At 46.7% G+C, this 57,671-nt stretch carries 37 protein-coding genes (1 of these 37 running past the window's edge); 13 read left to right on the top strand and 24 right to left on the bottom strand.

The features are described 5' to 3' along the window. The 9 genes from BM283_RS06435 to BM283_RS06395 all read right to left on the bottom strand — a co-directional run. On the bottom strand, window positions 1–3,827 hold the start of the coding sequence (locus tag BM283_RS06435; RefSeq protein ID WP_090691043.1) for an amino acid adenylation domain-containing protein. The gene continues 8,128 nt to the left of window position 1, outside the view; 3,827 of the gene's 11,955 nt are visible here — the first part of the coding sequence; the start codon lies at window positions 3,825–3,827; its stop codon lies off the left edge, out of view. Window positions 3,828–3,833: 6 nt separating this feature from the next. Next, on the bottom strand, window positions 3,834–7,166 hold the full coding sequence (locus BM283_RS06430) for a non-ribosomal peptide synthetase (protein WP_090691040.1): 3,333 nt from the start codon (window positions 7,164–7,166) through the stop codon (window positions 3,834–3,836). A 41-nt stretch (window positions 7,167–7,207) separates the two neighbouring features. Then, window positions 7,208–11,806 (bottom strand): type I polyketide synthase, encoded by a 4,599-nt coding sequence (locus BM283_RS06425; protein ID WP_090691036.1) that lies wholly within the window; start codon window positions 11,804–11,806, stop codon window positions 7,208–7,210. After that, on the bottom strand, window positions 11,806–17,106 hold the full coding sequence (locus BM283_RS06420; RefSeq protein ID WP_090691035.1) for a non-ribosomal peptide synthetase: 5,301 nt from the start codon (window positions 17,104–17,106) through the stop codon (window positions 11,806–11,808). Before BM283_RS06420 ends, BM283_RS06425 begins: the two co-directional genes overlap by 1 nt. Before the next feature lie 86 nt (window positions 17,107–17,192). Beyond that, window positions 17,193–17,891 carry a 4'-phosphopantetheinyl transferase family protein gene (locus tag BM283_RS06415; protein ID WP_090691032.1) on the bottom strand — a complete coding sequence of 233 codons (699 nt, stop codon included), beginning with the start codon at window positions 17,889–17,891 and terminating at the stop codon, window positions 17,193–17,195. Then, on the bottom strand, window positions 17,860–18,606 hold the full coding sequence (locus BM283_RS06410; RefSeq protein ID WP_090691028.1) for a thioesterase II family protein: 747 nt from the start codon (window positions 18,604–18,606) through the stop codon (window positions 17,860–17,862). Before BM283_RS06410 ends, BM283_RS06415 begins: the two co-directional genes overlap by 32 nt. Before the next feature lie 12 nt (window positions 18,607–18,618). After that, the gene (locus tag BM283_RS06405) at window positions 18,619–18,834 is read right to left on the bottom strand and encodes an MbtH family protein (RefSeq protein ID WP_046850527.1); all 216 of its coding nucleotides are present in this window, start codon (window positions 18,832–18,834) and stop codon (window positions 18,619–18,621) included. A 463-nt stretch (window positions 18,835–19,297) separates the two neighbouring features. Beyond that, window positions 19,298–19,807: an RNA polymerase factor sigma-70 gene (locus BM283_RS06400; protein ID WP_254776227.1), complete on the bottom strand. Its 510-nt coding sequence runs from the start codon at window positions 19,805–19,807 to the stop codon at window positions 19,298–19,300. 147 nt (window positions 19,808–19,954) lie between these two features. Then, complete coding sequence (locus BM283_RS06395) at window positions 19,955–21,292, bottom strand: DUF2325 domain-containing protein (RefSeq protein ID WP_090691022.1); 1,338 nt, start codon at window positions 21,290–21,292, stop codon at window positions 19,955–19,957. 958 nt (window positions 21,293–22,250) lie between these two features. On the opposite strand from BM283_RS06395, the gene BM283_RS06390 reads away from it, so the two are divergent. Beyond that, window positions 22,251–23,876: a formate--tetrahydrofolate ligase gene (locus BM283_RS06390; protein ID WP_090691019.1), complete on the top strand. Its 1,626-nt coding sequence runs from the start codon at window positions 22,251–22,253 to the stop codon at window positions 23,874–23,876. Window positions 23,877–24,092: 216 nt separating this feature from the next. Here the strand turns inward: BM283_RS06390 and BM283_RS06385 are convergent, their stop codons facing one another. Both BM283_RS06385 and BM283_RS06380 read right to left on the bottom strand, forming a co-directional pair. Next, window positions 24,093–24,308, bottom strand: a complete 216-nt coding sequence (locus tag BM283_RS06385) for a hypothetical protein (protein ID WP_090691016.1) — start codon at window positions 24,306–24,308, stop codon at window positions 24,093–24,095. 450 nt (window positions 24,309–24,758) lie between these two features. Next, window positions 24,759–25,793: a hypothetical protein gene (locus tag BM283_RS06380; RefSeq protein WP_090691013.1), complete on the bottom strand. Its 1,035-nt coding sequence runs from the start codon at window positions 25,791–25,793 to the stop codon at window positions 24,759–24,761. A gap of 387 nt (window positions 25,794–26,180) precedes the next feature. Here BM283_RS06380 and BM283_RS06375 point away from each other — a divergent pair, with 387 nt between their 5' ends. From BM283_RS06375 to BM283_RS06355, 4 genes are all read left to right on the top strand, one after another. Beyond that, complete coding sequence (locus tag BM283_RS06375; RefSeq protein ID WP_090691009.1) at window positions 26,181–27,167, top strand: 2-hydroxyacid dehydrogenase; 987 nt, start codon at window positions 26,181–26,183, stop codon at window positions 27,165–27,167. A 53-nt stretch (window positions 27,168–27,220) separates the two neighbouring features. Next, on the top strand, window positions 27,221–28,378 hold the full coding sequence (locus BM283_RS06370; protein ID WP_217646456.1) for a DUF819 family protein: 1,158 nt from the start codon (window positions 27,221–27,223) through the stop codon (window positions 28,376–28,378). A gap of 284 nt (window positions 28,379–28,662) precedes the next feature. After that, window positions 28,663–29,271 carry a SagB/ThcOx family dehydrogenase gene (locus BM283_RS06360; RefSeq protein WP_090690998.1) on the top strand — a complete coding sequence of 203 codons (609 nt, stop codon included), beginning with the start codon at window positions 28,663–28,665 and terminating at the stop codon, window positions 29,269–29,271. 84 nt (window positions 29,272–29,355) lie between these two features. Further along, window positions 29,356–30,087, top strand: a complete 732-nt coding sequence (locus BM283_RS06355; RefSeq protein ID WP_090690994.1) for a hypothetical protein — start codon at window positions 29,356–29,358, stop codon at window positions 30,085–30,087. Between the two features lie 26 nt (window positions 30,088–30,113). Here the strand turns inward: BM283_RS06355 and BM283_RS06350 are convergent, their stop codons facing one another. The 3 genes from BM283_RS06350 to BM283_RS06340 are packed head-to-tail and all read right to left on the bottom strand — an operon-like array spanning window position 30,114 to window position 33,768. After that, complete coding sequence (locus BM283_RS06350) at window positions 30,114–30,455, bottom strand: zinc ribbon domain-containing protein YjdM (RefSeq protein WP_090690992.1); 342 nt, start codon at window positions 30,453–30,455, stop codon at window positions 30,114–30,116. A gap of 58 nt (window positions 30,456–30,513) precedes the next feature. Further along, window positions 30,514–31,011 carry an endonuclease V gene (locus BM283_RS06345; RefSeq protein ID WP_090690990.1) on the bottom strand — a complete coding sequence of 166 codons (498 nt, stop codon included), beginning with the start codon at window positions 31,009–31,011 and terminating at the stop codon, window positions 30,514–30,516. 48 nt (window positions 31,012–31,059) lie between these two features. Beyond that, complete coding sequence (locus BM283_RS06340) at window positions 31,060–33,768, bottom strand: cation-transporting P-type ATPase (protein ID WP_302848277.1); 2,709 nt, start codon at window positions 33,766–33,768, stop codon at window positions 31,060–31,062. Between the two features lie 190 nt (window positions 33,769–33,958). On the opposite strand from BM283_RS06340, the gene BM283_RS06335 reads away from it, so the two are divergent. Next, on the top strand, window positions 33,959–34,483 hold the full coding sequence (locus BM283_RS06335; protein WP_090690988.1) for a protein tyrosine phosphatase family protein: 525 nt from the start codon (window positions 33,959–33,961) through the stop codon (window positions 34,481–34,483). 956 nt (window positions 34,484–35,439) lie between these two features. Here the strand turns inward: BM283_RS06335 and BM283_RS06330 are convergent. The 5 genes from BM283_RS06330 to BM283_RS06310 form a co-directional block, all read right to left on the bottom strand. Next, window positions 35,440–35,694 carry a hypothetical protein gene (locus BM283_RS06330; RefSeq protein WP_217646455.1) on the bottom strand — a complete coding sequence of 85 codons (255 nt, stop codon included), beginning with the start codon at window positions 35,692–35,694 and terminating at the stop codon, window positions 35,440–35,442. A gap of 148 nt (window positions 35,695–35,842) precedes the next feature. Further along, the gene (sohB, locus tag BM283_RS06325) at window positions 35,843–36,844 is read right to left on the bottom strand and encodes a protease SohB (RefSeq protein WP_090690986.1); all 1,002 of its coding nucleotides are present in this window, start codon (window positions 36,842–36,844) and stop codon (window positions 35,843–35,845) included. 393 nt (window positions 36,845–37,237) lie between these two features. Next, complete coding sequence (gene putA, locus BM283_RS06320) at window positions 37,238–40,357, bottom strand: bifunctional proline dehydrogenase/L-glutamate gamma-semialdehyde dehydrogenase PutA (protein WP_090690983.1); 3,120 nt, start codon at window positions 40,355–40,357, stop codon at window positions 37,238–37,240. A gap of 39 nt (window positions 40,358–40,396) precedes the next feature. Further along, window positions 40,397–42,112: a diguanylate cyclase gene (locus tag BM283_RS06315; RefSeq protein ID WP_175492050.1), complete on the bottom strand. Its 1,716-nt coding sequence runs from the start codon at window positions 42,110–42,112 to the stop codon at window positions 40,397–40,399. 372 nt (window positions 42,113–42,484) lie between these two features. After that, window positions 42,485–43,309 (bottom strand): hypothetical protein, encoded by an 825-nt coding sequence (locus tag BM283_RS06310; protein ID WP_254776225.1) that lies wholly within the window; start codon window positions 43,307–43,309, stop codon window positions 42,485–42,487. 154 nt (window positions 43,310–43,463) lie between these two features. Here BM283_RS06310 and BM283_RS06305 point away from each other — a divergent pair, with 154 nt between their 5' ends. Next, window positions 43,464–44,261 carry a hypothetical protein gene (locus BM283_RS06305; RefSeq protein ID WP_254776223.1) on the top strand — a complete coding sequence of 266 codons (798 nt, stop codon included), beginning with the start codon at window positions 43,464–43,466 and terminating at the stop codon, window positions 44,259–44,261. Window positions 44,262–44,848: 587 nt separating this feature from the next. Continuing rightward, the gene (locus BM283_RS06300; RefSeq protein ID WP_175492049.1) at window positions 44,849–46,576 is read left to right on the top strand and encodes a GGDEF domain-containing response regulator; all 1,728 of its coding nucleotides are present in this window, start codon (window positions 44,849–44,851) and stop codon (window positions 46,574–46,576) included. Between the two features lie 161 nt (window positions 46,577–46,737). On the opposite strand, the gene BM283_RS06295 is transcribed toward BM283_RS06300, so the two are convergent. Beyond that, the gene (locus tag BM283_RS06295; protein WP_090690979.1) at window positions 46,738–47,742 is read right to left on the bottom strand and encodes a DUF3616 domain-containing protein; all 1,005 of its coding nucleotides are present in this window, start codon (window positions 47,740–47,742) and stop codon (window positions 46,738–46,740) included. A gap of 289 nt (window positions 47,743–48,031) precedes the next feature. Beyond that, the gene (locus BM283_RS06290; protein WP_090690977.1) at window positions 48,032–49,030 is read right to left on the bottom strand and encodes a metallophosphoesterase; all 999 of its coding nucleotides are present in this window, start codon (window positions 49,028–49,030) and stop codon (window positions 48,032–48,034) included. Window positions 49,031–49,644: 614 nt separating this feature from the next. Between BM283_RS06290 and BM283_RS06285 the strand changes: the two genes are divergently transcribed. After that, a complete protein-coding gene (locus BM283_RS06285; RefSeq protein ID WP_090690975.1) occupies window positions 49,645–50,520 on the top strand; it encodes an SDR family oxidoreductase in 876 nt (291 codons plus the stop codon). A gap of 322 nt (window positions 50,521–50,842) precedes the next feature. Here the strand turns inward: BM283_RS06285 and BM283_RS06280 are convergent, their stop codons facing one another. Then, window positions 50,843–51,238: a PRC-barrel domain-containing protein gene (locus BM283_RS06280; protein ID WP_090690972.1), complete on the bottom strand. Its 396-nt coding sequence runs from the start codon at window positions 51,236–51,238 to the stop codon at window positions 50,843–50,845. A 364-nt stretch (window positions 51,239–51,602) separates the two neighbouring features. On the opposite strand from BM283_RS06280, the gene BM283_RS06275 reads away from it, so the two are divergent. From BM283_RS06275 to BM283_RS06260, 4 genes are all read left to right on the top strand, one after another. Next, window positions 51,603–53,558, top strand: coding sequence for an AsmA family protein (locus tag BM283_RS06275; RefSeq protein ID WP_090690970.1), 1,956 nt, complete (start codon window positions 51,603–51,605; stop codon window positions 53,556–53,558). Window positions 53,559–53,593: 35 nt separating this feature from the next. After that, complete coding sequence (locus tag BM283_RS19885) at window positions 53,594–53,932, top strand: BON domain-containing protein (RefSeq protein ID WP_254776222.1); 339 nt, start codon at window positions 53,594–53,596, stop codon at window positions 53,930–53,932. Window positions 53,933–54,046: 114 nt separating this feature from the next. After that, window positions 54,047–54,511, top strand: a complete 465-nt coding sequence (locus BM283_RS06265; RefSeq protein WP_090690968.1) for an MgtC/SapB family protein — start codon at window positions 54,047–54,049, stop codon at window positions 54,509–54,511. 243 nt (window positions 54,512–54,754) lie between these two features. Next, window positions 54,755–56,461: an HAD family hydrolase gene (locus BM283_RS06260; RefSeq protein ID WP_090690966.1), complete on the top strand. Its 1,707-nt coding sequence runs from the start codon at window positions 54,755–54,757 to the stop codon at window positions 56,459–56,461. Window positions 56,462–56,991: 530 nt separating this feature from the next. Here the strand turns inward: BM283_RS06260 and BM283_RS06255 are convergent. Next, complete coding sequence (locus tag BM283_RS06255) at window positions 56,992–57,453, bottom strand: ferritin-like domain-containing protein (RefSeq protein WP_090690964.1); 462 nt, start codon at window positions 57,451–57,453, stop codon at window positions 56,992–56,994. 22 nt (window positions 57,454–57,475) lie between these two features. Continuing rightward, on the bottom strand, window positions 57,476–57,671 hold a 196-nt coding region (locus BM283_RS19365; protein ID WP_217646454.1), incomplete at its 5' end, for a hypothetical protein.

The following is a 57,671-nucleotide window of genomic DNA, read 5'->3' as shown; positions in this document are numbered from 1 at the left end:
AGCTGTTGGGACCAGATGGCATAATCGGTCGTCGCCTCAGGCAAGACGATGGTTTCACTGCGCATTGCCTGATCATAAGCGGTTTCGAGATCTTCCAGCAGAATCCGCCACGAAACCCCGTCAATCACCAGATGATGAGCAATTAATAACAAACGCTGCGTATCGTCAGCCATGTCGATCAGCACAGCGCGCAGAAGGGGTCCTTCATGCAGATGCAAGCTGCGCTGTGCTTCATGGCACAGCGCCATGAATTGCTCGCTATCTGCCGCGTAACGTATCCACAGCAGATTCTGTGCAACCGAATCAGTGGCACGCTGCAGCCATTGACCATTGGCTTGTGTGGCATAACTAAAGCGAAGCGCCCGATGATGTTGTACAACCGCTTGCAATGCCTGATCGAGCCACTCGGTTTGCAACCGCTGGTGGCTTTTCAGCAATACGGCCTGATTCCAGTGATGCTGTGCAGGTATGGATTGTTCAAAAAAATCAAGCTGAATCGGCAACAGTGAGACAGGGGCGGCTGCATCAAATCCGACCTCGTTGGTAAAGCCGGTTTTCATGCCTTGTTCCACAGGCTTGGCTAAAACCGCCAGTGCGGCGATCGTTTGCCGTTCAAATAATTGCCGTGGCGTGATTTTCCAGCCTGCCTGGCGCGCTTTAGTCACAATCTGCAGACTGAGAATCGAATCGCCTCCCAGTTCGAAGAAATTATCGTTGCGCCCTACCCGGCCAAGGCTCAATACTTCCGACCAGATCCTGGCAAGCACTTCCTCTACTTTCCCTTCGGGTGCGGCATATGCGCCTTCGCTGACAAATTCCGGTTCGGGCAAGCGCTTGCGGTCCACTTTACCGTTCGCATTCAGGGGGAGACCGTCCAGCACCACGATCGCTGAGGGCAGCATGTAATCAGGCAGGGTTTGCGCGAGCGCTTCACGCAATTCGCTAGTGGTCACCACACTGCCTGTCTGCAGCGAGACATACGCGATCAGTCGCATGCCGCTCGGCCCTTCCCTGGCTCCCACCACGGCTTCTCTCACATCGGGCTGTGCCAGCAGTTGTGCTTCAATTTCGCCTAATTCGATGCGGAAACCTCTTACCTTGACCTGATGATCCACTCGCCCCAGATATTCAATTTGCCCATCCGAGCGCCATCTTGCCAGATCGCCCGTTCGGTAGAGTCGGCTTCCCTGTGCTTCAAATGGATCAGCAACAAATCGCTCCACTGTCAATCCAGGTTTGTTGAGATAGCCACGTGCGAGTCCCATTCCTCCAAGATAAAGCTCACCAGTCACTCCACGAGGCACCTGATTCATTCCTGCATCGAGAATATAGGCAGTCCGGTCACCTACGGGTGAACCAATCGGCAAGTAACTCGAATTGAAGCGGGTTGCAGAATTCGCTTTGAAAATGAGCGGTGTAATGACTGTCTCGGTAGGACCGTAGCCATTGATGATACGCGGGGGTTGTAACGTTGCCTGAACGAAATCGTAGCTGCTGCGGCTCATGGCTTCGCCGCCTACGGTGTAGGAGCGGATGGGTAAATTCCGGCCTGCACTGCCGGTAAATTCAGCCAGCTGCTGCAGATAGCTTGGAGTAAAGCAGGCAATGGTAATTTGATGCTTGGCAATCTCAGTGGCAGTCCGGTCTGCCGACCATATTTCCTGGTCACGTGGCATTAGCGCAGCACCAAAGGCTAAAGGCACCAACCAGCGTTCATGGGCACCGTCAAAATTGATTGAGGCAAACTGAAGCTCACGATCGTCTGGTGTCATGCCATACAACTCACCGATGGCTTGCACGTGCATTGCTAGCGGTCCATGTGCAACAGCCACTCCTTTAGGTTTACCAGTAGAACCGGAGGTATAGATGATATAGGCCAGATGTTCTCCGTGCAGGGTAACAACAGGATTATCCTCGGGCAAATCAGTCAAATCCAACCTGTCCAGTACCAGCACGTTACCGAATAAAGGCTCAGGTATGCTGTCCTTGACAGGACTTTGTGTCAGCAACAGTTCGATGGCGCTGTCTCTCACCATGTGGTGCAACCGTTCGCGCGGATAAGCCGGATCAAGCGGCACATACGCTCCCCCCGCCTTGAGGGTGGCGAGCAGTCCCACAATCATGTCGATCGAGCGCTCCACCGCAATCCCCACCCGGCTTTCCGGTTTGATGCCCAGCGCGATCAAGTGATGCGCCAACCGGTTTGCGCGGCGGTTCAGCTCCGCATAGCTCAGTTCAATATCGCCAAAAATCAGCGCAGTAGCCTCCGGACGTTCTCTTACCTGGCGTTCAATCAGGCGGTGGACGAGTTCGACCGAGGTAAAACGTTTCTCGTTAACTCCCCATGTCTTGAGCTGGTCCTGCTCTGCTTCGCTCAATAAGGTTACATCGCCCAGACACTGCGCAGGCTGTTCCGCCAGCTGTTCCAGCAGACGCAGATAATGCTCACCGAGCCGTGCAATGGTTTCGGCTTCAAACAGTTCGGCTGCATAGGTGAAGCGCGCACTGAATTGACCATCCGCTCGTTCCAACGTGTCCAGCGTCAATTCAAACTGTGCACCCCGTCCCCCGAGTTCAATTTCCTCGACAGTCAATCCCGGCAGCTGCTCCAGCGCGCGATAATCTTCGCGCAAATGATTGAACATCACCTGAAAGAGTGGATGCTGGTGCAAACTGCGCTCAGGCTGGAGCGTTTCGACCAGTTGCTCAAAAGGCAAGTCCTGATGGATTTGTGCACCCAGCGCAGCTTCACGGGTTTGCTCGAGTATCTTGTTCAGTGGCATACGTCCGTCGAGTTGGCTGCGCAATACCTGGGTATTCACCAGACAACCGACCAGGTTTTCGGTTTCTACCCGGTGACGATTGGCGATCGGCACCCCTACGCGTATGTCGCTTTGCCCGGTATAGCGATATAACAATGCCTGAAAGCCTGTCAGCAAACCCATAAACAACGTGGACCCTTGTGCTTGCAGTCTCTGTTGTAAACGTGTCATCAGTGGAGCAGGCAGCGCGAAATCATGCTGGGCAGCCCGGTAGTTTCCGATGGATAAGCGCGGGTGATCGGTTGGCAATGACAATACAGGGTGAGTTTCGCCTAACTGGTTACGCCAGTAAGCCAATTGTCGTTCTTTCTCGCCTGCTTGCAGAAAATTACGCTGCCAGAGTGCATAATCGGCATATTGAATGGAAAGCGCTGGCAGCACAGCTGATTGTCCCTCGCGATGAGCACGGTAGCAGGCAGCGAATTCATCGATAATGAGACGGTTGGACCAGGCATCCGAAATGATGTGATGCATCGCTACCACCAGATAGTGCGCTTCCGGTTCAAGCCGGATCAGGGCCACACGCAAAAGCGGACCCTGCGTAAGATCAAACGGTGTAGTATGGATGCGGATCGCCTCTGCCCGCGCTCGTGTGGTCCGCTGCTCAGACGGGAAATCGCTTAAATCGGTCACTGTCAGTTTAAAGTCATTTTCTGCTCGAATCACCTGCTCAGGCAAGCCTTGCGCACTGGCACGAAACACCGTGCGCAGCGATTCATGCCGCGCAACCAGCACTTGAAAGCTGGCTTCCAGTGCTTGGCGATCCAGCTTACCCTGCAGCTGCAGTATCCCGCCTAAATGATAGGCCGTACTATGGGGATCCAATTGCCATAAAAACCAGTGCCGCTGCTGTGCATAGGAAAGAATATGGCGTTTTTTACTTGGCTGTGTAACGATAGGCAGAAGAGAAAAATCGATGCCTCGTTCCTTCAATGTACTGAGAAATACTTTTTGTTTTTCAGAGGAAAGTGTGGAAAACCGTTCGGCAATATCTTGTTTATTCAATTCTAATTAATTCTCCAGTAAATCGAGTAATTCAGACATTTCAGATAGTCCACTCTGTTCCCTGGCTTTCCTGGAAACCAGCGTGTATTCTTCCTGTATTACTCCCGCAATATTTTTCAATACAGGCTGCTCAAAAAAAACCCGCAAAGGCATGGAAATAGATTGGTTTAGCTGCAATTTCTGTTGAACTTGCAGAACAGCAAGAGAATGTCCTCCCAGTTCGAAGAAGTTATCATTGCGCCCTACCCGACTAAGACTCAATACTTCCGACCAGATCCTCGCTAAGGTTTCCTCAATTTCCCCTTCAGGCGCTTCATATTCGTCTTTACTGACAAATTCCGGCTCTGGCAGGCGACTGCGATCCACCTTGCCGTTCGCATTCAAGGGGAGGCTATCCAGTACGATAATCGCCGAGGGCAGCATATAATCGGGCAGGGTTTTTGCGAGCGATTCACGCAAGATGCTGGTTGTCACCCTACTGCCTGCTTGCAGCGAGAGATAGGCCACCAGCCGCACACCGCTCGACTCTTCCTTAGTCCCCACCACTGCTTCTCTTACGTCAGGTTGGGCCAGCAGTTGTGTTTCAATTTCACCTAATTCGATGCGGAAACCTCTCACCTTGACTTGATGATCCACTCGCCCGAGATATTCGATTTGCCCATCCGGGCGCCATCTCGCCAGATCACCTGTTCGGTAGAGTCGACTTCCCTGCCCCACGAATGGATCAGCAACGAATCGCTCTGCTGTAAGCCCCGGTCTATTCAGGTAGCCACGTGCGAGGCCAACACCGCCAAGATAGATTTCCCCTACCACACCTTGCGGTACCAGTTTCATTTCCGCATCAAGAATAAAGAGTTGTGTAGCGGCTATCGGTGCGCCAAGCGAATTCGTTCGGTGCCCGATTTTGTTTATAGTTGACCAAATTGTAGTTTCTGTGGGGCCATACATATTCCACAGTTCGACATTCAGTGTGCATAACTGATCAACCAAATCGATAGGCAGTGATTCTCCGCCACATAGGCATTTAAAAAGACGCTGATTTTCTTCTTGTAAGATTTTCCATTCACTTGCCAGCAACACACGCCATCCAGCTGGTGTGGATTGGAGAATATTTGCCTGATAAGTCTGGAGCAATTGCGCAAGGATAGCTCCATCACGTCTTGCTTCCTGCGGTGCCAGCACCAGCCGTGCGCCTGCACTCAAAGGCAGATAAATCTCTAGACCAGCAATATCGAACGAGAGTGGAGTGACAGATACCAAGATATCTTTGGACGTCATACCCGGCGACTCCAGCATGCTCGCTATGAAATGACTCAATGCATGGTGACGCACCATCACGCCCTTCGGTTTGCCGGTAGAGCCGGAAGTATAAATGATATAAGCCAGATGCTCGCCCCGGAGGGTAACTGGGGGATTATCTTCGGGTAAATCGGTCAGATCCAATCTGTCCAGTACCAGCACGTTACTGGATACAGGCTCAGGGATACTGTCCTTGACAGAATTTTGTGTCAGCAGCAGCTCGATGGCGCTGTCTGTTACCATGTGGTGCAACCGTTCGCGTGGATAATCCGGATCGAGCGGTACATATGCCCCGCCTGACTTGAGGATGGCGAGCAGCCCCATGATCATGTCGATCGAGCGCTCCACCGCAATCCCCACCCGACTCTCCGGTTTTATCCCCAGGGCAATCAATCGGTGCGCCAATCGGTTCGCGCGCCGGTTCAGTTCCGCATAGCTGAGCTCGGTATCATTAAAAATCAGCGCAGTGGCATCCGGACGAACCATCACTTGACGTTCGATCAGGTGATGCACTGGCTCGACCTGTCCATATCGCCGTTCGTTAACTCCCCATACCTTGAATTGAGTCTGCTCTGCTTCGCTCAGGAAGGTAACATCGCCCAGACACTGCGTTGGTCGCTCCGCCAGCTGTTCCAGCAGACGCAGATAATGCTCACCGAGCCGTGCAATGGTTTCGGCTTCAAACAGTTCGGCTGCATAGGTGAAGCGCGCACTGAATTGACCATCCGCTCGTTCCAACGTGTCCAGCGTCAATTCAAACTGCGCACCCCGTCCCCCGAGTTCAATTTCCTCGACAGTCAATCCCGGCAGCTGCTCCAGCGCGCGATAATCTTCGCGCAAATGATTGAACATCACCTGAAAGAGTGGATGCTGGTGCAAACTGCGCTCAGGCTGGAGCGTTTCGACCAGTTGCTCAAAAGGCAAGTCCTGATGGATTTGTGCACCCAGCGCAGCTTCACGGGTTTGCTCGAGTATCTTGTTCAGTGGCATACGTCCGTCGAGTTGGCTGCGCAATACCTGGGTATTCACCAGACAACCGACCAGGTTTTCGGTTTCTACCCGGTGACGATTGGCGATCGGCACCCCTACGCGTATGTCGCTTTGCCCGGTATAGCGATATAACAATGCCTGAAAGCCTGTCAGCAAACCCATAAACAACGTGGACCCTTGTGCTTGCAGTCTCTGTTGTAAACGTGTCATCAGTGGAGCAGGCAGCGCGAAATCATGCTGGGCAGCCCGGTAGTTTCCGATGGATAAGCGCGGGTGATCGGTTGGCAATGACAATACAGGGTGAGTTTCGCCTAACTGGTTACGCCAGTAAGCCAATTGTCGTTCTTTCTCGCCTGCTTGCAGAAAATTACGCTGCCAGAGTGCATAATCGGCATATTGAATGGAAAGCGCTGGCAGCACAGCTGATTGTCCCTCGCGATGAGCACGGTAGCAGGCAGCGAATTCATCGATAATGAGACGGTTGGACCAGGCATCCGAAATGATGTGATGCATCGCTACCATCAGATAGTGCGCTTCCGGTTCAAGCCGGATCAGGGCCACACGCAAAAGCGGACCCTGCGTAAGATCAAACGGTGTAGTATGGATGCGGATCGCTTCTACATGTGCACGTGCTGTCCGCTGCTCAGCTGGTAGATCATTCAAATCGATCACCGTCAGTTTGAAGTGACCTTCCGCCTGAATTATCTGCTCAGGCTGGCCTTGCGCATTAGCACGGAAAACTGTGCGCAGCACTTCGTGCCGCACGATCAATGTTTGAAAGCTATCTTCCAGTGCTGCCTGATTAAGCTTGCCTCTCAGCCGCAATGTACCGCCTAAATGATAGGCCGTACTATGCGGATCCAGCTGCCATAAAAACCAATGCCGCTGCTGTGCATAGGAAAGAGGTACAGGTTCACCAGCCGCTCGGCGGGGAATGATAGAATCTTGCTGTACCCGCCCTTTACCTGTCTGGAGTCTTTGCGCTAATCGTTGACGCTGTTCTGGGCTCAGACGCGCCCGCCGTTGCGCAAGATTGTTATTGTCTGTCATAAATAATATTCTTTGAGTGATGGATTAATAGGGAGAATTGCTTATGAGCATTCGATTTCATCGAGCAGTTTGATCTCAACTAATGCCGCCAAACTCGCGATCGTAGGCGATCTGAAGAAATCGGCTGGATGCAGATCGACGGAAAAACCAGTCCGGATTCGGGAAAGCAGTTGTATCCCCAACAGCGAATCACCCCCTAATTCAAATAAATTATCGTCCACGCCAATGGCATCAATTCCCAGCATGTTTTTCCAAATCTCTGCAATGTTCATTTCCAGCTCACTTTCGGGTGATTTGAATGCCGTTGACAACGCTGGTCTTGAAAATCTTCCTGTCTCACTGGAACTGGGCGCTTTAAAAGCAAACGTTTGCGCTACCAAGTCGTGCTGTGTTTGGCTCAGCAGAGTATGCAAATCGTTCGGAGAAACGATTACTTGAGGCCTATGCGGACCGTTCACGATCCGTTCGAACACTGCTGCGCCTGCTTGCGGTTCAATTCCTACGCCCTCTGGCATGTTCATGTTTGCAGCCATACCCACTTCCCGCCAGCTATCCCAATTGACTGAAATGACCCGATAGGCAGATTCACGGTAAGCGGCGCGCGCCACCGCATCCAAATAAGCGTTAGCAGCACAATAATCGATTTTATTGAGTCCACCCGCGATCGTAGCTAGCGATGAGCATAACAGCATGAAATCGAGTGGATCATCCTTGAAAACTGCTTGCAACGCGCGCATTCCATTTATTTTAGGTGCAAATACTCGTGTTATCGCTTCATCCGATTTGGTAGAGATTAATCCACCGCTGAATTCACCCGCAGCATGGATCACACCATTGATCGCACCGAAATATTGCCGTGCCTGCGTCACTGCCGCCTCTAATTCACTCTGACTACCTATATCTGCATTCACGACCAGGATTTCAGCACCTAATGCTTCCAGCTGCCTGATTTTTTCCAGCTTTCTACCTAATGCGCTGTCTTTGCCGGTTCCCGACAGAATCTCCAGCCAGCGTTCGCGTGCAGGGACAGGAGAACGCCCCAGCAGCACCAATTTAGCTTGTTGAGTACGTGCCAAATGTTCTGCCAGTGTCAGACCGACGCCACCTAATCCGCCGGTGATCAGATAAACCCCACCTGATTTGAAGCGGTTCTTTACGATGGCAGGAGGTTGCATAGGTTCGAAACATTGAAGCCAGCGGTGAGGTCCCCGGTAAGCAACCACAGCCTTTCCGACATCCGTTTGCGACTCAGCCAGAATCTGCTTAGCCAACTGCAATGGAACCATAATACCCTTCACCTGAAAGTCAATATCGATCAGACGGCAAGTAACATTTGAATATTCCTGTGGAATGACTTTGTATGGCCCGTAGACCAAAGCTTTTTCCGGGCACAATATTTCGTTACCGGTAACATCCTCCATTTGATTCGTCACCATGGAAATACTGATTTTTTTAGCTGAAGGAGCAAATGCCTGAGTAGCCTCCAGTGCTCTGGCAAGGTAGAACAGACTGTAGAAATTGCTGTTCATACTGCTTGTCTGAGACCCAGTTTTACCCTCCGCACTCAGACTCCAAAGATAAAAAATATGACCGATCGTTTTACCTTCTTCGCGTATCGACTGTAGTAACTGATCGAAATCGCGAGAACTTTCCTGAGAAATCCGATAGCGATGCGAACTTTCTCGCTGATAGGTGGTACCAGCAAAAACCTCGATAGGCTCAATTCCAAATAGACGTAAATGACTAGCTAACGCTTCTCCTATTAAATATTCATCACTGAATATCAAATAAGCACCGGCTTGCTCCGGATGGAAGCTATCGAAGTCAATTTGTTCAGTGCGCTGCCAGGACGGTACGTAGAGCCATCCATTTATCGACTGTGCGACAGTCTGTTCCCGTTTCCTTGCTGCCAAAGCTGGCTGCACGCCGGCTTTTGATTCGGATTGCTCATCATCGGCTTTAATCCAGTAGGATTGACGATCAAAAGGATAGGTTGGTAACGGTACGCGATATCGGCGTTCATGCGCATAAAATTGCTTCCAATCGATAGCCACGCCATTTAACCATAGCTTGCCGAGTGTGAGATATAGGTGCTTCTGTGCCAAATGGCTTTTATTGGGATGAGGTAAGGATGACAAAATAAGCTGCCCGGGATTTGCCAACGGATGACGTTGCGCGAGTGTCGTCAACGTTTCTCCAGGTCCAACCTCAACTAATACTTGTGCTGGATCAGCCATCAATGTGTGCAAACCATCATTAAAGCGCACCGTCCCACGTACATGCTGTCCCCAATAATGCGGATCGATCGCTTCTTGAGGTGTAATCCAATCACCGCTCAAGTTAGAGAAAAATGGAATTTTAGGCGATTGACGTTTAACCTGAGCAACCTGCTCAATAAAAACTGGCAGTAATGGTTCTACCATATGCGAATGAAAGGCATGCGAAACATGCAGTCTTCGGTAGCCGACATCGCGTGCAGCCAATTTTTTTTCAGCTGTTTCGATCGCCGCAAGCGGACCGGACAGTACACAAAGTGCCGGTCCATTGATCGCTGCCAGATCACATCCTTCGAACTGGTAGGATGCGAGTTCTGCTTCGGATAGCATAACAGCCAGCATGGCGCCTGTTTCCATTTGCTGTAACATGCGCCCACGCAAGGCTACCAAGCTCAGCGCATCCTGCAAAGAAAATACATCCGCTAAACAAGCAGCCACATATTCGCCTACGCTATGACCAATCATTGATGCAGGCTGGATTCCCCATGATATCCATAATTGTGCTAAGGCATATTCAATAACGAACAAGGCGGGTTGTGTGACTTCAGTTTGTTCAAGCCGCGAGGAAGCTGCCAATCTATTGGTTTCATCCGCACCTGGGTACAGAATGGCAAGAAGATCGAAATCAAGGTGCGGTCGCAGCAATTGCAGACATTGATCAAATTGCTGGCGGAAGACAGGCTCCTTTTGATAAAGATCCCGCGCCATATCGATGTATTGTGCGCCTTGCCCTGGAAACAAAAATGTTACAGACCGGTGCTCGACTACATTGTATTGAATAACAGAGCGTTCACTCTCTCTGTTTTGCAATAATGTAATGGCATCCTCGTGATCATGACAAAGCGCAATTGCCCGCTGAGCAAATTGTTTTCTCCCGACCTGCAGCGTATAAGCAACGTCAGCTAACGGCTGCTCTAAATGAGCTTCAAGGTGCTGCTGCAATCGATTCGTGGCTCGTTCCAATGCTTCTGGACTGCGCGCCGACAATACGAGCAGCTGCCAATCGCGCGATGCACCCGAAGGGATACGGTGGGGTGCTTCCTCGACAATCATATGCACATTGGTGCCACCGATACCGAATGAGCTGACCCCGGCGCGCCGTGATGTGGATTGTTCTGGCCAAATTCTGCATTCAGTATTGACGTAAAAAGGACTGGATGCAAAATCGATCTGCGGATTGGGCTGCTCAAAATTCAGGCTTGGCGGCAACATCTGACGTTTCAATGAAAGGACCGTCTTGATCAGTCCGGCTACTCCAGCAGCTGAATCGAGATGCCCCACATTGGTCTTGACCGAACCGATGGCACAAAACCTGCGTTGATCAGTACTTTCACGAAATGCCTGCGTCAAAGCTGCGATCTCGATCGGGTCACCGAGTGTCGTACCTGTTCCGTGCGCCTCCACATAACTGATCGTATCGGCAGAAATGCCAGCAATGGCCTGGGCAGCCAGAATCACTTCCGTTTGCCCTTCTACACTCGGAGCGGTATAGCTTACTTTGGCTGAGCCATCGTTATTGATCGCCGATCCCTTGATGACTGCATGAATAGCGTCCCCGTCTGCTAAAGCATCCGACAATCGCTTCAATACTACAATACCGACACCACTGCCAATGACTGTTCCTGCAGCCTTTGCGTCAAATGCACGGCAATGCCCATCGGGCGAAAGAATGGCGCCGGGTTGATAGTAATAGCCATCTTCATGCAGCAAGTTAACCCAAGCGCCGCCTGCAATGGCCATGTCGACCTCATGATTAAGCAGGGCACGGCAAGCAACATGTGTCGCGGCAAGCGAAGTGGAGCACGCAGTTTGGACGGTGATCCCAGGTCCGCGTAAGTTGAGCTTATACGCGACGGTCGTCGTCATGGAATCTTTATTGTTACCATTCATCAACCCCTGCAGCGAAGAAATATCCTGCTTGTCCATTCTGCGCCCGCTCGATAGCAAATTAAGCAGCAGATAAGTATTCACGCCGCATCCTGCATATACGCCGATTGGATCGGTATATCGCGAAGGATCATAGCCGGCATCCTCCAAAGCTTGCCATGCCACTTCCAGGAAAAGCCGATGCTGCGGATCGGTCTCCGCAGCTTCCCGTGGGGTATAACCAAAAAAAGACGCATCGAAGCAATCGATATCATCCAGCTGAGCAACCGCTTTTATGTAATGGGGGTCATTCAATACCTCCGCTGGCACACCGCGTGCATGCAGTTCTTCATCGCTGAGAAAAGAGATGGATTCGACGCCCTCTCGCAGATTGCGCCAAAAAGACTCGATATCGTTCGCGCCGGGGAAACGGCATGCCATTCCGACTATGGCGATATCAAGTTCTGCATCTTCCAGTATTTTTTCAGGATTATCCATTACTGTATCCTCTCTTGTTTCCGTTGAATGAGAGCGCCGCGTTGCCGCTGCGCACGCGCCTGATGGCGTGATAAGGAAGCTGTACCTGTCTTCCCTTGAATCAGAAATTTTGCCAGACTGGCAACGGTGGTATATTTGAACAAATCAACCATGGCAATCTGCCTGGCTAAATGTTCTTCCAGCTTTTGCTTGATTTTGATCAACAGCAGTGAATGCCCTCCCAAATCAAAAAAGTTGTTGTGCAAACCGACTTGAGGCATTTCAAGGGCTTCAGCCCAGATTTCCGCAATGGTTTTCTCCATCAGATTGACAGGTGGGTCGTAATCCGGTGTATCAAACTGTTCAGGGGAAGGTAGCGCTTTCCGGTCTAGCTTGCCGTTCGGATTAAGAGGCAGCATATCCAGGAAAATGAACTGGCTGGGTATCATGTAGTCGGGCAGCGTAGCTGTCAGCGCTGTTTTTAATAGTGACGCGTTTAATTGAGTATTGTCGTGCAAAACGACATAGGCAAGCAGACGGAGACCATGACGTCCCTCATGAGCAATCACCGCAGCTTCACGTATCCCGGCTAGCGTGAGCAAGCGTGCCTCGATCTCTCCCAATTCGACACGAAAACCACGCAGCTTGATCTGATCATCGAGGCGACCGAGATACTCAAGCTGTCGATCGTCTCGCCAGCGCACTAAATCTCCTGTCCGATAAAGACGGCCTCCCGACTGATCGAATGGGTTAGCTACAAAGCGTTCACTAGTCAAAGCGGGGCGATCGAGATAACCGCGCGCCAATCCTTTCCCTCCAATATAAAGTTCACCGGCTGTGCCGGGTGGCACAAGATTGAGCTCAGCATCAAGCACATAGAGCGTGCGTTCACCCACCGGCTGGCCGATTGGCGCGAATTCACCGATCACTGACATTAACGCATTCTCATTGCTCTGATCAATCCATGCAGCTGGAGTGACCACTGTTTCAGTTGGGCCATAAGCATTCACCAAACGAGCTTTCTGAAATATCGCACGAGCCGCGATCACATCTGCTGCATACCATGCTTCACCCCCTGCTATACAGGTACGCACCCATTGCCGGGCACGATCAATTTGTGGAAGTAATAAGCGCAAATAAGCAGGAGGAAGATGCAGGATCGTTATTTTGTGTCGCTCGATCAGCTCAACAAAACCCTTTCCTGCCAGATGATGATTAGAAGAAAGCACCAGCGTCGCCCCTTCAGTCAGCGGTCCCACCCACTGCTCTGCTGCTGCATCGAAATTCATCGAAAAAAACATTAATTCGTGATCGCCCTGCTGGATCCCATAGATTTTTTTGATAGCAGACAAATGCATGGCTAGCGGACCATGAGAGACCGCCACGCCCTTAGGTCGACCAGTCGACCCCGAGGTGTAAATCACATAAGCGAGATGGTCGCTATGCAAGGTAATATCAGGATTAATTTCACTTACTGCACTCAGATCAAGCGTATCAAGTTCGAGGATCTGTATCTCTTCGCGGTAAGGCAATCGCTCGCTGAGATAAGATTGAGTCAACAGCAGTCGAGTCCCACTGTCTTCCATCATATAAGCCAGACGATCATTAGGATACTCAGGGTCAAACGGTATATACGCCCCCCCTGCTTTTAGAATAGCCACAAGCCCTATAATCAACTCGACGGAACTTCGCTCGAGTGCAACGCCTACCCGCACTTCAGGTTTGACACCCAAGTCGATAAGCCGATGGGCAAGCTTATTCGCCCGACGATTGAGCTCGGCATAACTCAGCTCGATATCACCCGAGATTACTGCCGTCATGTGCGGGCATCTGTCTGCCTGGCACTCAATCATATGATGAACTGGTTGGTTGATGGATGAAGTCTGCTGATGGCCTCCCCAGAGTGTAAGTTGCTGTTTATCCGTTTCATCCAGCAGATCGATGTCGCCAATGGCAATGGTTGGCTGCATTGAAAGATGCTGCAAAATTTGTAGATAGTGGCGCGTAAGGCGCTCGATCAGAGCAGGATCGAACAGGTTAGACGCATAAATGAAACTGGCGGATACATTCCCATCGGGTAATTCAACGGTTTCAAGTCTCAGTTCCAACTGGGCTGCCTGCTCAGGAAGGACATAATCGGTAACCGCCAGCCCAGAGTATTGCTGCAAACTACGGTAGTCTTTCTGTAAATGATTGAGGGTAGCTTGAAATAGTGGATTATGGCGTAAATCTCGCTGAGGATGCAGCGCTTCGACCAGTTGTTCGAATGGCAAATCCTGGTGAGCCTGGGCATTGATCGCATCCTCCCGCACTTGATCCAGAAGGTCAGCGAGCGACATACGTCCATGCAATTGACTCTGCAAGACCTGTGTGTTGACGAAAAAACCAATCAAGCTCATCGTTTCAATACGGTGGCGATTAGCGACGGGTACACCGATGCGAATAGTCTGTTGCCCTGTATGACGAAATAACAATACCTGGAAGGCGGCCATTAGTGACATAAACAGGGTCGCCCCACGATCAAATGAGAATTGGCGAAGTTTTACCAATACCGCTTGTGGCAGATCGAAACTGTGACGTGCGGCAGGGTAACTCGTTACAGGCCGTCGTACTCGATCAGTTGGCAATGTTAAAACCGGATGTGACTCACCTAGGTAACTTCGCCAGTAAGCGAGCTGCCTTTCCTTTTCGCCTGCTTCAAGCCATTTTTGTTGCCAAACCGTGTAGTCTACATACTGAATAGGCAAATGAGCGAGTTGAGCTGGTTTTCCTTGGATAGACGCCTGATAATAAGCTGCGAACTCATTCAACAAGATTTGCATGGACACACCATCGGCAATGATATGGTGCATGACAATAACGAGAATATATTCGTACTCAGCTACCCGGATCAATGCTACTCGTAGCAAAGGGCCTTGCATCAAATCAAAGGGCATCGAAATGATGTGCTGCGCTTCCGCTGTCACTTGCTCTTCACGCTGTGTAACATCCCAATCCAACAAATCGACATCCGTTATTGCTAATGACGATGTCGATTGTATTACTTGCTCGACCACGCCTTCCGTACTGATACGAAATAAGGTGCGTAATGATTCATGCCGTTCGATCAATGCCTGAAAGCTCGCAACAAACGCTTGTTTATCCAGCATCCCTGATAATCGCAGCGCATGCTGAACGTGATAGGCCGTGGTGTCAGGATCGAGTTGCCAAAGAAACCAAAGACGCTGTTGGCCGTAGGATAATGGCAAGCTATAGCGCTCATTCCGCATAGGCATAAGGCGGCACGTATTGGCTTCTTGTGAGATTTCCTTCAAGGATGCCACACGCTTAATTTCCGCCGCACACTCTTGCAGTCGTGGGTACTGAAATAGATTACGCGGAAGAAACGGAATATGCCAACGATCTGAAATGTGCGCTACGACCTGAACAGCAGAAAGTGAATTACCCCCAATAGCAAAGAAATGATCTCCACGCTTCAATCCCGTACGGTGCAACACAGTTTCCCAAATAGCTGCCAAAGCAAGCTCTGTTTCATCTTCCAACAGACAAGGGAGCGGTTTGCTCCCACCGAGCACAAAATGACCATATTCGTAGATGGCATAAGCATCCAGCGTGCGCTCGCGCCAACCTTGACGGCAAGCCGAGCGTTGTAACTTGCCACTCGAAGTTTTGGGAAGTGCACCAGGGTTTAGCAGTACCACTACAGATAAGGGCTCATGACAACTTGCACTGACTACCTCGCTGAGGGCTGCCACCAGAGCCTCGGCAGAAACGAGTTTCTGCATGTTGCGTGACACTTCTACTGCAACACCGATCCCTTCCCCTTCTTTTCCTTCGACTGAAAATGCCGCGATCCGCCCTTTACGTACAGCTTCCACTTCTTCCTCGATAACTAACTCAATGTCCTGGGGATAAATATTTTGTCCACGGATAATGATGAGATCTTTGAGTCGTCCCATAATGTATAACTGGCGCGCATAGATAAAACCCAGATCACCGGTACGTAACCAGCGTGCGCCTTCATGATCAACAAAGGTTTCAGCAGTTTCCTGTGGACGCTGCCAGTAGCCCTGTGCGAGGCTGAGTCCATCCGTCCAAATTTCGCCGACGTGACCTTCTGCCAGCGGAATCTGCTTCTCAGGGTCCATGATTTTTACCGAATGATTGGAAGCAGGAAAACCACAGGCAACGATCGGGATACCTTGCATCGTCACCTCCGCTTGACCTTGTGCCAGCTTGTCGGACGAAAATTCATGCACTTTCATACCCTCTCCACGCACGCCTCCCGTCACAAACAATGTCGCTTCAGCCAAACCGTAGCAGGGATAAATTGTGCCAGCCGGAAATCCAATTACACTGAAACGCTCGATAAAAGCACGCATCGTGTCTCTGCGCACGGGCTCGGCACCCGAGAAGGCAACACGCCAGGTCGATAAATCAAGTCCCTGCAATTGAGAGCTTCTCACGCGCTCGACACATAACTGAAAGGCAAAATTAGGTGCGCCACTTACTGTGGCGCGATAGCGTGAAATGACTTCCAGCCAGCGCACAGGGCGTTCGATAAAAAACTGTGGCGTCATGAGTATTGCCGGAATTCCCCGGTGTAACGGCTGCAATAATCCGCCAATCAATCCCATATCATGGTAAAGCGGCAGCCAACTGACGAAAATATCGTTCTGCCCGATCGACATGCCTTCTTCAAAAGCCCGGGCATTGATCATTAAATTATGATGACTGACCATTACACCTTTGGGCGTAGAAGTCGATCCAGAAGTATATTGCAGAAAAGCAATCTCATCTTTCTCCGGCATGCGCTCATGCCATGCGGACGCCATACCAAACCTGTTATTTTTCATTATGGCGTCAACCGCTAGAATATGAGCGTCTGCCAATTGCGTAATCGCTGTCTCGCTAATCAGCGGTATAATTTCGCTAGTTGTCAGAACGCATCGCGCCTTTGCATCGGTTGCAATCGCGAGCAGCCTTGCCAGATGTTGCACTCGTATTGATTCGGGTGGAAAAACCGGTACCGCGATCATTCCTGCATAAAGACAGGCAAGGAAACCGACTACATAATGTTCATCGTTATCCATTAACAATAGTATTCGATCACCTTGATCGAACCGATCCTGTAAAACAGCGGCAACAGCCCTGACATACAAATTGAGCGAAACATAATCGAACTGTTTGTCAATGAGTGTATCGCCATTCGCACTCACTACGATCAGAGCTATATCTGTCGGTCGCTCACGAGCGAGCGTTTGCAGATGCATCACAATATTGTCAGGATAACTGCGAGAAGGAATCAGTCTTGTATTCATGATTAATACTTAAAATAAATGCATGCTTTACGGAAAAATTATTAACCCAGCCTGGTTTTGCATACTTCATTTGCTTCCGGGATTAATTAGGATAGAAAAGGCTGGCGCTTTGCTAGCGATTGACTTTTATGGGTCAATGCTAATGCTGCCGCATAGTGAATGGGTGCACTGATCGACCAGGCGTTGACTTCTGCCCATTCAGTTTGATCGTGAGTAATACAATAGCTGCCATCATGTTTTGGCAGAACAGTTATAGCTGGCAGGTATTCAGAAATGCCACATCCCACTGCTTTCAGCACCGATTCTTTCACGACCCACAGCTCAATGAAGTTCTTGCTTGACCAGATTCTCCACGCCCGTTCTACCGAAGAAAGCACATGCGCCTCCAGATTGGCAACATCCCGATGACACTGCTCAATATCGACACCTACTTCCCCATGAGTAGATAACGCAATCAAAGCAAAATTATCAGCATGGGAAACGTTGAACTCGATGCCGGAATGCGCTGGCAAGTACGGCTTACCAAAGCTGTTCGTTTCAATGCGTAATGTCTGAGGTGGCGCCATCACACATTCCGCCAGCAGACGGCGGAGCGCTGCACGTGTCGCAATAAAGCGCACCCGGTCCCGCAGTTGACGAAAGCGAAGTGCGCGCGCTTTTTCTTCTGCGCTCAGCAATGCCCAGTCAACAGCAAGCTGATTCGAATCGAAATCGAACTCGAGCAACCAAGCATCCACTCCAATAGGCATCGTTTCAGGCAATTGCAGGCACTTCAGGTGCTTCATGAGGGAATCCACTTAAACTTTCTGTCAGACGCTTTACCAGAGTGTGCAGAAATACTTCTTCAGACTGACGAAGAAAGAAATGACCACCCTCAAACCAATCCAAGGTGAACGCTTGAGCACCTGCCAGTCGCCAATCATCCAACTTTGCCGCTTCAATCTCATCCGCACGCCCGCCAAAAACATGGATAGGAATGGGCAAAGGCGGTAGTTCCACATGCTGGAAGCTCCCACATAGCCGGTAATCGATTGCCAATAAATCCAGCGTCATCGCCAGCAATTCCGGATGATCGAACACTTCTTCCGGTGTACCTGCCTGTTTTCTTAGTTCCGCGATCAATGCTGCCTCACCCTGTATTTTGCTATAGCGCTCGCTATCCTGGCGATTGGGTGCTGCGCAACCTGAAACGACCAATGCAGTAGGAAGCGGTAATTTCTGAGCAGACAAGCGATGGGTAATCCCATAAGCCAGCAAGGCACCCATGCTATGTCCAAAAAAGGCATAATTTTCGGGCAATATGGGCACAAGCTCATTGCTTAAGCATTCAGTCAGCGCCAGATAATTTTCTTCAAGGAATTCATCTATCCGGCTATCACGCCCTGGCAATTCGATCGGCTGCACCGTAATCCAGGAAGGTAGTAACCGTCGCCATCGGAGGTACATAGCACTACCCGCGCCGGCACAAGGTAAACAGAACAGGGTGAGTGATTTGCGCATAGATATATTGCTCTAAACCTGGTTATCCATAAAAAGCCGCAAACTGAGCGGACGCATATCAGTCCAGACTTTCTCAATATGATCGAGACAGGTCTTTTTGTCGCCTAGCACACCGGTATCCTGCCAGCCACCAGGTATTGCTTTCCATTCCGGCCAAATAGAGTATTGTTCTTCATGATTGACTAAAACGCGAAAAACACCATCTTCGCGATCAAAGCAATTCGTCATAGCACACCCTCAGATTTATAAAAAAATAGGATTTTTTAATGCTTCTAAATAAGAATGCTTCTTATTCATACTAGATTAGACGAACCGGCTTATTGAGAATACAAAGAAATGTTAAAAATCTTTTTGCAAACCCCTAATGCCCTGCTTATTAAATGAGTGAGGGAGTTTTATAGAGAAGTTATTCCGACTGTATCCAACACAATAAGTGAGTGGATCTATAAAGAATTGAAAAGCATGAAGCTTTTCTTCATTGAGTCAAAACAAATTCAGCACTAAATACACGCGACTCGGAAAAATCAATTGCGAAATACCTTATTCGATCTGGCTGGAGCTCATATGAAGTACAGATATTGCTTCGCTGTCTGCTTTTTTCGTGCGTTAGATGATGATGATTCCAAGTAATTGCGCTCAGTTTATGATCAAGCAATAGCCAGAGAATCTTTTGAACCTGCTGACTATTAGATTAAAGGGCATTCTTGCAGTGATTCATTGCTTCATGGATGAGTATGTTTGCCAACGATGTAGAAATGCCCAATTCATCTGCAATCATCCGATGCGTATACCCATGTATCCGATAAAGCTCAAATACCCGTTTTGTGCGCTCCGGAAGCTTAGCTAACGCTTCTGCAATTAACTCGAGATGTTGACGATTGATTGCATGAGTCTCCGGTGTTCCTGTCAGAGCTGGCACCTGCAACCCTTCCTCGTCTGTTCCAAAAAGCTCTGACTCGAATACATCACGCCTATAGTGATCGATAGCCAAATTGCGTACGATCTGAAATAGATAGGCCAATGGCTGCCTAACTTTCTGCGTAACTGCCATCCCAGTGATTTTGATATAAGCATCTTGCACCACATCATCTGATCGTTCCCAGTCACCCAAAATTTTATACGCTGCCCGGAGTAATTGGGTGCGATTTGCGATAAATAAGGTGTTTAATTCATGAGACCATTTTTCTACTGGCATCATCATAAGTCTTGATATTCTTATTGTAATAATATTAATGAAAATAACTATAATAATTATTTTCATTTAAATTTTTGTATCATCGTTTCTAGCTACCCATTCTTATTTAAATGAATATCCTAGAAAATTAATAATATGAATGAAATTTAATGATCACTTACTAATGCTTTCTGCCAACAACTCACAAGTATCAGCATTCAAACTTACTTGGCCTAATGACAAGCGGATAAGTGCAGAAGCAAAGCTAGCAACTCCTTTGCCTTTGAATAACAAGCAAGGCTTACTATGACGTTTGCAAAGACGTTTTAACTGATAATAAGCAGCATGGCTGACGCAATCTGTAGGGCAAATCACTGCATCAGCACTATTGATCATTTCTGGTAAACGAGAAAGCGCATGTTGCTGGCCACCATCATGGTAAGTTAAGCGGATACCCATCTGTTCCGCCAACATACGATATTGCGGGAGTTGGGCAATACGCCCACCAACACAAACTACGCAGCAATCCTTTAGTTGGGATGTATCATGAGCATTCGGATGATTACAAGAATCCTTGCAAGAATTATCGGATAAAAGGAACCTTTCCAGTGCATCACGTTCGGTGGTCAGTACTTTACACTCATCAATCAAAGCTGCTATTTGGTTATGAGCATCTTGCAGTAATTGATCGAGATTACCAGCTTGATGAGCGACAGTTTTTAATCGCTCATTTTCCATGGACAATTTCATCAAACGCTGCCCCATTTCAGTCATGGTTTTACCAGACTCAATTGCAGACAGACGGGCTTTTAACGCGACGATCTCTTTCTGATTATGACGTAAATGCTCGCTTTCAGCCAAAGCCTCCTGAAACCGCAGGCGCAATTTTGCTTCGGTGCGCGAATGATGTTGTTTCTGGAGTTCCATCGCTGTTTCTAATTCAGCATACTCTTTCTCGAGCTGAGCTAATCTACGAGTATCAGCAGCCTGATTTGCTCCCATATGGTGAGAATGCATATGCATATCCGCATAGATTTTTCCTCTGGTATCATCGCTAATTCGTTTGTGCGTCAGAGCGGCCCACAAAGCGCCTGCAATTTCTCCCTGTACAAAACATTTCTTCCACAGGTCGAATACTGCAGCATCTGTTTTAGCAGCTTCGAAACGAGTAAGCGCTGTCTGATACTTTGAATCGAGGTACTTCTGAATCGCTTCGGAGGCGGGGTTACTTGTAGCTACACAATTCACCGCTTCGACATGCATTAAAAATACATCGGTTATCGACGCTTCAAAATGAAACCGCCGGGCAAAACGTATTAACTCATCTTTCGACAAACAGGTGCCCACAATCGGGCAGCGGTTAGCTTCTTTAAGCTCCCAGATTTTGCTGCGTTTGATTGGCGATAATTCAGTTTCAGTTTCAGTGTTTGATTGGGGGATAGGAGCCAAAATCTGATTGTCTGCCAATAAGGGGTCAGCTATTGGCAGTATCGGCAAGAAAGGTGCATTCATAGCAAAGCCTTCTCCATTCGTATTCGTTACGTACTCAAGTAAAGCAGAAAAAGAATGATGTTCGAGAAATGCGCTCCCAGTTCAAGCAGGTGCGTACCCAGCATCTAATCGCCCACCCATCTGATAACGGGCTATATATCGCTTTACGAGATTAGATGTAATTGCGCATGCAGTTAGTTGTTTAATTAAGCAAACTGAAAAGCGTAGACTTGAAGTTTGTGAGAAATGACACCCTCTGCTCTCAATCAGCCCTGATTTTTTATCCATAAACCCATCTCCTGGTCATTGAAATAATGGCTGGCTGACAAGCAATATGCGCTTTGTTGGCTGGCTAAATCAATTTCTTTTTAATGAAGAATCAATAAGATTGCGTTAATAGTAATATGAGTGCTCGCGCCCCTTTTATTTTTAAATCATATTTGACGTTAACATCAAATTCAAATCATTCTTCATGATTTGCAAATAATAATCATTATTATTTGCAGTGTAAATAATATTTATCGCTTATTTTTCTGAAAATAAATTCAGGAGCTATCTTGCATAACACAAAATCTTGAAAAGCAACCTGGCTTATACCCTCCTCTAACAGATTTGTGAGTGAACACAAGTACGCCAGGAAAGATTGAGTTATGCTGGTGCTCTCTTTATTCTTGATTACTTTCTATCAGAAAATAATAAAACTGGAGCTGAGGATTTTTATTGCCTAACTTGATTTTTCTGATCTGACAGACAGAAACAACAGCTCGATTCATTCTCCTTGTTTTATGAGATTAAAAAATTACAAATAAGTAACCCATAATGCAAATGCATATAACTTCGAATGTTAGAATTAATTCTTTTTTTAAATTTTGCAGCGCGCACACTGAGACTTTATAATGCAATGGAACCGTAAAATGCTGGATATCTCATATATTAAAGCGCTCACATATACTTATTCTCTTTGCCAGAAGTTTTTATAATGCGCCCCATACTGGACATCGCCGCAGCACTTGATCTTCACCCAAATGTACTGATGTGCTATGGCGAGCATATGGCAAAACTTCGGTTAAATGCCTTACCAAAGAAAGAAGCTAAGCCAAAGGGAAAAATCATCCTGGTTTCAGCGATTAATCCCACTCGTAGTGGTGAAGGAAAAACTACTGTTTCAATCGGTCTGGCACAAGGTCTTGCGCGCATCGGTCAGCGTGCAGCACTTGCCTTACGCGAACCCTCGCTGGGGCCTATCTTTGGCGTCAAGGGAGGCGGTACCGGTGGTGGCCGTTGCCAGCTCGAGCCTTCAACACGCATCAATATGCATTTCACGGGGGATTTGCATGCCATCGGCGCCGCACATAATCTGCTGGCTGCCTTACTGGACAACGCTATCCATTTTCGCAGCGAACTCGATCTGGAGCACCGCCAGGTTTTTTGGCGCCGTGTGCTGGATGTGAATGACCGCGCCCTGCGTCAGACCGTGATTGGACTAGGTGGACGCCTTAATGGTGTCCCGCGCGAGACCGGCTTTGACATCACCGCAGCTTCAGAAGTCATGGCCATCCTCTGCTTATCTGAAGATCTCGCTGATCTAAAGGCTCGTCTGGGGCGTATTCTGGTTGGATTTGATCGCGTGGGCAATGCGGTCACAGCCCAGAGCCTTGAGGCAACAGGCGCAATGGCAGCTCTGCTGCAGGATGCGATATTGCCGAATCTGGTGCAATCCACCGAAGGCGTGCCCGCTTTTGTGCATGGCGGGCCATTTGGCAATATTGCCCATGGCTGTAATAGCGCGATCGCTACCAGGACCGCCGCCTTCTGCGCGGATTTTGCCGTGACAGAAGCGGGTTTTGGTTTTGACCTGGGTGCCGAGAAATTTTTTGACATAAAATGCCGCAGCTCTGGCCTATGGCCCAGTGTAGTCGTCCTGGTAGTGACTGCCCGCGCTTTAAGAATCCATGGTGGCGGTGACCCGGCCTCCCCCGGCCCCATCCAGGAAATCGAACGGGGCTTGGCACACCTGGAGCATCATGTTCATAGCGTACGCGCCTTTGGCTTTGAGCCGGTCATTGCCATCAATTGCTTTGAAGGTGACACCCAGCAAGAACTGGCTACCATCGAAAAAGGGTGTACCCAGCTTGGACTCACTGCCGCCCTCTTTAGCGGTTATACCGATGGAGGCGCTGGGTCTGAAGCGTTAGCGCATGCAGTCATTGCTGCCGCCGCTCAGCCGACACCGCCTGTACGTTATCTTTATGATTTGGATTCTCCTCCTGAAGAGAAGATCGCCGCCGTCGCTCGCACTATCTATGGCGCTAGCCATATCGAGCTCAGTCGCACTGCAAGAAAGGATCTTGAGCGGGTTCGCTCACTTGGTTACGATCAACTCCCCATCTGTATCGCCAAGAATCATTTGTCATTGAGCGGCGACCCAACTTTAGGGAGTCATCTTAGTAAATTCACATTGCCAATTGAATCAGTGCGCATCGCTGCCGGCGCCGGTTACCTACTGGTACTGACCGGTGACATTGTCACTATGCCTGGGTTACCGCATGATCCGGCTGCACATCGAATTGATTTGTCTGATGATGGGGAGATTGTGGGAATTTGACCGCTGCCCTGTCTTGTTGTGCATTCCTGAAAAAGCTTTTCTCTCAATCTCAGAGGTGCATGTTGCCAAACAGTAATTGGTTAAAATTACTTCCTAAATAAATAAGGTAATCCCCCGGCTATGCCGGGGGATTACCTTATTTATTTAAAGTACATTGTATAACGTTAAAGTGAGCAGCTTGCACAGCTTTTCGTGCAGATCCGCTCCATTGCCGGGTTATGCCTTGGTTTCACCAATGACCTTTGCAAGTGCAGCCTTTGCACCACGAATCTTTCTATCGCGCTCCTTGCGTTCCAGCTTCTCATCGAGGATGAGTTCGATTCCAATCCGTAGCATTTTAAAATATGAAAGCCCATCTTCTTCCGAAAGCTCATGGCTTCCCTTGCTGAGCAAGGAATACATCTCCGGATGTTTAACCAGGAACGAAGGCAAGTGTTTTTCCAGGAGTGCAATATTTCTATGTTGGTCGCCGTTCGAAGGTTACCGGCTTACTTTGTAAATTATTGACTCTGTACAGTGTTTGCTGTTTTCATCTGCCACAAGCCGTTGATCGATAAAGAACAGGAAATCCTTACTATGGACATTGTGCCGGGTGCATTTAGCATAAACTCGGGCAGTCCTTGTGGGTCTGCGACCTGGAATGCCGATTCACGTCTGCACTGGTGCAGAAGCTGTCGTAAGTACCACCAAAATACAGAAGGTCAACAATTTTCCGGGCCTGCTCGCCCTCGAAAATTGTCTCTGTATAGAGCGGCATGCTAAAAATGAATTCAAGATGCGTAAGAAATGCGTTCTTAGTCATGGAAACAGGCTTAATCGAAAAACATAACGTGGAGCTAACCGGACTGCGTGGCTTTCACGCAGCTCCGGTTGAGCACAGGGTTATACGCTGACGGCAAAACTTTCACCATTTGGGAGATTGAATACCCCCGATTCTCCATAAATAACAGCGATACCCAGTGACTCAATAAAATATTGAGTATCAGTTGATTTACAACTCGAAGGTAACACCAGATAGAGCTTGGTCTCTGAGTGCCCATACCGATATTTGTAGTAATAAATTTGCCCTACCGCAGAATACACCTGAGCTGATGGAAGAGCCGATGTTTTAACTTCAAAAATCGCGTTCGCGCGCTGCGTAACTTTATCAACTATGGCTACATCAACGTGTACATTGTTGGTGACAAATACGGATTTGTTCGAGGCAATAGCCTTTCCAAGGAACACCATTAACTGGTTGCACAATGGCCCGTGTAGATATTCATACTCATTTTTTGGTCCACCTCCTGCCGTCTTCTTGCCTTCAAACTCTGCCCCCTTTCCCCAATTATAAATAGAGGTTAACGACGAGCTAGACACAACAATTTCCGGCTGTTCTTCAATCTCTTTATGTGCTTGCTTTAGTTCTTGTACGGCTGCTACAAATGTCGCTATATTGTTTGCGATTGTAGAAGAAGCGAGTGAACAAACTGGAATAACACTGGCAAGCTTACCCATATCGCTTATTTGAACGAGCCACTTATCAAAGTGAGTAAATGTAAATTCGCGTTTGATTTGACCTCTGAACGAAGTGAACGAGCCGCGTGAGCAGAGCCAGTATTCGTTGCCTGACTGGACATATAAACCGGAAACCTTCCGATCATGCTCTATTGGGATATTTATCTCAACATCTGGCGATGGGGGACCTTGCTCTCTCGTAAACCGGATTAGGTGAGGAACTCGCGTATCCCAAGATTCAGGAACACCAATTTGAATTTCACCTAGATGCGTATTGATTGAGTAGGTAGGATAGGTAGCTCTCTCCCCATTAGGAAATCCCCATACCATATCCTCCAAGTTGGAAGCAACCTCCTGCAATCGTTCGCGAAAATTTCTTACGGCTCGTGAATTTTCTTCTTTTGTCTCTAATGCGCGCATGCAATATATCCAGACCTATAAAAAGTAATTATATAGTTTAAGTATATCTTCCATGCTTTTGGAATTAATAGCAGAAAATTGTTACGCTTGTCATATTAACTAGCTTTATATCATACCAAATGAAGTGTTGTGCAGCTCTGCAGATCATGAAAGTATTAGCTGTCTCATATTATTTGGCTAGATATAGTAGATTTACTGAGAGAAATTGAGTGGATGATTTTGGCAGAAAGCAACCATTTAAATGATGCGAATTTAGCGAGGATCAAAGTGAATTATTCCGTATACTTGTCATTCTCCTACTCTCTCAAGGTTTTTGACAACATTCCAGGTTTTCAATACATCCCAATCACAGTATGAATTACTTCTATCTTCACCAAAGGCAATCACATGCGCGCAGTTTTTCTTGATTTCGGTTCCGTCACCCGTGGTGATATCGATTGTACAAAGCTGGAACAGGCCATTTCTCCGTGGCATTATTATGAAGATACCGCCACAGAACAAGCTATTGAGAGAGTCAAGGATGCGGAAGTCGTTGTCATCAATAAAGCCCTGCTGGACCGTGCTGCATTATCATCTGCAAACCGCTTGAAATTGGTCTGCATTGCCGCTACCGGTTATAACAATATCGATCTCACAGCCGCGTCTGATTACAATATTCCTGTTTGTAATGTACGCGACTATGCCACACCTTCTGTGGTAGAGCATGTTTTCATGCTCATACTCAATCTTTCACGCCGTTTTATTGAGTATCAGCATTTGGTCAAGAATGGAGATTGGCAGAAAAGCACCTATTTCTGTCCGCTTGATTTCGGTATTGAAGAGCTGTCAGGCAAAACGCTCGGGATAATCGGCTATGGTATGCTAGGAAAAGCAGTAGCAGAAATAGCCCAGGCATTTGGCATGCAACTGTTGATTGCTGAGCATAAGGGCCAGCCTGCCCGCCCAGGGCGTACGGCATTTGATGAAGTGATCAGTCAATCAGATTTTATTACCCTTCACTGTCCGCTTTCAGACGCAACACGCAATCTGATCAGTCAGAGAGAATTTGAGCTGATGAAGCCATCCGCCTATCTCATTAATACGGCACGCGGTGGCTTAGTGAACGAAGCCGATTTACTAGCAAGCCTGTCTTCTGGCCGCATTGCTGGTGCAGCCACTGATGTTTTGCAAAATGAACCGCCTGTTGCAGGCAATTTATTATTGGAGTACCCGCAGCCCAATTTGATTATTACCCCGCACATTGCCTGGGCCAGCAGAGAATCCCGACAGCGTTTGCTCGATCAGATTGCAGACAATATTCATAATTTTTTCCAGAATAAACCATTTAATCAGATCAAGGATGCATTAACCTCACGCCATAGGCATGATCAATAGCTTATTTCTCAAGGATAAATTCAACCTTATCTGATGGGAGTAAGCTTATTTCCTTGATTCCAGCTGATAATCACTTTGCGATCATGGCCGCGCTGTTTGCCATTGCCACGCTCGCGCTACTTGCGGAAAAAACCCGTGTGGGCGCGCTGCTAACCAGCGCTGTCATCGCGATACTCGCTGCTATCATCGCAGCGAATGTGAATATCATTCCCCATACGGCTCCTGCTTACGATTTTGTCTTTGCCTATTTTGTGCCTGTGCTGATTCCGCTCTTTCTGTTCAAGGCTGATCTCAGGCGGCTCTTTTTTGAAATGACGCGCATGACGATGGCGTTTTTGCTAGCGTGCTTCGGCACTATCAGCGGTGCAATCGTGGCTGTACTGTTGCTCGATCTGTCCTCACTCGGAACAGGAGCGGCAATTGATGCTGCTTTGCGTGAGCCTGCGATTGCTGGGCTGTTTACTTCCACCTACATCGGCGGTTCAGTCAATTACGCAGCCTTGGGGGAAATCACTCGGCTGCGTGAAGATGCCTCATTTTTCTCATCGGCCACGGCTACGGATAATCTGTTCAGTGCGTTGTACCTGGCCATGCTGGCGGTGCTGCCAAGTTGGCGCTGGCTTGCGCGACGCTACACTCCCCGCACTCACCATATCGCAAATTCAGAGCTCGAGCTGGGGCACCCTACTCCATTGACTTTGGCTATGTCTCTAACGCTTGCACTGCTGGTTGTGGCCACTGGGGATGCGTTAACGAGCCGGTTAGCAATTCCAGACTGGCGTTACGCAATGATCACGCTGCTGGCTGTCATGCTTGCCACCTTATTTCCCAAGCAAATGGCACGGCTGCATGGTGACTTTGAACTGGGCATGCTTTTGTCGTTGATATTCTTCGCAACCATCGCTGCAGGCGCCAATGTTTTGGCCATGATTCAAATTGCACCGCTGCTGATCCTGTTAGTAGCCATTCTTCTGATCGTACATGCGTTGATCACTTTCGGCTTCGGCAAGCTGCTCGGATTTTCATTACCAGAACTGGTTACCGCTTCCAATGCGGCAGTGCTCGGTGCAACCACTGCGCCCGCCTTAGCCGCCGCCAAAGAATGGCGCGATCTGATCACCCCTGGCGTGCTGGTAGGGGTTTTGGGTTATGCATTAGGAACCTTTGCCGGTACTGCGGTATATCAATTCTGGTCTTGGATTGTGAGTTAATTCTATTTCCAAATCAAACCTGGTTTGGTCAGTTTCACCTTGCTGTATTATTGGCCCTGTCTGCAGCTCGCCTTCGCGTTATATTTGATTTGGAAATGGAAGGAAAAACTGATACTGCCCTTCGGCTGGCTCAGGCCGAACGTTACTATTGTAAATGCTATTCCGGCACGCTCTCCTCATAATGTGGTTAGATCAGTTAAATAAGATTAAGGTTAGGAATTAATCATAGGCTGCTACGGTCATATTGATTGCTATTGTTAATCTGCCATATAACAGGAGGCGCTATGGCACAACAAAGTGAAACAATTGCCTTACCCAAGCCTAGTTTAACTGGCTCAACCTCTCTTGAGGCGTTACTGGCAAAACGTCGTTGCATCCGTGAATACTCAGTGACTACACTCAAGTTAGCCGAAATTGGACAATTACTATGGGCAGCACAAGGGATTACCCACCCGCAAGGGTATCGTACTGCACCATCAGCCGGCGCCTTGTATCCACTGCAGTTGTACCTGGTCGTGAGGGCGTTGGAGGATCTGGCTCCAGCTGTGTATGGTTATGATCCTGATCGGCATCGTTTAGTATGGATGCAAGAGGGTGATCGGCGCAATTTATTGGCGAGCGCTGCCTTAGGTCAGGAGTGGCTGGCCAATGCGGCTGCCATCGTGGTATTTGCTGCCGATTATAAGCGTACTACTCATAAATATGGAGAGCGCGGTAAACGTTATGTTCATATGGAAGCAGGGCATGCAGCGGAAAACCTGTTTTTACAGGCCAATGCACTGGACTTAACTACAGTGATCGTCGGCGCCTTTGATGAGGAGGAGGTTGCTAATGTATTGGACCTACCGACGCAGGAACAGCCGCTTATCCTGATGCCGATCGGCAGGAAATAATCATTTTCCCTCATAATCTTATCGTACCGCATCCAATGAACGCTCATTATTCGGTAATGTCTATTCAGTTGCAGAAATATTGCCATGACAAGTCTTTCACTGATCGCAACAGAAGCTCAGGAGCTGGTCAAGCAATTACCTGAAGCGCAGCGCCAAGCATTACAGGATGCCCTGGTTGAACTTTGTGAAGCGCATTGGCAGATTCTGCGCGGACCACAACCGACGACACGATTGGCACAGACACTGTGGTTAATCACTCCACCACTAGCAGATTTGCTGATCGATCTATACACCACAGGGGATACACGATTGAATGAGGTATTGCCATGTTATGATTTAGCAAGAGAGCTCGCGCTCCTTGTTTTGGCGGAAATCCAGCATGGTAATGAATTTGGCGTGCAGATCGCCCATGAACCGATGAAGGCATTCGAAACGGTATCGCCACCTGTTGCATGGCTTAATCGTATCGCTGCATTGCTGCGAGGGACGCTCGACGCACCCACTCTGCATCACCATGAGCGACATGATGCGCTGCGGAAAGCCCTGGCTGTGATCACCTCCCATACCATGCGCCTTGATTTGCCTGCAGTGCTACAAGTTGTTTATTACCTCACGAAATCTCCGGTTCAATCTGATGACGCTAGCGACGCAGCATTGGAAAAATTGCGCCATGATGTGGAGGATGCCGGTATTCACTTTTTAAAAATTAAAAATAACTTGATTCACTTTGAACAACACCATCATCCTCACAAACCTGTACGTGCCAGGCAATTAGGTGAGTTATTGTTGGAAATCAGGCAGCAGTGGTTCAAGTGAATAAGGAAAAATTAGAATACCCAAAGCTATATTTTCTTCACGAATTCTGATTTCAGCTTCATAGCACCCATACCATCAATTTTACAGTCAATGTTATGATCGCCTTCGACCAGGCGGATGTTTTTGACTTTGGTTCCCACTTTAACTACCGATGACGAGCCTTTAACCTTTAAATCTTTGATAGCGGTGACAGTATCACCATCTTGAAGAATATTGCCAAACGCATCACTAACAATCGTTTCATTATCGATAGGTTCCGTTATCGCTTGCTGTGCCCATTCATGTGCACACTCCGGGCATATATACATATTTCCCTGTTTGTAGGTATATTCTGAACCACATTCAGGGCACTTTGGTAGATCTGTCATGTTATCTGGCCTTCCGTTGAGTCACTCTTATTTGAGCTTTACTGGCTTGTCTGTCTGATCAGTTTAACCGGGATAATTGATCAGCTTTTTTTAGTATGGTTGGAATTCTATAGATGCCGCACATGGAAAGAATATACCATTTTGCAGCAGAAAGCGCTTCGCCTGCACTTGTAATATAGAGCGGCTGCTTGCTTTTCCCTCTGTATAACGCATAGGTTTCGCTAATGCCAGCAAATCGTTTTTTAGCCACACCGATCACCTTCACTTTACCCTGCAATGCATCGTATAGATGCTTACTCAGACCGGGCTTGGCATTCCCGTCTAAATATACATAACTATCAATCACAATGTATTCTGGCTGTAAGCCGTGTTCGCTTAACAGCTTGAGAATACCAGGGAGCTCCCGTTGATAAAACTGTCCAGGAACATAGTCACTCACCTGCTCGACCCTGGTAATATACCTCTCGTCTGGCTCAGCATCAGTCCACCATTTAAAGGCAACCCCTGCAACCAAACCATTATGGTTGTCGTAATGAACGTCTACCGCTAATATCAAAGTTATCTATAGTTAATATTGCCAAGTAAAAACTGCTGCTAGAAATACTCATATTTGGGCTATTCTGTAACGGCTAATCAAATATTTCTCAGCTTCAACTACCAAAAATACCAGCCCACCAAATAACATCACTTTAGTCCAGGCAGCAGGATCAATTGCCGCTGTACCGAACAATTGCTGCATCAAAGGATGGTAGGTAAACAAAAGCTGAATTACTACCAAGCCACTAATAGCAAGCAATACATAAGGGTTCCCAAATAATCCTTTATAGGATAATGCTGGCGTCAGCAGGTAACGGCAATTGAATAAATACCAGATCTCTCCCATTACCAGTGCATTGACAGCAATAGTCCGGCACGTTTCAACACTGCCACCTTGCGCCTGTTCCCATAAAAACAACCCAATCCCACCGCTGGTAAGAACCAGGGACACAAAGGCAATACGCCACATCATGAATCGTGACAGAATAGGTGCACTTGGGTCACGCGGCGGACGCTGCATGATGCCTGATTCTGCTTTTTCAAAAGCAAGGGACAGTGAGAGGGTGACTGCAGTGACCATATTGACCCATAAAATCTGCACAGGAGAAATCGGTAGTGTCATCCCAAGCAGAATGGCAATGACCAGCATACCAGCCTCACCGCCGCTGGTGGGCATAATATAAATGATGGTTTTTGTGATATTATCGTATACCCTCCGGCCTTCCTCCACCGCATGCGTAATTGAGGCGAAATTGTCATCCGTAATCACCATCTCAGATGCTTCCTTGGCGACTTCAGTGCCTTTCTTGCCCATCGCCACTCCGATATCTGCGCGCTTCAGGGCAGGTGCATCATTCACACCATCACCCGTCATGGCCACGATCTCACCGTTAGCCTGCAATGCCTTCACCAATCTGAGCTTGTGCTCTGGATTGGCGCGCGCAAAAACATCCGTTGTGTTAATCGCCTCACGCAATTGCGCGTCATTCATCTGATCCAGTGCAATTCCGTTTAATGCCATCTGACCATCCCCAATGCCAAGTTGCATACCAATTGCCTGTGCGGTGGCGATATGATCCCCGGTAATCATTTTGACGCGTATGCCAGCTGATCGACATTTTTGCACTGCCTCAATTACTTCTTCCCTCGGTGGATCCATAATACCGACTAGACCAAGTAAGATAAAATCATTACCTATATGATCGAAAGTCAGCGTCATCTGATCTTTTTCAGCAGCCTTGACTGCAATGGCCAGTAGCCGCTGCCCCAATGCGGCTGCTTCCTGCATCTTGGCCTGCCAATAACTGGTATCCAGCGGACGATCGCCATCTATGCTTCGTTCCTTGCTGCAAATCGTCAAAATTTCTTCAGGTGCACCTTTGAGATAAATATAGCCATGCCCTGCATGATTGTGATGTAAGGTCGCCATAAAGCGGTGCTCAGATTCAAAAGGAATGGCATCGGTACGCGGCAGTGATTGATGTTCGAATGAGGGATCCAGCCCTGCTTTTAAGGCGAGCGTGATCAGAGCGCCTTCAGTTGGGTCCCCCTCAATTGTCCAGTTGCTCTCGTGTTCTCGTAATTGCGCATCATTGCACAGCAGCCCTATTCGAAAGAGCTCAAGTGTCTCGGTAAACTCATTCGTGAGAAGCGCGGTACCTTGCATACTGAATCCTCCAACAGGTGCGTAACCTACTCCGCTTACTTCTATTTGATAATCAGCTGTAATTACGCGCTGCACCGTCATTTCATTACGCGTCAGCGTCCCTGTCTTGTCGGTGCAAATGACGGTTACCGCGCCCAAAGTCTCCACTGCCGGTAAGCGGCGAATAATGGCATGCCGCTTGGCCATCATTTGCACTCCTAACGCCAGCGTAATGGTCATAATGGCCGGCAGCCCTTCCGGAATGGCGGCAACAGCAATACCGACAGCAGCCATGAACATCTCACCTAAGTGATAATCACCTAAAATCAGACCATAGCTCAGCATGCCAATAGCCAGAATGATCACCAAACCACTCAGCCAGCGTCCAAATATCGCCAGCTGTCTGAGCAAGGGAGTTTCAATGGTATCGACATGTTCCAGCAAGGTGCTGATGCGTCCTATTTCAGTTTGATTACTGGTAGCTACCACAACCCCTACACCTTGGCCATAGACAACCAGAGTACTCGAATAAGCCATGCACAGACGATCTCCGATCGTTACCTGTGCTGGCACGGCTTCGGTTGTTTTTTCTATAGCCTCGGATTCTCCAGTTAAGGCAGCTTCTTCGACACGCAAGTTTTTGGTGCTGAATAAACGCAAATCAGCAGGTACCTTTTGACCGGACTGCAATAATACAATATCACCAGGAACTAATTCCTCTGCACGAATTTGTATGCGCTTGCCATCACGCATAACCACCGCATCCAGTGAAAGCATTTGACGTATCGCGTGCAACGCTTTTTCGGCTTTACCTTCCTGGATAAAGCCAATCAATGCGTTGATGAGCACCACCCCGGCAATCACAGCCATGTCGACCCAGTGATCCAGCAACCCGGCAATCATGGCTGAGGCTAACAGCACATAAATCAGCGCATTGTGAAATTGCAGCAAAAAACGGCTCCATGCACTTCGTTTTCGCGATGGCTTAAGCCGGTTGAGTCCATACTGCTTGAGCCGCTGCTCTGCTTCCGTCTGCGTAAGACCATGACGGCTGGTTTTAAGGATTGCCATCACTTCATCGGCTGTTCGATGATGCCACGCAATCTCTGAATTACGTTGAGGTGTCAGCAATTGTTTTATCTCCTATTGCATTTCCAAACCAAAAATGATGCGAAGGCAAGCCGCAGACAGAATTAATAATACGGTAAGGAATAGCTGAGAATGCCAGGTTGGATTTAGAAATGGAATGAGTTAATTTATTCTTCAAATTGTGCTAATTTACATATTATTATGTACTCTGAAACCATTACACGAATTCAATATGAATTGGACACCTTACATTATTATATTGTTGCTGATCTCTTTCATAAGTATTACTCAAGCAGCCGAACAAGCTCCTTTTGGCAACCAGATTAAAGCAGTTACCAACTACAACCGCGCTACCACACAAATTGCTACTGGGGGCAAATTGAATGAAGGAGGTGTGCAGGAACTGGCCGAAGGAGGCTTTAAAACAGTCATTGACTTACGCACCGAATCTGAGGGTACTCTGGCAGAAAAGCAGACTGTTGAAGCTGCTGGCATGCGCTATATTAATATCCCGGTAACCGGTGCCGGTATTAGTGAGGAACAATTGACTAATTTTAGCAGCATAATTGAGCAAGCTGCCACCCCCGTGTTGCTACACTGTGCCTCAGGAAATCGCGCTGGTGCCATGTGGACGGCTTATCGCCTGAGCAAAGGAATAGCCCCAGACATCGCTTTTGAGGAAGGCCGTACTGCAGGTATGCAAATCAGTATGGAAGAAAAAATCAAAGATAGCTGTCGTACGAAAAATATGTGTTGAAGATCAGCCAAATGAATAATTTTGCTGGATCTCTCCATCTTGTTTTCATTGTTGGGCCAAATTCCTGATCCGGTGAATTTGATATTTTCTTAAATCTTTTGCAAGGGAGTGATTAAGCATAGGGCGAAGATGAGTAAGCGAGATAACGTAACTCTCTTCGGTTTTAAATGGAAATTTCAAAGTGCATGATATGCCGCCTTCATCTCCCAAATAATGAACATCGATAATTTCTAGCCGTTGATTAATTTTGAGTTTTATATTTCGCTGTTCTAGTAGCGAAACAAATCTTTTATTTAGATGGATAAACAGGAATTGGTAAACAATTCTTCATTTTATTCATTAATTCCATTGCTTCTTGATAATCATCGATCATGACACACCAACACTTATATTATTATTTACCAATCTGCCGATTCATAGCCATTTTGAGCTAGGCCTAACGAATAGCTTTATCCGGTGTCATCCCCAAGTTGCAATAAGCGCTGCTCTATCGACGGCAGATAAACTTTGTTGAACTAAACTAATGGGGAAGAGATGCTTATAAGAATTGTAAGTTTGCGGAAGGAAAAGTCAACTAACAGTTGTGACGAGCAGTATCGGGTGTGCTAAAAAAGAGCGCTCTGGTGTAACTGGACTCTTATGTTTGCTTCTCGATCTTTGTCTGGATTGATCCATCTTAGACCTACTCAGCCTACATGAGCGCACGCATCCTCGATGGATTCATGAAAAGGTGGCACTTATTGTCTTACAAAATAAATGAATTAACCGACAAATAAGCTTAGCGGAAAGTGGTTGACTGAAGCATCAAGTTATACCTTTAAAACACCTATTTTTATGTTTCAGAATCTAGAATTCTATATATATCCCCGATTACTTCTTGCAATTTCTTACTGGATAATGACTTCATAGAATACTCTTTATTTAATTCTTTGGCGTTTGAGCTATTATCGAAAGTCTCAATTAATTTTTTCTTTGTCCATTTTTTTTGTAACAAATCCAGGGGACAAAATATATTGCTCTGGAAAATACCAGAATTCACTTCCTGTTGAATCAACCATCCGAGTTTTGTTTTCAGCTCCTTCCAGGGGCAAGGATACACAGATTTCGGCCAATTGCTTAAGGTTATGTGCAGAATACAATTTTTCGGAGGATATAATAAGTACAGGATATTCCGGTCTCCTGAGAAAGATTCTAAATTCCATTTCTTCCATAAATTCAATTTCTAGAAATAGTGTCAGTCATTACATCTTACAAAATAAACAAAAAATTAACTGACTGCTTGGTAAGCATAAATTATACTTCATGCACTATGCAATGACTGCCCCCATTCTGTGCTGCAATTGCAAACCTGGCAAACGATCAACCATATTGCACTTGGTCGAAAAGCCGCTCAATCTGGAACCTCATTTTTTCACTCAATGATTTCTTGCTCACATATTTAATTTCATAAATATCCGCATCTTTGCTGCTTTCCAGCAAGTAATCGTCACTGGTTTTCAACTCATCGATCAGCTTCTTTTCCAATGCGCGTGTTCCGGGCCAACTTTCACCTGTAGAGACTTGAACGATGTCAATTTCAGGTCGGTGCTGAACGATAAATTCTTTAAACAATAGGTGAATATCCTCTATTTCTTCACGAAATTTAGCCTTCGCTTCATTGGTATTTTCACCAAATATGGTCACAGTTCTTTTAAAATCACCTGCTGTAAACTGTTCAAATTCAATGTCATGCTTTTTTAATACTTTATTAAAATTAGGTATCTGGGCAATTACACCAATGGAGCCTATGATAGAAAATGGCGCGGCCATAATACGGTTCCCGACGCACGCCATCATATAACCTCCACTGGCAGCGACTTTATCGACTGAAACCGTGAGTGGAATGTTTTTCTTCCGAATACGCATAAGCTGGGATGCCCCCAGCCCATATCCATGGACTATGCCGCCACCGCTTTCCAATCGTACAAACACCTCATCTTTTTCAGTGGCCACCGTCAATATAGCAGTAATCTCCTCTCTCAGTGACGATACGGCCGAAGCACGAATATCACCATGAAAGTCCAACACATAGATACGCTTTTTTTGGGTGCCATTATTTGTACCTGCAACAATTCCTTTTATTTTTTCTTTTTCCTCTTTTAGATATTTTTTTAATCCCTTTTTATGTAATATGCTGGCGTTCATCGCCATCGCCATATCATCATATTTTTTATTCAATTTCTTAATTTCAATAAACTCTTTTTTGCCTGATCGCTTTCTGCTGGACATAAACGCGAAGAACAGCGCCACTGCTATAATAGCAATGACAATTGTTACAGTTTTCGCCAAAAATAGTCCATAACTAATAAAGAATTCTGACATTGTCTGAATACCACCTTATATACTAAAGAAGTTAATTATTTCGCCATCTGTTAACAGTCAAATGTTTATAGAAACATTATCTTACCTGCCTATTCAAATTTAATCCGGGTGGAGCACAAAAAAATAAATCTATGCCACATTAACGGTTGAAAATGTGTTGTTTTTCCAATAGCTATCGATAACATTATTCATTCCTCCGAATTTTTATTTTTGATTATTTATTTTTAATTTCCGTTATTTGTTGGTATGTGTTTTTCGTTTAATAAGTCATTCTGCAATCATCATATTTTTAGCACTATTCTTCAATGAAACCAAGGCATCTGTGTTTGTAGTCATCAGCCTCACTTATCTGCTCAATCATTTTGTAAAAATTGATTATCTGAAGTAAACATTTTATTTTTTATCAATACCACCCCGCGATAATAACGCTACATTTCCCCCTACCGCTGCCGTATTGATGGAGACTACCCGTTCAGTAGCAAAGCGTTGCAAATAATGTGGGCCGCCAGCTTTGGGACCGGTGCCGGAGAGCCCTTCACCACCGAAGGGTTGGGAGCCAACCACAGCACCGATCATATTGCGGTTGACGTAAATGTTGCCGCAGCGTACATGTCGGGTAACGTAGTCGATGGTAGAATTGATGCGGCTGTGGATGCCGAGTGTCAGGCCGTAGCCACTTTGATTGATCGCATCAATTACTTCATCTAAGTAGCCGGCCTGATAGCGAATAATATGGAGAATAGGGCCAAATACTTCGTGCTGGAGTTGGCTGAGTCTTTCAATCTCATAAATATGTGGGGCGAAATAACTGCCCTGCTCGCTCTCTTGCGGTAATTGTATAATCTTGATCAGGCGAGCCTCCTGGTCCATTCGTTCACAGTGCTGTTGCAGTTCGTCGCAGGCTGAAAGGCTGATAATGGGGCCAATATCGGTGCTAAGGTGAATAGGGTTGCCGATAAGCAATTCATCCATCGCGCCACTGAGCATTTCTATGATCGGCTCTGCGACTTCCTGTTGCAGAAAAAGGACGCGCAGTGCTGAGCAGCGCTGACCCGCACTGTTAAAGGCAGAAGTAATCACATCTTTTACTATCTGCTCCGGCAATGCTGAACTATCGACAATCATGCTGTTCTGTCCTCCCGTTTCGGCAATAAAAGGGAGTATGCGCTCACCTTGGGCTAGTGCCTGGTTGATCTGGCGCGCAGCGCTGGTAGAACCGGTAAAAGCAACACCAGCGATGCGTGCATCGCTTACCAGCTTCATGCCAATTTCACTGCCACTACCGGTAATGAAATGGAGCACCTTTTGAGGGACGCCGGCTTCGTGCAACAGACGTACCATGTACGCGCCACATAAAGGTGTAAGAGCCGCTGGTTTGGCTATCACAGAGTTGCCCGCAGCAAGTGCAGCAGTAATTTGGCCGGTGAAAATGGAGATCGGAAAATTCCATGGGCTGATGCAGATGAACACACCACGCCCGGTCAGCCGCAATTGATTACTTTCGCCCGTGATTCCGGGCAATATAACGGGATGGACAAAATGGTGGCGCGCCTGAGCAGCATAGTAGCGGCAGAAATCGATGGCTTCGCGCACTTCACCGAGCGCGTCATGAATGGTGCGCCCGCCTTCACGAATAATAAGCGCCATCAATTCAGCGCGTTGCTCTTCTAATAGATCAGCCGCTCGCTCCAACCGGGCGGCGCGTTCGCTCGCATGCGTATTGCCCCATTCAGGTGCCGCTTGATAGGCAGTCTGGAGTGCTTTCTCAACTGCGCTGCTATCAGCAAGGATCACTTCACCGACAACATCAGTGTGATCGGCGGGGTTGAGAATAGTTTGCACCCTTCCTGTGAGAATATGGCCATCCACTATCGGTGCCGCATGCCATGGTTGCTTAGATGCTATTTCCAATGCTTGCTCGAGGTGTATCTGCGCATCGGAATCAGCAAGATTGATGCCACTGGAATTAAGCCGTTCCTTACCGTAGAGCTGACGTGGCTGCGGAAGCCGTTGTTGGTAGCGTTCCAGTTCACTTAGCGGATCAGTTATGGTCTCATCAACGGTAACCTGTTCGTTCGCTATTTGATTGACAAAAGAACTATTGGCGCCATTCTCCAGCAACCGCCGCACCAGGTAGGGTAGCAACTCCTGGTAGTTGCCAACAGGTGCATAAACGCGGCATCTAAGCTGTGGATATTCATCGAACACGGTGGTATAGAGAGCTTCACCCATACCATGCAAACGCTGAAACTCAAAAGACCGCTGCCCGGCCATGATAATAAGGGTGGCAACAGTACGGGCATTATGCGTAGCAAATTGAGGATAAAAGAGTTCACCATGGTCGAGGAGCCGGCGTGCGCAGGCCAGATAGGAAACATCGGTCGCTGCCTTGCGAGTGAATACCGGATAACCGTCGAGACCGCGCTCCTGTGCCTGCTTGATTTCAGTATCCCAGTAAGCTCCTTTCACGAGACGGACAGGAATCTGGCGTTTACCCTCGCGAGCCAATTGTGCCAGCCAATCGATCACATGAATGGCTCGCTTCTGGTAAGCCTGCACCGCCAAGCCGAAACCGTGCCAACCGCTAAGCAATTCGTGACGATATACCGTTTCAAATAAATCAAGCGAAAGATCGAGCCGTTCTGCTTCTTCTGCGTCGATAGTCATGCTGATGTTGGCAGCTTTGGCAGCAACCGCCAGTTGCAGTATTCGTGGTGATAATTCATCCAGCACTCGCTGCCGCTTGGTATATTCATAACGAGGATGGAGCGCAGAAAGTTTCACTGAGATACTGGAATGCTTATGCAGGTCGCCAGGACTGATCTGTTCGCTAAGCACCGTAATAGCATGGTAATAGTGCTCAAAATAACGCTCTGCATCGGCAGCAGTGAGTGCCGCCTCTCCGAGCATGTCAAAGGAATAGCGGTAACGTTGGTTTCTATCCTCCCGACTGTGCCTCAATGCTTCATCCAAGGTACTGCCCATCACAAACTGATGGCTGATAAGGCGCATCGCCTGCTTAATCGCCAGCCGAATGACCGGCTCGCCGCTGCGGCCAATAAGACGGCTGAATAGCGAAGAGGATTCCTCCAGCCTAACAATCCTACCTGTTAACAACATACCCCAGGTGGAAGCATTGACAAAAAATGAAGAGCTATGCCCAAGATGGCGCTCCCATTCAGCATTGGAAAGCTTATCCTGAATCAGTCGGTCAGCGGTCGCAGTATCAGGGATACGCAGCAGCGCTTCGGCCAGAGACATCAACAACACGCCTTCCTGGCTGCTGAGGTCATATTCATGCAATAATGCCCCAATGCCACCCTCTCCCCATTCTCTGCTGCGTACCTTGTTGACCAAGTGCCGCGCTAGCGCCTGCACTTGCGCCTGTTCGCGCTCATTGAGCTGGATGAAGGGAAGTAAACGATTCAGCTGCTCAGCCTCCTCGCAAAGATAAGCATGATTGATCGCAGCTCGAACGGAGGTCAAGGATCGAAAGGGTGGGTCATGACTCATGATAAAAGACTCCCTCATTTAGTAACTCGGTAAAGATATTCAGGTTGCTTCCACTACCTCACGCCAGGTATTTCCACCAGCCCGTTTGGCTTCATACATCGCTAAATCCGCATGACGGCTCAGCTCCGCCAGGCTGCGACCATGGTTAGGAAAGTGAGCCAGCCCTACGCTGGCTGACAAGCGATGACTGCGTGTGCCGACATGAACTGGCGCGCGAGCCGCTTCCAGCAACCGTTTAATGACAGCTGTGACGATACCTGTACTGGCTGAAGGTGAAAGCAGCACTGCAAATTCGTCGCCACCGACACGTGCCACCAAATCTTCATGCCGCACACAAGCCTGCATACGCCGGGTCAAGGCGCGCAGCACCTGATCGCCTTCAGCATGGCCCCATTGATCGTTGACAGGCTTGAATTTATCCAGATCCACACTCAACAAGCTGAAGCATTGATCAGCCTCACTTTCAGTATACAGCTTGAAGCGTTGCTCGAGGGCACGGCGGTTAGGCAAACCGGTTAACTCGTCGATAAAGGCTGCCTTGCTTGCATTGCGGAGACTCTTAATGCGCCCTGTCAGGGCTAATGAAAAAACCAAACTCGCCAGAGTCGCTGTCATCGGTATGGCCAGCTCGGTTAAGCGATTCGGTATTAACCACCCGCAGAGACTTAACAGAAAAACGGTTATACCCGCCAATAGCAAGATATAAGCAACCAGGAAGTAGCGTGCTGACGTCATACCCTGATACCAGCGCCGAATTGTGATATAAAACACTAAAGCTGCAACCGGTAACGCTAGTGCAGCCAACACCAGAGATGGTAGTTCATGCAAGCTAGCTACACGCATTGCGATGATCAGTAAGTAACTCAGCATGATGATCTGTAACAACCGGTGGGTGTTAGGCAGATAGGTGCGGGTACGAAAAAAACTCATAATGAAACCAGCCAAGGTCAACCCCCACAGGCTGGGTAATACAATGCGTCCCATGACTAGCCATTGGGGCTCTTCGCGCCACCACCATTGAGCCGCGTGACCGTGCAAATAAACCAGGAGTGCGCCTAAGGCCAGAGTAGTCATCACATGCCAGCCGTAAACCGAATCACGCAAACTCAGCGCCATAAAAAGGTTATAGAGGCACATGACCAGCAATCCGCCATAGATGCCGCCTAACAGCAACTCACCCAGATGCTCATGGAATTCAAGATCATCCTCGTGCCACAATGTTACCGGAAAGCTTGCACAACCCGGGTCATAGGCACGCAGATAAACTGGTCCATGCTCAGGCAGGACAAAAGCGTACTGACGCCACTCGCGCTCGCGCCCAGCCTTGAACGGCACCCGTTCACCCGATGTGATCTCCTCAAATTCTCCGAGTGCATTGCGTCGGTATAAGCGCAAATCATAGAGGCTGAATGGCTCAACAACCAGCCACCAGGGAGCGCTATATTCTGTCTCGGCGCGACGAAAATCCAACCGCAGCCACTGCGCGCCCGATCCAAGGCTGGCGCCGCAGCGACCGCTGGCAGGGATGAAGCGCTGCGGTTCAGCCAGAATCTGTGACCAACATAGCTGTGCAGTGGCATCGGTTGCTGCTGCCATTTGCTTGTTGATCACCACACCGCTCAGACCTCGTTCGATGAGCAACTCATCGGCTTGCGCCGGTACGGGCAATCCCATTAGCAGAGCTAATAGCAACAGTAGCAGGCGAACATAATATTCATCAGGTATGCAGTCACTCAAACGGCTTATTCGAAGCATTGGGCACCAACTGACCAATTGCCCTTGTATAAGTATGGGAAAAATAATTAATTTATTTTGCATTCTTGCAATGTGCTCAAAACATACGATATGCGCCTAAAAATACTGACAAGAATTGATGGAGCCAGGTTGCATCTAGCTATCATCGCACAAATCCAAGAAGATTTAATTGTACTCTGGTGCTATTTAACCCATAGCAGACAAGATAAGTTGTACATCAAATCAGCATAAAAAATCACTCATTAGTGGGAAATGAGCTTTATTCCATTCCCAAATCTAGAATGACGCGAAGGCAAGCCGCAGGCAGTATTAATAATACGGCAAGCTGAGGCCGACAAAGTCAGGTTTGATTTAGAAATGGAAGTACTTGGCTCAATACAGGAAGACCATCGTTTTATCCGCTAATAATCCACTGGGTTGCGGACAGCGCTTCTCTTTGCCAAACCTTTTCTGGTAAGCAAACCGTGGACGCTGCTGCCACTTTTGTGAAAATAGCTGATCGGTAACAGCAAGATCCGCGTGATTACGAGAGGGATTAAAATGCGCACAAATATGCTGATATGAGGCACGCCGTTTCCAATAAACATAATGAATGCCATCCATACTCATCCATTCCGGTTGCTGTTCACAGAGTATCAATTGCTTACGTGCTGCTAACTCAATCAAACCCTGATGGATTACCTTTACTCGTTCAACTGCTTCATTTCTGGAAAGCTGGCAAGAGGGATAAAACAGATTGCGAAAAAGTTGATAGCGCCATTCTGGCAGCGACTCAATCGACACAATCGGCAAATTGGTCATGACAATATACGCTGACTGTTCCTGCAATTGCTCGACACACCAGGTAATCCACTGCAGAATTTGGTGTGGCGGGAATCCATAGAGGACATCGTTGCCAATATCAGTCAAAAAGGCATAAGTGGGTCGTGCCTTCCCCGCCTCGAGTTGTGACCATAAATCACAGGCAATAATACCCGGTAATTCCCGTATCAGCACTTGACTGCTCTCACCATAAGAACGACCATGGCCCGCAGCAGCCAGCACTTCACTAGGTCCACCACAATGATGTTGAATCTGCTGAATAACCAAGCGCAAAGACAAGGTCAAATTACTGGCACCTAACAGGACAATCCGGTTTACTGGAGAAGACTGCTGATATAAGGCCGTTAGCATCGCTTGATTCATGAAGTCATTCACTCTGTTTTTTCATATAAATCAAATTACAAGCTTAACTCAGATAAACCTCTCAAGAATAGTGTACGATTTAATCATATTTAGTCATGATAGGCGCTTCTCATATGTATTCAGTTAATTAAGAAGGCTAAAACAGCCTACTATAATTAAACTTATTTTGGTAAATGCTTCAAACCATGCAAATCATTTCGATAAAAAATCAATTGCGCGATTGCGTGACTTTTGCGAAAAAATTTTGATGAAAAAATGCTGCTTTCTCAATATCAGTACTTTTCTTTTGGTATGGATTCTGATCACTGAACCAATTTTTGCAAGTTTATTAATTATTGATACGAAAGGTTATGCTTCTGGCCGATTAAGTAGCGTAAGTCTTGAAAGAACTTTTAACAACGCCTATGTTGGCGAGGTACTACTTGGCTATGACAGCATAACTTTTATCAGTTTTGGCAATCAGCCGCCTAATTTAGTTTCTAATCCATGGCTGTTTTGTTTTGAAAAAGATCGTTATAAAGCGATCGAAAAGTTTATCGGCAATAATGTTGTGCTTGAATTCAAAACACCCAAGAAAAATGCATTACTTTCTTGTTCTGCAACGAATGAATTAATGGCAATCTATCCAGTAGATGAAAACCAGACAATAGAACAAGCTCATTTTATTGGCAGCATTCATACCAATGATCCTGAAATATCCTCTGGGGTCGAATTTGGTAGAATAGTCAACGTGATTGAAAATAAAGATCGCTTTAGAAATTATTTCATGACCATCCAGATGGGAAGTGGAGGAAGCAAATTCCGCCATTTTATTATGGATGACCCTGATTTATTTGATTTTGCTGTCAAATGCCTAAAAATGGCGGCAAGGGTAAAAATACATTATAGTGAACGGTTCTCTATGAGAAATCTTTTTGGATTGAGCTCGATGTCATTTGTCTCGGAAATAGAAGTGGTTGATTAAACACGTCATCCACAAAAAGTAAAGATTAAGATAGATGATGATGCCCAGATGGTAGAATTGGTTTTTTTAAGTTTCTTAAGTATCCTTAACAGATTGCTGAGCATACTATTTACAACGTTTCCGCTGCGGTATTAAAAACAGACTCAGAATGTTCATTGATCAGGTATAAACTCCGCTTTTTGCCTGTTTTTTCAGCAGCTCCGTGGCGAAGACCCGTATAAAGGCACAAAATCAGGTTTGACGATTTGCAAAAAATTGTTGAATGCCATGGGGACATAGCTGGATTGAATCGAAGCCAAGCCAAGGCTCAAGCTTTTTCTTCACCATTTCCCTATTAAATTAACCTGATGTGGGAACTCAAGCTATGGTTACCACTCAAATCAGACTACCCTTCTGTATCCTCTTAGTGGAAGGCAATCGTTGCTAACTTGCGTTTAACTCAAGAGTTATATAACGAAACTAGGGAAGCTGGATTAGTTCGTCAAGGTAGTCCGTAGTATTGAAGATTTCTAGTTAACGAAGTCACATTGCTTCCGAGAGTTGAAGTTGAATAGCAACGATACTCATGGCATCAGGGATGTCTGATCATGAACAATGAACACATCAAAGTCTTATTGGTAGAAGATAATCAAGTTGATTTGCCTCTCGTGCATGAGATGCTGAGCGAATCAAGACGAGAAAAATTCGTACTCAGATACGTTGATCGCTTGCAACATGCGCTTGATCTTCTTATTAAAGAACAGTTCGATGTAATGTTACTGGACCTCCAATTACCTGATGCCTATGGGTTATCAGCATTAATTGGAGTACAGACCTTAGCGCCGAATTTACCTATCGTGGTGCGCAGTGGGGTCAATGATGAACAACTTGCTATGGATGCCGTTCATAGTGGAGCGCAGGATTATATCGTTAAAGGTGAAGAAAGTAGTCCTTTACTTATCAAGGCGTTACGATATGCGATTGAGCGCAAACGTAGTGAGCAAAGTCTTGCTTATTTGGCGCATTATGATCCCCTTACCGATTTGCCTAACCGGGAATTATTTCGAGAACGCTTGAATCGGGCACAAGAGCGCACTAAGCGGTCAGGATATATGGTTGCCTTGATGTTTCTGGATTTAGATCACTTCAAGGATATCAATGATACATTGGGACATGACGCAGGCGATCAATTGCTGAAATTTGCAGCCCAAAGATTGAAACACTGCGTGCGAACCGAGGACACCATTGCACGTCTGGGTGGCGATGAATTCACAATTATTCTGGAACAAATAGAGCACAAAAAAGATGCTGCCAATATAGCGCAAAAGATCGTCGATGAAATGTCGCAATCATTTTTATTGAATGATAAAGATATTTTCGTAACCATGAGTATCGGCATTGCGATATATAAAGAAGGAGACCAGACCTCAGAAGAATTAATAAAACATGCTGATATGGCGTTGTATGCAGCCAAAGCGAAAGGACGTAGCAATTATCAATTCTTTGAAGCAAAAATGAATACGCTGATTACCCAACGCATGGCGATGGTAAAAAATTTAAAGCTTGCCTTGGAGCGAAATGAATTTGTTTTACATTACCAACCTCAGGTAGATCTGAGCATAAATCAGCTGGTTGGTGTGGAAGCGTTATTGCGTTGGCAACATCCTGAAATGGGGTTGTTGCAACCTAATAATTTTATTCCTCTATTGGAAGAAACCGGCTTGATTATACCGGTCGGAGAGTGGGTGTTACATACAGCTTGTCAGCAATGTTGCCTATGGCGAGAGGCTGGTCTTCCCAGAATTCGTATATCAGTTAATTTATCAGCCAAACAATTTCGCCAGCTTCAATTGGCAAATACCGTTAAGAAGACGCTTGACGAAACAGGAATGGATCCAGAACACCTTCATTTGGAAGTGACAGAAAGTCTCTTGTTATCTAATGTTGCCGAAACAATCTCTATCTTAAATGAATTGAATGATCTCGGCGTGCATATATCTTTAGATGATTTTGGAACAGGCTATTCATCATTAAACTATCTGCATCGCTATCCTTTTGCCAGCCTGAAAATCGATCAGTCCTTTGTAAAAAGCATTACTCGCAATTCTAAAAGTGCAGCTATTATTTCTGCGATCATCTCGCTTGCCCACAACTTGGGATTGAAGGTCGTAGCTGAAGGGGTTGAATACCATGAACAATTGCCAGCCTTGTTGAATATGAAATGTGATGAAGCGCAAGGATATATTTTTGGTGTGCCCCTGTCTTCAGCAACTTGTGAAAAGATGTTCGAAAATATCTTCAATCAGAACTCGAAATTCTATGTTCGCAAGCCCTAAAATTAATGGATGAAAAAAGGACCATAATCATCCCCACTTCTTTTTTCTGATTTACCTACAGCACTAATGGCGCGAAGGCGAACCGTAGACTGTATCAATAATACGGCATGAAGCCAACAAATCCAGTGTTGGTTTGGAAATAAAATTAACAGAACGTTTCCTCATGGTTCTATATTTACCCAAATACTGCGAAAAACTTTTTCCTGAGACTGAACCAGATCTTTACAATACTGGCCTTTTATCAATTTCGATCCATCATCACTGAGAATCTGGACTCTGTTTTTTTCCTTCGGATAAACAATCAATGCCTCTGGATGCATCCCCTCAAAATCAATCTTATTGATTAGTCTGGGTGGCTCGGATGAATTACCTGACCATTGATAAAATTGGAACTTCCCATTATCATCATACGGTCCTGCGATAATGAAGTACGCGCCATTAATATCTGAATATTCGATACTGCGTATGCCTAAACCATCCAGTGCCAGGTAAATCGGTTTGCCCAACTTTGGCTGTTCATTTCCAGCAATCACTTCTTGCGGATTTTCCAACGGAACTAATAGTGCCTTTCCGCTTGGAATAGGATTACGGAATCCAATTAATAAATTGCCTTGAGGGGTTCTTGTTAACCCTTCTATGTTGAGCCCATTCATGGATTCTGGCGCTTTTTTGGCAGACTTTCCAAGTTGATAGGGCTTTAGTTCTGCGGAATCGTCGAGAGCTTTAGCTAACCCAACATAAGGTTTGCCAATAGGTTTCAAATAGAACTTACCGTTAATAGTTTCAATTTCCGTCGCAAAGAAACGGTGACGGTTGAGACGCTCCTTGCCATCTTTGTTTGCACCATGCGAGGCGATCCAATAGATGCGGTTTTGAATAAGAGTGGCTCCCTCAATATCGATTTCTCGGTCCTTTGGATCGATTTCCAGAAATGAAGAAAGATCCTGCGAATAAATCGGCTCACCGGATTTACCCCTCTTATAGATCCTCAGTAGGTTGTCTTCGTCGTTGGCGACGATAAACATATCCGGTTCGACAGGAACAGCTGCGGATGCATCACACATGCCATAGTGCTGGGTAACGGGCAAGGACGTACCTGCGATAACAGATGGCATAAGAAATGTGGCAGTGATAGCAATTGTCAACCTGAAAGGTTTTATATTCATAAAAATGCTCCTGGCCTGTTGAGCCATTTATTTACCCTGGTGAATTCGTATCATTATTGGTAATTACAAAAAATTCTTGCACCCTCTTGCACCCCCTCCTACCAGCTTCTGAAACCTTACTAACCACCGTTTTATTCCCTTCTTATTCCATTTCCAAATCAAAAATGACGCGAAGCAAGCCACAGACAATATCAATAATACGGCAAGGTGAAGCCGACAAAGTAAGTTTTGATTTAGAAATGGAATTACTTATCTCTGCTGATTGTAAATGAATAAAAAAATAAGCCGGTCAATTCTTCTCGACCATCTGCTTATGGACAGTAAAAACTTCAGGTGAATTGGGGTCAACCACTACTCGTACCCAATGGATATCCCTGTCACCGAACGTTTCTACGCGGGTGACATTTTCTATATGCTTCTTACCTGCTCCACTACTGAATAAAGGTTTGTCTAAGCGAAAGTGGTGCGAATCACCATGCGCAAGCATGACAGGTTTGCTAAATTCGACTGATTCTTGCTCTAAAAGGTTAAGAATTTCCTCAAAACCAAGCCGCTTGTCGTTACCTTTCGCTAATTCAAATCTTGGGTTCGCCTGAAAAAGTAAGAAGACACCATGGGCATTACTTTCCCTGGCTTCGGTGAAAGTTTGTTTTATCCAAAAAAGGGCGGCATTGATACGGCGCTTCACTTCATCGTCATCAGCTTGAGTACGCGCTGAAAAAGGCAGCAATCCATTATTACTGCCAACGATATGCAATGTGGCAAATATGACACGATTCTTCTTCCAACGTACATTTTCCACGAACTCTGAAAAATCCGGATCCCTCGCCTGGGTCGTGACAGTCATTGTGCTCTGTCCCAGACTTACACCGGGCTGCGGGTAAAAAAGTTTTCGTAAATAAGCGAGCCTTTCGAGAGGCTGATATGAACCTGCAGTAAAACGATGGCAATCTGTCCATTCATTATCGCCCGGCGTCAAGATAAAAGGGAGCTGGAATTGCTGAAAGCGTTTCAGGCGATCGCGCAGCAACTCATCTGAACAAGGAGATAAACCTGTTTTAATATCTCCTGCATGAAGCACCCACGCTAGCTTTTGATCAGCATTAATTTCCTTAATTAAATGATCAAATTTGCGAAAATCGACGTTAGCATAAGGCATATCGCCAATCAGCGCGAACTCGAATGGCTTAACGTCTTCACTTTCAGTTCCGCTTGATTGAGCTGAAGCAATAGTGGAAAAAAATACCAGAAGAAGTGTTGAAATAATACAAAACCTAAATTGAACCATTGTATGTATTTTATTGAACGAGGAACGTTTGTTTGAGTTGCTCAGAATGATATACCACAAGCAATGGATGTTTAGTAGTACTCTATAACTGACACTTGCACCTATACAGACGGGTCTTATCCGTTTCTAAATTAAAACTGGCTTTGTCGGCTTCACCTTGCCGTATTATTGATACTGCCTGACCCCTCGTCTTCGCGTCATTTATGATTTGGAAATGGAACGAGAACAGGCGTTTTATAAACAGTAATTTTCAACCCAAGGGCTCAAGCAAAAACCTATTGGTTGTACTCGTCTTTTTTTCAGCTTCCGCTTCATAATTGAGAAGATCTTTGTTCTTGGCAGGCATTCACCTGGAAAAAAATCTTTAATCTTTTGTTTTTCTTATATTATTGAATCAAAATTAAGTAATTTTCCAATTAATAATTAATATAATTGACAGTCCATTTGGCTTTCGGTACATTGGACTTGAGTAAAGAATCATCTGTTTTCCTCTGGGCGTTAGCTCAATCATTAAGTTGAACTTAGGTGCAATTCGCGCAACAAACCTTTGATCGATGCATTGGCAGAACTTCAACCTCAACAGATAGTAAGGTTATCAATAAGGAGATGTCACAATGAATCAACAAAATGACAGGCCGAAATCACCGTTACCTGAGCAATCTCAAGAAAAGCCCGGGTTAGATTCTAACATGACCCCACAGCCGCGCTATAAAGCACCGCTTTACAAGGGTTCCGGCAAGCTTAAAGACAAAGTGGCCTTGATTACCGGTGGGGATTCTGGAATCGGACGAGCAGTGGCCGTGCTATTCGCCCGTGAGGGAGCAGATGTAGCCATTGTCTATTTGCCTTCAGAGCAGTCAGATGCGGAAGAAGCCAAAATTGCAGTAGAAGCGGAAGGCCGCCAGGCTCTCCTCCTTCCTGGGGATGTGACATCACGCAGCTTTTGCGAGCAGGCTGTAGAGCAAACCGTCACGCGATTTGGAAAATTAGACATTTTAGTCAACAATGCCGCCTATCAAGAAACGCGTCATAGTTTGGCCGAGATCTCTGATGAGGATTGGGATACCACATTCAGAACGAATATCTATGCCTATTTCTATATGGCCCGGGCCGCGTTGGCGCATATGAAAAAAGGAGCGGTGATTATCAATTGTGGGTCGATCACGGGCCTGGAAGGAAGCAAAAATTTGATTGATTATGCTTCGACAAAAGGAGCAATCCATGCTTTCACTAAATCGCTTGCCCAAAATTTGGCCGAACAAGGCATCCGTGTTAATTGCGTTGCTCCTGGACCGATCTGGACACCATTGCAGCCTGTATCGAAACCCCCCGAAGCCGTGGCCCAGCATGGAGCTGATACGCCGATGAAACGTCCAGGACAACCCGAGGAAGTTGCACCTGCCTTTGTCTTTTTTGCTTCAGAAGCCGACTCCAGTTACATCAGCGGAGAAATTATGACCATCTTAGGGGGTGAAACGCGGGCTGGCTAGATCAACTTTACCTAGAGTGTGCGCTACTCAAGGGCATACTTCTTTGAAATAGATTAGATTAATTATCTATTTAAATTAAAACGGTAAAATGATCGCTTGGTTTAGTTTATTGCTTGCTCATGATTAGTAGCGTTGGCTCTTGCACCGCTAATTCTTGACAATCATCAATTGGATTTGCTGAATTGAATCATTAACGGTGCAAGTTCCATGAGGTCAGCAAATAAACGAGATATTTAATAATCTGCTTGCTCGCCTTACTGCCGTATCTGCAGATGTGGTTAAACGATCGCAAATAGACCATCCAACTATGCAGATTATCTACTTACTGCCTAATCCCATAATAAGAATTAATTTTATTCACCCAGGACTCGTCTGCCATGTCGGGCCAGTGATCCTTATCAAATCCTGGTGCATCTTTAAGACGTTCTTTATCCACATTTAACACAAAACGCTTATTCTCAGGATCGAGCTTCAATGCTTTCCAAGGCACCGCAAAAAGCTTTTCTCCTATACCGAGAACGCCGCCAAAAGACAACACTGCATAACTTACAGTACCCTTGGTCGTATCAATCATGATTTCTTTAATATCACCCAGATCTTCACCAGCTTGATTGTAGACATCATCTCCAATCAATGTATCTGCCCCCATCAACCGAGGCCCAGGTCCATCATTTCTATTTTTGTACATACCATAAGTATCGCGATCTTCATAGCTCATGTTCATCTCCTATCAAAATAACTTTAGAAAGGGTTCTTGCGATCATCTTGCTGTCGCTAAACCTAACGCGTTAAACGTGTACAACCATCTCGACACGCTGTGAACAAAACAATACACCCAGAACTGAGCACGGTCTGTACGCTAGCACACTTATGTGCTAAGCATGCTGACCAGACACTAAACAATCTGCTAAACAATAATGTGCGCTTCCGAACAGACTGATTTTCTCCGGGATGAGAAGCTTATAAATCGAATGTTTGTGTTGCATATAAAGCAGGGAAAGTCAGCTATACACTTCACTCACACCTCCACTAAATGGGTAGATATTAAGGTTCTCTTGAGTGAGTAATTAATGAGGATAAAAATGGCTATCATAAAATGGATTGGAATTGCCCTCCTTACACTGGTTATTTTAGTTGTATTGTTGCTCGCGTTAATGAGTTCAAATTGGGTGCGGGATATAGCTGCGCAACAGATCAGTGAACGAACAGGTCGAAAACTCACAATTAATGGTGATTTGAGCATCAATTGGTCCTTGACGCCCCACATAAGGTTTGAGCAAATACAGTTTGAAAACGCAGCATGGAGCAAACAACCGAATATGCTAGAGCTTGCAGCTCTTGATCTCAGTATCGATCTGATTGAACTCATTCATGGCCGTGTAATACTTCCTGAAATTATTCTTACTAAACCCAATATTATTTTAGAAAAATCTCCCAATGGCGAACCTAACTGGGAATTACCAATCGAGAAAGATGAGACGAAGGAGCGTGCAGAATTACCAATTATTGAGCGCTTGCAGATTGAAGGAGGCCGTCTTGCTTATCGGGATTTATCCGCGAATACAGAGATTAACGCAAATTTTGAGACAGCTAAAGGACAGGCTGACGGCGAAGATGCGACTCATTTACACGCTAAAGGAAAGCTTAAGGGAAACCCATTAGCCATAAATTTAACTGCAGGACCATTAGTTGCGCTTCGTGAAGCAAAAGCACCCTACCCGTTGACCCTAGATTTTCAAACGGGCGACACCGCGATTAGAGTTAAAGGTACTGTGACAGAGCCTCTGCAACTTAAAGGCGTAGATTTGCAGTTTGCCATGAAAGGCCCTGATCCTGAGCAATTATCAGACATAACCGGATTACCAATGCCCAGCCTACCGCCTTATCAGTTTAAAGGGCACTTGTCTTTTCATGAAAATACCTTGCAAATTAAAAAACTAAATGGGCACGTAGGGGATAGTGATATGGCGGGAAATGTTAACGTGAAGATAGGTGAGCGGCAGCCTTTTATAAAGGCGAATCTGACCTCAAAAAAAATAGACTTAAATGATTTTGGACCAATAATTGGCCTGGCTCCAGGGACTGGACCTGGAGAAACTGCCTCGGCAGAACAGAAAGAACAAGCAAAAGAGCAAGCCGCCAGCCCCTATGTACTGCCCAAAAAGTCTATCAAATTTGATGACTTACAGAAGATAAATGCCGATATTACTTTGCAAAGCAAGCATGTTAAGTCAAAGCTGCCAGTAGATAAGCTTTCTACGCGAGCAGTCATTAAGAATGGTCATTTAATTCTTAATCCTCTAACTTTTAAGATCGCGACTGGGAGCATACAGTCTCATCTTGAGCTCGATACAAGAACCAAACCCGTTAAAAGCAAATTAGAAACTAAAATACACCACGTTCGTTTAAATGAAATTTTACGCCGCTTTAAGATTGCAGAGGAAAGTGCGGGCATAATCGGCGGCGAAGCCACCTTCTGGTTCAAGGGAGATTCTGTTGCAGAAATGCTAGCCTCGGCTGATGGCGGCTTGCTGATGCTAATGACAGGAGGCCAGCTTGATCATTTGTTGGTAGAACTCGGTGGCCTTGACGTTGGGGAAGCTTTGGTTGCGTTATTCGGCAAGAAGGATAGTACTGAAATCAACTGTGCTTTTGTTGATCTTCCCACCACTGGCGGAATCATGAAGATAGGTAATTTTGTTATAGATACTGAGGACACTGTATTTTTCAGCAAAGGGACTATTGATTTCAAGAAGGAGCAATTAGATCTGGTCATTGACCCTAACCCTAAGGATTTGAGTGTATTTTCAGCTCGTGCGCCTCTCTACATAAAAGGTAGTTTCAAAGAACCAGACTTTACTCCTGGTGCAAGAGCGATTGCACGAGGCGCATTCTCACTTGCGTTAATACCGGCAGCGCCAATTGTAAGTCTATATGCATTCATTCAGGAAAAAGAAAAAGAGCAGAAAGGTAATAATAATCAGCAGAGTGACCGCTGTTCCCGTTTTATAGACACATTAAAAGAAGCTCACAAATAAAATTATATTTATTTTCATGAAATATGGAGAAATAAATGAGCCATAATGCGCTTCGTAATATAAGAATGATGAGTTATTTACTCATCCTATGTGCCTTGAGTGGCTGCGCTGGTTTATTTTCCCATGAGCCATTTACCCATGAGCCATTAATTAAAAAAGAAGATCAAGAAGATTTAACTTTAGCCATGCAAGTAAAAGCAAAACTGATTGAAACGAAGGAACTTAGTGCCGCCGCTATACATGTAGAAGCATCTAATGAAGTGGTGATATTAAGTGGTTTTGTTGAAACAGAATCTCAACGTCAGTTAGCTGGTTCTGTTGCAAAAAAAGTACCTAACGTGAAGCAAGTAGATAACAAGATTAAAGTGAAATAAGCAAAGCGATTAAGAGGATAGATGGAAGTGGAGCTAATTTATAGCTAGAGCGCGCAATTTTCGGCTGAAACTGGTCTGTTTATTTGCTAACAATAGAAGATCTAAAGAAAAAAAATGAATCTACTTGGTAACTGGCAGTTCCAGCTCACCTTACTGGCAAGCGTTGCGTTCGCAATGCTGCTGGGTGGCTGCATAGGGTTTGAGCGCGAAATTAGTCAACGCCCGGCTGGCATGCGCACCCATATGCTGATCGGAGGTGCTGCAGCGCTGCTGCTGGGTATTGGCGATCTCTTGGCTGAGCACTTTAGCGAGGAAACCTATTCGCAGCTGATCAGAGCCGATCCCATCCGTATTATCGGAGCTGTAGTCACCGCAGTGGCATTTATCGGTGCGGGCACCATCATCCAGCACGCGCGACGTAATTCAGTCCTAGGGCTCACAACGGCGGCTTCACTGTTACTGACGGCATCTATCGGCATTGCCGTAGGTTTGCGCCAATACATCCTTGCGATCGGTGTGACTTTCCTGGCGTTGGTGGTTCTGCACTGGCTGCCTAAGCCCAAAGATACAGATTTCTAATCATACGCGGCTACGATAAGTATCAATTTTGCCTTGAATTCATTCAAACTTGGCAATATTTTTAGTCAGTATTAATAGGTCATGCAAGATTTGGTTTCGGGGATGGGCATGCAAGTTTCATACTATGGTGTCCCTATTACACACATGTGTTTGACAGTAAATTTAACTTCCAGTACATTTCTTATTATCAGATGGCGTGTATTGGGCGTGTATTTTTCCTATATTGCATACAGGAGATGGCCGATGCGTTATTATGCGCTTGCTTGCGATTACGACGGCACTATTGCATTGAATGGGAAAGTGGACGAGCAGACCATGGCAGCGTTGGAGCATACGCGGAACTCTGGCCGCTCGCTTATTCTAGTTACCGGGCGCGAACTCGACGATCTGATGCGGGTATTTCCTCGAATCGATCTGTTTACCCGCGTTGTCGCTGAAAACGGTGCGCTATTATACCGTCCTGAATCGCGCGAAGCAATTGCACTTGCCCCGCCGCCCCCCCCAGAATTAATTGCGGAGCTACAAGCTCGCAAGGTGGCGCCGCTTTCCGTAGGTCAAGTGATCGTTGCAACGTGGGAGCCACACGAGATTACAGTGCTGGCAACTATCCGCGATCTCGGCCTCGAGCTAGAGGTTATCTTCAACAAAGGAGCTGTGATGGTGTTGCCGACTGGCGTTAACAAAGCTAGTGGGTTACTTGCAGCGTTGAACGAACTGGGACTGTCACCCCACAATGTAGTCAGTATCGGTGATGCGGAGAACGACCATGCTTTTTTGCGCATAAGCGAGTGCGCGGTGGCGGTTGACAACGCGTTGCCAAGCCTGAAAGCACGCGTTGACTGGGTGACTGCGCGCGACCATGGTGCCGGAGTGAAGGAACTGATTAAGCGATTGCTTGCTGATGACCTGCGCAGCTTGGCCCCGAGCCAGACACGCCATCAGATCGCTTTAGGCAAGCGTAACGATGAAGTGGTGAGCATTGATTCGTATGCTACCACCATCTTGCTGGCTGGTCCCTCGGCTAGTGGGAAATCCACTTTTGCGACCAGTTTTATGGAACGCTTGCGAGAGCAAACGTATCAATTCTGTATTGTCGATCCGGAAGGGGACTATCAACAATTGCAGGGAGCGATTTCACTAGGCGATAGTCGACAACCACCAGTTCTTGATGAAGTCCTCAAATTATTGGAACAGCCTAGCCAGAATGTAGTTGTCAACCTGCTAGGTATTACTTTGGAGGACCGCCCTGCTTATTTTGAAAAACTGCTATCGGCGCTTGTATCCTTGCGCGCACGCACCGGACGTCCACACTGGCTGGTAATCGATGAGGCCCACCATCTGCTGCCAACGTCGTGGAGTCCAGTTAGGGTGACGTTGCCGCAAGCACTGCATGGTCTTATGATGATTACGGTACACCCTGACCATGTCTCGGGCGCGGCTTTGTCTTTCGTTCAGTTGCTAATTGCTATTGGCCCCAAGCCGAAGGAAACGCTGCGTTCTCTCGCCCACGCCCTGGATCGTCCGATACCGGTTGACCCACCCCGCCATCTTGAGGCCGGAGAGGCGGTAGCTTGGCGGTTGAACTCGGATGTGCCGCCGTTCGTATTCGAATCAATTCCGCCGCAGGGTGAACGTAGACGCCACGTACGCAAGTATGCAGCAGGGGAATTGCCCCCAGAGCGGAGTTTCTACTTTCGAGGTCCAAAAGGCAAACTAAATTTGCGAGCTCAAAACTTGTCCCTCTTCTTGCAATCTGCCGAAGGTGTGGATGATGAGACCTGGATGTTCCATCTGCATCAAGGTGATTACTCGCGCTGGATACGCAATGCTATCAAGGACGACGAATTATCCCAAGAGATTGCGCAAATCGAGTGCCTTAATTTATCGCCTCACGAAAGCCGCGCGCGCATTCGTGAGCGGATAGAACTGCGCTATACCGGGTCGGCTTAGCGATCCCCTGTTTCATGAATTGGCGACCTTCACACTCATAGCTTTTAATTTTTCCTGAAAGATGTGCCTCTCTTCTTCGTTAGCCTTTGGGTGACGCAGGCTTTTTTATAAGACATCCCCACTGACGCCTTAAAGCATAATTGATATCCTAGGTCTGACTCCAGGCCGTCTGCGCACTCGTACTAATAAACGTCTGAATAATTCTTGACGTCCTGCGTCAAGGCCTCGATGTCAATTTTGGTGGAAGGCTTATCCGGGTTATCCTGGGATTGGGTATTTTGATCCAGCGCCATACTGCCGACATCTACGTAAAAACACTACGCCACTTGCACGATGATAAGGGTCACCTCCCCTCTAACGGGTAACCCCTTACGACAAAATACTATTAAACTATATAAACTGAAATTTATATGGCCATATGACGCACATTTCCTTAATAGACGCATTAATTGATGACATTTCGATTTGCTTATAAAGGTTATAGCCAAGAAAATGATTAAATAAAGAATCAAGAATCGAAACTTTAAGGCTCAAGCAAGATTGGGATTATTTCTGGCTTCGTCTCTCAGTTGGCGCACACGCTCGTGATTTCTTTTCACTCCTTCGCATAGTCGCTCTAGAAGTGCACGAAGATTATCAGGCATTTCTTGCCTCAGCGCATTTTCGTAAGCCATAACTGCTGTAGCTTCGCCCATTTCGCATTCTTCCAGTACCGCGAGGTTATCTTTTTTAGTAAGTGCCGTCTTAAGATTAATCCAAGTACGATGCAGGCCCCCTGCAGTCGTTCCACTCGTATCTGGATTCCCGCCATAGTGCATAACTTCGACACTTAAGGTTTTAACGGCTTCTTCACAACTTTGCGCACAGTCATTGAAATAAGCTTTCAAGGCTGGGTCACTTGCATTGTCTGCGCATGTTTTAAAACCTTCTGTACCATCGCGCGAAATCTCGACAAGTCCATTTAGTAACGTTGCAATTTCTATATTATTCATCTAATCCCCCATAAATAAAGGCTTACATAAAAAATAAAAAGAAGCCTAGGGTCTGTTGACGTTTTAAGATAAGTATTTCATAGGTAGAAACAAACTCGTAATATTGGGGTTCCCATACCACCAACAAAACGAGTTTGCGATGCCCCGAATAATGCTCAATGATGAGTACTGGTCGAAGCTGGAGAAGATTCTGCTTCAAGAATCGATTTATAACAAGC

It is taken from the genome of Nitrosomonas sp. Nm34 (assembly GCF_900113925.1).
Taxonomy (GTDB): Bacteria; Pseudomonadota; Gammaproteobacteria; order Burkholderiales; family Nitrosomonadaceae; genus Nitrosomonas.
This window is presented reverse-complemented; position numbering and strand designations above follow the sequence as displayed.

Bases quoted from the DNA above. Each gene is read 5' to 3' on its own strand.
- BM283_RS06355 (WP_090690994.1), top strand. From the start codon at position 29,356: ATGACAAGTCTTTCACTGATCGCAACAGAAGCTCAGGAGCTGGTCAAG.
- BM283_RS06405 (WP_046850527.1), bottom strand. From the start codon at position 18,834: ATGACGAATTGCTTTGATCGCGAAGATGGTGTTTTTCGCGTTTTAGTC.
- BM283_RS06415 (WP_090691032.1), bottom strand. From the start codon at position 17,891: ATGAAGCACCTGAAGTGCCTGCAATTGCCTGAAACGATGCCTATTGGA.
- BM283_RS06300 (WP_175492049.1), top strand. From the start codon at position 44,849: ATGAACAATGAACACATCAAAGTCTTATTGGTAGAAGATAATCAAGTT.
- BM283_RS06280 (WP_090690972.1), bottom strand. From the start codon at position 51,238: ATGAGCTATGAAGATCGCGATACTTATGGTATGTACAAAAATAGAAAT.
- BM283_RS06395 (WP_090691022.1), bottom strand. From the start codon at position 21,292: ATGAATGCACCTTTCTTGCCGATACTGCCAATAGCTGACCCCTTATTG.
- BM283_RS06330 (WP_217646455.1), bottom strand. From the start codon at position 35,694: ATGGAAGAAATGGAATTTAGAATCTTTCTCAGGAGACCGGAATATCCT.
- BM283_RS06315 (WP_175492050.1), bottom strand. From the start codon at position 42,112: ATGCTTCGAATAAGCCGTTTGAGTGACTGCATACCTGATGAATATTAT.
- BM283_RS06360 (WP_090690998.1), top strand. From the start codon at position 28,663: ATGGCACAACAAAGTGAAACAATTGCCTTACCCAAGCCTAGTTTAACT.
- BM283_RS06430 (WP_090691040.1), bottom strand. From the start codon at position 7,166: ATGACAGACAATAACAATCTTGCGCAACGGCGGGCGCGTCTGAGCCCA.
- BM283_RS19885 (WP_254776222.1), top strand. From the start codon at position 53,594: ATGAGCCATAATGCGCTTCGTAATATAAGAATGATGAGTTATTTACTC.
- BM283_RS06290 (WP_090690977.1), bottom strand. From the start codon at position 49,030: ATGGTTCAATTTAGGTTTTGTATTATTTCAACACTTCTTCTGGTATTT.
- BM283_RS06275 (WP_090690970.1), top strand. From the start codon at position 51,603: ATGGCTATCATAAAATGGATTGGAATTGCCCTCCTTACACTGGTTATT.
- BM283_RS06255 (WP_090690964.1), bottom strand. From the start codon at position 57,453: ATGAATAATATAGAAATTGCAACGTTACTAAATGGACTTGTCGAGATT.
- BM283_RS06400 (WP_254776227.1), bottom strand. From the start codon at position 19,807: ATGATGATGCCAGTAGAAAAATGGTCTCATGAATTAAACACCTTATTT.
- BM283_RS06350 (WP_090690992.1), bottom strand. From the start codon at position 30,455: ATGACAGATCTACCAAAGTGCCCTGAATGTGGTTCAGAATATACCTAC.
- BM283_RS06285 (WP_090690975.1), top strand. From the start codon at position 49,645: ATGAATCAACAAAATGACAGGCCGAAATCACCGTTACCTGAGCAATCT.
- BM283_RS06375 (WP_090691009.1), top strand. From the start codon at position 26,181: ATGCGCGCAGTTTTTCTTGATTTCGGTTCCGTCACCCGTGGTGATATC.
- BM283_RS06265 (WP_090690968.1), top strand. From the start codon at position 54,047: ATGAATCTACTTGGTAACTGGCAGTTCCAGCTCACCTTACTGGCAAGC.
- sohB (WP_090690986.1), bottom strand. From the start codon at position 36,844: ATGTCAGAATTCTTTATTAGTTATGGACTATTTTTGGCGAAAACTGTA.
- BM283_RS06380 (WP_090691013.1), bottom strand. From the start codon at position 25,793: ATGCGCGCATTAGAGACAAAAGAAGAAAATTCACGAGCCGTAAGAAAT.
- BM283_RS06335 (WP_090690988.1), top strand. From the start codon at position 33,959: ATGAATTGGACACCTTACATTATTATATTGTTGCTGATCTCTTTCATA.
- BM283_RS06295 (WP_090690979.1), bottom strand. From the start codon at position 47,742: ATGAATATAAAACCTTTCAGGTTGACAATTGCTATCACTGCCACATTT.
- BM283_RS06260 (WP_090690966.1), top strand. From the start codon at position 54,755: ATGCGTTATTATGCGCTTGCTTGCGATTACGACGGCACTATTGCATTG.
- BM283_RS06425 (WP_090691036.1), bottom strand. From the start codon at position 11,806: ATGGATAATCCTGAAAAAATACTGGAAGATGCAGAACTTGATATCGCC.
- BM283_RS06420 (WP_090691035.1), bottom strand. From the start codon at position 17,106: ATGAATACAAGACTGATTCCTTCTCGCAGTTATCCTGACAATATTGTG.
- BM283_RS06390 (WP_090691019.1), top strand. From the start codon at position 22,251: ATGCGCCCCATACTGGACATCGCCGCAGCACTTGATCTTCACCCAAAT.
- BM283_RS06410 (WP_090691028.1), bottom strand. From the start codon at position 18,606: ATGCGCAAATCACTCACCCTGTTCTGTTTACCTTGTGCCGGCGCGGGT.
- putA (WP_090690983.1), bottom strand. From the start codon at position 40,357: ATGAGTCATGACCCACCCTTTCGATCCTTGACCTCCGTTCGAGCTGCG.